Source organism: Kitasatospora sp. NPDC006697 (genome assembly GCF_042869935.1).
Lineage (GTDB): Bacteria > Actinomycetota > Actinomycetes > Streptomycetales > Streptomycetaceae > Kitasatospora.
Window position 1 is genome coordinate 115,344 of sequence record NZ_JBIAGU010000009.1, and the last position, 56,334, is coordinate 171,677.

Sequence of the window (56,334 nt, forward strand, 5' to 3'; positions counted from 1 at the left end):
GATCAACCCCGAGCCGGTCGAGGCCCACCTGCTCGCCCACCCCGAGGTCGACGCCGCGTGCCTGCTCGGCCCCGGCCTGCCCCACGCCGTCGCCCTGGTCTCGGCCCCGGGCACCGAAGGCTGGCTTCCCGAACAGGTCGCCGCCCTGGAAGAGGACCTCCACCACGGCGTCGAGACGGCCCGGCGCGCCGGCGAGCTGCCCTACTGCGACCTGTCCGCCGTCCACGTCCTGCCCGACCGGTGGCCCGAGCTCCTCCTGGTCACCTCCACCGGAAAACCCCGCCGCGACCTGATCGCCGTTCACTACCGCCACCTGCTGCCTGCCCTGGAGACCACCCGTGCCCTCACCTGACCGACCCCGCCGCGTCCTGCTCGTCGACATGGGCGGCGTCTTCTTCAGCTACTCCTTCCTGAAGGCCATCGCCGCGTGGGCCACCGCCGCCGGGCAGGACCCGGAGCAACTGCGGGAGCGCTGGCTGATCGACGCCCCGTTCGACGCCTTCGAGCGTGGAGAGATCGAGCCTGCCGTCTACCTGGAGCACCTGCGCCACCTCCTGGCGGTGGACCTCAGCGACGAGCAGCTGGAGCGGGGCTGGAACTCGATCTACGGGACCACCGACGCCACCCTGCTCGCGCTGCTGGCCAGCCCGGCGGTCCGTGGGCGCTTCGACGCCGTCGTCGGGGTCTCCAACACCAACGTTCTGCACGCCGCGTTCTGGCGCCATCTGTTCCGCGAGGAGCTGCCGGTGCTGGACGCCGTGCACTGCTCGCACGAGATCGGGGCCACCAAGCCCAGCGCCGAGTTCTTCGACCACGTCGCCGCCGCCCACCACACCACCCGCGAGCATCTCGTCCTCGTCGACGACATCGCCATCGTCACCGACGCCGCGACCGCGCTCGGCATCCGCGCCCACACCTACCAGGACCCCGCCGCCCTGGCCGCCTACTTTGACACCCTCGACCTCGCCAAGGACCGCTCGTGAACCTGCTGATCACCGGTGCGGCCGGCTTCATCGGCTCCGCCCTCACCATCGCCCTGCGCACCGCCGGACACACCGTCACCGCGCTGGACGACCTGTCCGTCCACTCGCCCCGGCCCCGCCCCGACCACCTCGTCGAACGCGACGTCCGCACCCTCACCCCCGCCGACCTGGACGGCTTCCACACCATCGTCCACCTCGCCGCGCACAAGTCCGTCCCCGCCTCGTTCGCCCCGGGCGGCTTCGAGCACAACACCAGCGCCGACCGGCACATGATCCACATCTTCGCCGCCTCCGGAGCCGGCCGCCTCCTGCTCGCCTCCTCCTGCGAGGTCTACGGCCAGCAAAGCGGCCCGCTCGCCGAACACGCCCCGCACCAGCCCCGCTCCCCGTACGCGGCCGGGAAGGCCACCACCGAGCACCTCGCCGACATCTACCGCCAGCAGCTGGGCCGCGGCCGGCAGATCGGCACGGTCCGCTTCTTCAACACGTACGGGCCGTGGGAGGACCCCGACGCGGTGATCCCGGCGTTCATCGACGCCGCCCTCGCCGACCGGCCGCTGACGATCGAGGGCACCGGAACCCAGGCCCGGGACCTCACCCACATCGACGACACCACCGCCATGCTCGGCCGCATCCTGGAAGCCGACCAGCTGCTGCCCGTCGTCAACATCGGCTCGGGCCGGTCCATCACCGTCCTCGACCTGGCCCGGACCGTCATCCGCGCCACCGGCCGCGGCTCCATCACCCACGTCCAGCCCCGGCCCAACGAGATCCGCTCCTTCACCGCCGACATGGACCTGTTCACCGCCACCTACGGACCCCTGCCGCCGCAGCGCCCGTTCGAGGAGGTCCTCTCCGAAACCGCCCGCGTCCGCGCCCTCTCCTGGATCCCGGCCGGAGCCGGCCGGTGACCCTCGTCTCCACCGGCGCCGCCACCCCGCTCGCGGGTGCGGCGGCGCTGGGAACCTTCGAGTTCGGCACCGCCGCGATCCCCGACGACCGGGGCCGCCAACTCCTCGACAACTACCAGGAGCTCGGCGGTCGCCTCATCGACACCGCCCCCACATACGGCCCGGCAGGCGGCGCCTTCCGCGCCGAACCCCTGATCGGCACCTGGCTACGCGACAGCGGCACCACCGGCATGCGGGTGATCACCAAGGCCGGGCTCGACCCCACCCGCCCAGGCCGGGGCGATCTACGCCCCGAGGCGATCATCGCCTCCGCCCGCCGCAGCGCCGAGTGCCTCGGCCGGGCCGTCGTCCTGCTGCTGCACCGCGACAACCCAGCCGTGCCCGTGGCCGAGATCGCGGACGCCGCCGACCGGGCCGTCCGCGAAGGGACCGCCGAGCAGGTCGGCGCATCCAACTGGACCACCACCCGCCTGACCGCCTGGGCCGACCACGCCGCCGCAGCCCACCTCGCCGCCCCGACGGTCACCGCCCCGCTGTGGAGCCTCATCCCCCGCGCCGACCCGCCCGCCGAGCCCGGGCTCGTCGAAGCCGACCCCGGGCACCTGGCCATGGCCGCCCGGCACGGCATGACCGTCATCCCCTACCGCACCCTCGCGGCCGGCTACCTGGCCGCCCGCCACAGCGGCCGCCACGCCCACCACCACACCGGCACCTACGACACGGCCCCCGGGCGCGAGCGCCGCGACCGGCTCCACCAGGCCGCGGCCGCAATGCGGATGACCCCGCACGGCCTGGCCCTGGCCTACCTGCGCGCCCACCGCCCGGCCCCGGTGATCCCCGTCATCGGCCCCCGCACCCTCCAGCAACTGACCGAGAGCATGGCCGGCGCAGCCCAGGCCGGCCGCGTCACCCCCGAACTCGCCGCCTACCTCGAAGCCCGCCCATGACCGGCCTCGGCGCCACCGTCCGTCCCGCCGTCCAGCAGCCGGGCGAACCGCTCCGGCATCAGGCCCCGGCTGTTGGCCTCGTACGGGAACAGCCACGTCGCCCGTCGGCAGAAATCCCGCAGATCGTGGCCGACCTCGTCCAGCAGCCCCGCCACCGCCAGCGGCTCCGCGAAGCCGAACACCACCACCCCGCCGCCGGTCTGCTGCAGCTCCACCGACACCACCGGTGCCTCAGTGTCCAGGCGTACCTGCCAGCAGCCGCCCCGGCCCGACACCTCCCACCCCGGTGTGCCCCCGGTGCCGGGCACCTCACGCACCATCAGGCCCTTGAAGGCGAGGCGTTGGAGCCAGCCAGCCACCAGGGCGGTGACCGCCTCGCGGCGCTGCTGCACGTCCAGGGCCTGCGGCCGCAACTCGCGCTTGACCACCGCGGGCACACCGCCGGCCAGCACCCCGGCAGGCAGCGACCTGGTCACCGTGGCGCTCGCCGCGACGATGGTGCCCTCGCCCACCCGCACCCCGGGCAGCAGCACCGCCCGGAAGCCCAGCCACGCCCCGTCCTCGATCTCGACGCCGGCGAACGCCGCGCCGTGCCCGTCCCGGACCGCGTGCCCGGCGTGGTACCCGTGCGTGAGGATCGCGACCTCGGCGCTGATCCCCACCTGGTTGCCGATCAGCACCGGCTCGGTGCAGTTCAGCGTCACCTCCGGCGCGATCTGGCAGCCGTCGCCGATCTGCACGATCGAGCGCTCCTCCATCGTCGCGCCCGCACCGATCCGCAGCCGCTGCCCCAGGTAGGTGCCCTGGCCGACCGTCAGCTCCCGGCACACCGCATCCGAGCCGGCATCGACCACTGAGCCCGTACCGAGGCGGGCCAAGTCCGCGACCCACCACCGGCCTCCGGCACCGACCTGCGCGCCCGTGCCGAGCTCCAGCCGGGCCGACCGCAGATCGCAGCCCGGCCCCACCACCGCCCCGTCCGCCAGCACCAGGTCGTCCGCCACGATCACCGCGCCCTCCCCGATCCGCACCCCCTGACCGATCCGCGCTCGCCCGGCCCGCACATCGGCCCCCGGGAACTCTCCGACCCCCACGCGACCCACCCTTTTCCGTCCACCGGGCTCCGCGGCCCGAACCGATCCCTCAACGAGGAGCGCCGTGAACACCCCCCTGTCCGTGCTGGCCGTCGCCGCCCACGCCGACGACGAGACCCTGGGCGCCGGCGGCACCCTGGCCGAGCACGCCGCCGCCGGTGACCAGGTGCACGTCCTGGTCCTGAGCGCCAGCTCCACCAGCCGCCCCGGCCACGACGACCTCGGCCACCGCAGCACCTGCGTCCACCGGGCCGCCGCCCTCTACGGCGCCGACGTCCAGATCGCCGACCTGCCCGACAACGCATTCGACAGCGCGCCCCGGCTACAGGTCACCCAGACCGTCGAAGCCGCGATCCGGCGCTGGCGGCCGACGATCGTCTACACCCACAGCAGCGCCGACCTGTCCCTGGACCACCGCATCACCGCCGAGGCCGTCGCCGCGGCCACCCGGCCCCAGCCCGGCAGCCCGGTCACCACGGTCCTCGCCTGGGAGGTCCGATCCGCTACCGAATGGGGGGAACGGCCCTTCCACCCCACCTGGTTCCAGCCCCTCACCCCCGCCGCGCTGGCCGTCAAGGAGCAGGCCCTGGCGGTGTACGCCTCGGAGATGCGGCCCTGGCCGCACACCCGCTCCGCCGAAGCGGTCCTGGCCGCGGCCCGGCTGCGCGGAGCCCAGATCGGCCACGACGCCGCCGAGGCGTTCGAGGTGATCCGCCACACCGTCATCCGGCCGGCCGGAACCAGGCCCGCTCCCGCTTCTCCAGGCCGATCCTGAGCAACTCGCGGGTCCGCTCCCGCATCGGCGGCAGCGCGTCTGCGGGGAACCAGCCGACCTCGAGCGACTCGTCGTCCCCGACCCGGGCCACCTGGCCCGGCCCGTCGGGACGGCACGTGAAGATCAGCTCCAGGTACTGCGCCCGGTCACCGTTCGGGTGGACCACCTCGGGGGAGACCGTCACCCCGGCGAGGCGTTCCACCACCACGTTGATCCCGGTCTCCTCCCTCACCTCGCGCACCACTCCGTCGGCCGGCTCCTCGCCCGGGTCGAGGATGCCGCTGAGGATCGACCACTCCCCGGTGTCGGAGCGGCGGTGCAGCAGCACCCGCCCCGCATCCAGGACGACCGCGTTCACCCCCGGCAGCCAGAGCCCGTGGTCAGGGCCGACCAGAGCGCGCAACGCGGCAACGTAGGCAGGGATCATGAAAGCCACCGTAGAACGTGAGGAAGTGGAAGGACCGGCACCCGCCCAGCCCATCACCACCACCCGGCGCCCGGCAGCACCCCGCGCAGTGAAGAACGTGAAGCGGGCACGGCAAGCGTGAAATCCCGTGAAACTCCCCACCTCGAACGATTGTGACCTAACGTCATGACGTGGTGACTGATATCGCCCCCTCCCCGGCGCACCTTGTGCTCGCCGAAGCTCTGGACCACGCCAAGTGGTCGGCTCGCGAGCTGGTGAAGGCCATCAACCCGCGGCTGAACGCCATGGGCCACCCCCCGGTCGACCTCACCGCGGGCTACAAGTGGCTGCGCGGGCACCTGCCTCGCTCACCCGCCGTACGCGACGTCGTGGCGGTGGTCCTGACCGAGGCGACCGGCCAGCGCTACACGACGGCGCAGCTGTGGGGCCTCGACCAGCCCACCACCGAGACCGCCGAGACCGAGGAACTCCTCGGCCCCCTCCCCTTGGGACACGTCCTGCGCACCGCGGCCGAGTGGACCAGCGGGTCCGTCGAGCCGGCACTGGTCCACTCCGCCGCCGCCGAGTACCTCTCTGCGGCCGTCTGGGACGCCACCCGCCAACCCGCGGCCCCTCCGGCCCCCGGGCGGGGCGACGGCGACTACGTCGCGCCGGAGTTCGTCGACATGCTCTTCGAGCAGCTCGCCGCGCTGCGCCGCCTCGACGACCGCACCGGCGGCAGCTCCCTGAGCCAGCGCCAGGCCCGCATCGCCCTGCACGAGTCCCTGGTCCTCATCCACACCGGCCGCTACGACGCGGCCACTGGCAACCGCCTCCTTCGGCACGCCGCCAGCGCCGCGCAGCTTGCCGGCTGGATGAGCTTCGACGCGGGACTCGACCCGGCCGGCCACCGCTACCAGCTCCTGGCCATCCGGATCGCGCGCGCCGCCGGAGACACGAACACCGTCTCCAACGCCCTTGGGATGCTCGCCTACCAGCACGCCGCCGGCGGCAACCCGAGGCTGGCCCTGCGCTTCGCGCACGCCGCGGTCGAGCACTCGGCGAAGGCCGTCCCGCTGGTCCAGGCCCGGGCGTGGGGACGGCTCGCCACCGCCCACGCCGCCGCCGGCGACCTGGACGCCTTCCGCCGTGCCACCGACCGATGTCGGCGGCTGATCGGCCAGCGCCACAGCGACGACCCACCCTCCCTGTACTACTTCACCCCCCAGCAGATCGACGCCGAAGCGGGCCAGGCGCTCGTCGATCTCGCCGCCCACACCCGCGGACGACGCTCCCCCCTGCTCACCGAAGCCGCCCAACTCCTGGGCCCCATCGCCGCCCAGGGAACGGCCACCGGCTACCGCCGCTCCGGCCTTCTCCACGGAATCCACCTCGTCCGCGCCAGCATCGGGGCCCGGGACGCCGAAGCGACCGCGCACTGGATCACCGCCCTGGCCCCCACCCTCTCGCAGGTGCAGTCCATCCGGTGCCGCACCCTCCTCACCACGGTCCGCACCGCCGCTGGCCGGCAACTGCGCTCCGCTGGGCACGGGGATGCGCTGGACGCCCTCCGCACGGCACTATCGACACCATGACGCTGCTCCAGGCCGCCCCCCGGTGGACGCTCACCGCCGTCCCGTACGGCACCGCCGACGCTCGCGCCCTCACCCGGGCCCTCCACCAGGAGCAGCTGGCCACCTACGGCAGCGCCGACGACCCCGAGGCCACCGACAGCGCGGAATTCGACGCCCCGCACGGCCAGTTCCTCCTCGCCCGCCTCGGAGACGGACCGGCCCTGGCCTGCGGAGGCTGGCGCACCCTCAGCCCCTCGACAGCCGAGATCAAGCGGATGTACGTGGCCCCCGCCGCCCGCGGGCAAGGGCTCGGCCGCCGGATCCTCGCCGCTCTCGAACAAGACGCACTCGGCCGCGGCCACACCGAGGTCCTGCTGGAGACCGGCGTCCACAACATCGCTGCCCTCGGCCTGTACACCGCATGCGGCTACGCGCCGGTTCGCTCGTACGTCCCCGGCCGCAACCCCGACATCAACCGGGCGCTGAAGAAGGCCGTCCTGCAACCGGCGGCGCCCCACCCACACACCGGCCTGCCAACGTAGCCCGCCCCGGCCCCGGATCACAGGCTGGGGAAGAACGCTCTGCCAGGATGGCCGTATGAAGTGGAACGTCGAGGTGGACATCCCCGGGATCGGCCCGCGCATGCTGATCGTCGATCAACCTGGTGCGTCCGACGCCCTGGAACACACCAAGTCGCGCGTCAACGAGATGTTCCTGCAACTGCCCTCTGGGATCGCCAGCTACACGGTCGCGGTGTTCGAGCCGGGGCACCACACGGGTGATGCGTCCGTCTGCGCCGAGCGCATCACCCTGGTGACGGAGACCGGGACCGGCCCTCGCGGCTGACGATCACTGTGGCGCCGCCAGCCCCGCCACACCGGCGAGGAAGCAAGGAGGTCCCGCCGACGGGGGATGCGGCGGGACCTCGTCCCCGACGCTACGCCGCAGGCCACCCTGGGGTCCACCGATTCCACGAGGCCACATCCGGGTGCAGGTACTCAGGTACACGTCGCAACCGCAGGGGTGATGACTGACGGGGCAGCGAACTCCGAGGCCAGAGCGTCCATCACGACCTCATCGCACACCTGGCCGAGCCCGTACCCAGCCTGGCGGATCGAGCCGACATGATGGAAGCCGGCCTTCTCATACGCGCGGATCGCGCCGGTGTTCGGCGCGAGGACCTTCAGCCAGACCATCCGCAGGTTCGTGACGTGGAACGCGTAGTCGAGGGTGAGCCGGGTCGCTGCGGTGCCCAGCCCCCGGCCGCGGACCTCCGACCCCAGCATGATCACGAACTCGGCCGTACGGACACCGTGGTCAGGCAGCAGAGTCGCAACACCGGCAGGAGCGGGTTCGCTGCCGGTGAGGTCGCAGATGGTGAAGCGGATGTTCTCGCCGCGGAGTTGGTGGGCCATGCCCTCGGTGCGGGGGCCTCCAGGGACTCGGGGGCTTGGCGCCCGTAGCCGACCAGGAGGGCGGGGTCCTACTCCCAGCGCCAGTAGGTCTCGACGAGGTCGGCGCGGTAGGGTCCGAGCCCGCAGGTCTCGGTGCGCAGCCAGATGATCGGGTCAGCGGGGCTGGTGATGGCGGCCTCCGATGGTGAGCACGGGGGTGTAGGCGCGGGTCGAGGCCGGCTCGGCGACGTCGTCGCCGTTCATAGGTCTGCACCCAGGCGTGGAGCCGGATCGGGTCGCGTCGACTCCGACGCGGCCGGCGGGGTGGGCTCCGCCTACTCGACATCGGTGGCGATCACGGTCCACCCTCCGGTCGACGTGCCGTCCAGCCGCAGGTCGAAGGCAAGGGTGATCGCCCTGCGCTGGTGTGCGTCACCACGGAGCACCTGTTCGGTGCCGCGGTCGACTTCGTAGTAGACGCCCTCCGCGTCGACCGCGACGCGGAAGACGATCGGGTCGCGGGAGACCAGCGAGCGCACCTTGACCGAGGTGATGACAGCGTTACGCATGACGGTACGGTTGACCGTGCGGACGGCTGTGAAGTCCAGGCTGCCGTCGTTCATGGCCCACTCCTCGAGGAATCGCTCGACGGCGACCTCGAGAACCGACCTGTCGAACCGGCCGTCGAGCACGCTCAGGTCACCGGCGGCGGTGTCGGCGTCCGTGCTCCACGAGATGTTGGTGAGCGACAGGAGGTCACCCGCACCCGCGACCGCGGTCTTCCCGGCAACCTCCAGCACCGCCTCCCGGGCGACCTCCTTCTGGTCCCAGCCGTCCGTCTCGATGGCGTCCGTCAGGTGGTGCGCGCCCTCGGCCGCCTGCTCCACCGACGACACGATCCACTCCCCGGCGGCGCTCTTGCGCAGTGTCCAGTACTCGACCGGGCGTGACGATCCGTCCTTGCGCACGGCATCCGGGCCGTCGACGCGGCGTACGTAGTCGTTGAGCGTCGCCGTGATCCGGAACGTGACGGTGTCGTTCACCTCGCCCGCACGATTCGCGACGTCGACCAACTCGGCCACCGGGCCGGAGACGACCTCCACGACGTTGACCTCGCCACGCGACTCGTAGTCGCCCAGCTCGTCGGCCCACTTGCCGTAGAGCACCGGGGACAGGATCTGCCGCAGGGTGGCGAGATCGTGCCCGGTCCATGCGCGCTGGGCCGTCACGTACAGCCAGACGGCACGCTGCTCCAGCGCGGCGCGGTCGAACGTCGCGTCCGTGTCGGCGATCGCATCGACCCGGGCCCCGACCTGGGCGGCACGCTCGCGCGCCTGCGCGTCCGCCCGGTGCGCCGTGCGGTCCGACACCGTGTTCAGACCGCCTGCCGACCCCGACTTCCGGCGCCGGGACCAGAGCCACAGGATCAGGAGCAGCACGGCCACCACGATCACCAGCGCCACGATCCCGCCGCCGAAACCGGCCCCGAAACCGCCGCCGAAACCGTGGCCGAAGCCGAAGCCGCCGCCGGTCGACCCGCGGGACCCGCCGCCATGGCTGCCCCCGCCTCCGCCCCCGCTGAACCCGTGACTACCACCCCCACCACGGGCGTACGCGACAGCCGGGCTGCTCAGCGCGACGACTCCAGCGGCCACACCTATCAACCGACCGACACGCACCCGGGCCATCCCCAAAGAGTCAGAACTTTTCCACAGCAGCCTACAAGCCGGACCCTTGACGCCCGCTTGGCCAGGCCCACGGCGGGGACATTGGCCACCGGGGCTTCCAAGAGGTCCTGGCACGGTCTGCGGCTCGACGGCCGGTCGTTGGGAATCAGGCGACGCTCGCGGACCCGGCTCGCCGGGATTGGGTCGCACTCCCTGCGAAGGCGGGAAACCCAGGCTGTCAGCATCGCTGCTCTTTGGTGGACGGCGGCCAGCCCGGCCGTGACCTGGCTGATCACCGGTGCGAGTGGCGCCCGGCGGTCGGCTGCGGCGATCGGTCCCGCGATCCCGAACCGGTGCGGTTGAATGGAGACATGACCGCAGAGGCCGCTGAGATGACTCGTGCCATCACCGTGTCCGATGAGGCGCGTGCCGTTCTCCCCGACCCTAGCTGGAACAAGCTCTGCGCCGCTCTCGAGTTCGCCCCGTACCAGCGCTGCAGCGAGTGCGGCCGGACCATCGACTTGCGCGTCGATCCCGCCAACTTGATCGTTTACACGCTCACGGACGCGGACGGTCCGGCCACCTGCCTTCTCAGCCACCCGCTGTGCGCACCCTCGCAAGTTGTCACCACGACCAGCGCAGACCTAGAGCGCGTCACCGGTCAGTGGTTCGGCCAGCCGTTCGGCCACGGGTTCTGGTTCTTCGAGGCAGTCCCCATGGACGATGGCAACGAGCGTCTGGTGCTCCTGGTTGAACTGCAGGCGACCGACGTCGTCTTCGGTGAGGACACCGACGGCAGGCTCACCGCCCGAAGCGGTGTCCTGGAAGCTCTCGTGCAGGAGGACGGCTTCGCTTACCTGTCGGTCGAAACCGGGCTGGCAGATCTGCCACGAGTACCGGGGTGGAACGTGCTTCTCACGCCTGACGGTGCTCTCAACGCAGTTATCGGAGTACCCGACCGGCAGGCCGTATCCAGTGCAGGGGTCTTCATCGCCTCAGGGGGCACCAACGGACGCGACCCGGACCTGGCGGACCGCCTGACCGATCGGAGCAGCGTGACCCTGTTGGTCGTGCCGCCCGCCACGTTCGGGCTGCCCGAAATCCGCGACCTCGCGGAGGACGAGGCCAACCTCGGCCCGGCCCTCACCAGCATGATCATGAACGTCGCTGCCCTGGCGGTGAAGGAGGACCAAGCGGTGCCGCTGACAGCCAGGAGGGCGTTTCTGCGCGCGGTTGCCGACGGCAGGATCGTCGGCGGACAGGCCGAGATCTCGCGACCAGCCGCCACCGGAGCCTCCTGAGTACCGCACCCACCAGCGCCGCTACGGCTTCGCAGGGCAAGAAACTGCGAAGCCGTAGCGAGACGCGTGCCACAGTCAACGATCCGACACCCCGTCATCTGCCGCGGTCCCCGCCAGGGCGGGGACCGCCCCTTCACCCACCGAGGGACCGACCGAGAGGTACACATGGCCACCGAACGCACGTTCACCGCTTCCGGCGCGGGCCCGCTCACCGTTGACCTGACCAGCATCACCGGCACGGTCAGCGTCGCCGTTGACCCGGCCACGGCCAGTGCGACCGTTACCGTGCGCACCGAGGACGCCTCCGGTCCGAGCGCCGATGCCGTCAACAGCACCACCTTCAAGGAGGACCCGGACGAGCGCAGCCTGCTGGTCCGCGTCCCCAGGCCCAAGACGGTCGGCCGCGCGTCCACCTCGGCTTCCGCCGGGAGGCGAGTGCACAACGTCATCAGCGGCGGTAGCTACGACAGCATGGTGATCATGGCCGGCAACATCGGCAATCTCAACCTGACCAGCGACACTGTCCTCATCGACTCGAGCGGGACGGGCCGCTCCGAGACCGAGCCGTCCCCGGTGGAAGTCGAAGTCCGCCTGCCCCAGGGCTCCAGCCTTGCCCTCACCACCAGCAAGGCTCATCTCTGCGTGACCGGCCCCCTCTCCGTCCTCGAAGTCACCTCCCGCGCCGGCCACGTCACCGCCGATGCCGCAGACACCGTCGACATCATCACAACGGACGGGCGCATCGAGATCGGTGCCATCCTGTCCAAGGGCAAGATCGCCACTGACAGCGCCGACATCGAGCTCCGCGCCTACCAGGGCAGCGACCTGTCCGTCGAGTCCCGCACCGGCGACATCCGGCTCACCGCCACCAGCACGGCCACCGGGCCTGTCGAGCTGACCACCGTCGACGGCTCGATCGTCACCAAGGGCGCCCAGGATCTGGACCTCACCGCTCACTCGGCCAACGGCGTCGTCCACCACCGCTGAACAGGGGACCGTGCGGGGCCCTCGCCGGCTCGGCCTCAGTGCGGCGGTCGCCTCCCGGCACCGCCGCCTGCTGCACGCTCAACGCAAACGTACCTGCCAATGACGCCAGTTCAGGCCGCGACCTCGCTTCGCCTGGAACAGGCCGGGCTTCGGCTTCGCCCTGTGCGGGGCCTATCCCGCGTCGAGCAGGGTGCCGTGTTCGAGGGCCCCCCACAGCACGGCCTTGAACTGCGGGGGCATAAGGGCCAGGGCCCCGACGGCCTCGCCGGTGAGGGGGATCTCCTCCAGGTAGTACTCGCCGCGGTCGGTGCGGGCGAACTCAGGCCCGGTGCGGCTGTCGAAGTCCCACTGCTCGATGCGGGCGAGGTAGAAGTACTCGGGCTCGCCCCTGTCGTTCTCCATCCGGTGGAGGAGCCGCAGGATCTGGGCGTCGCCGGCGATCTCCTCGCGGATCTCGCGCAGGAGCGCCTCGGTGTGGCTCGCGTCAGTCGGCTCGACCTTGCCGCCGACGATCACCCAGTACGGGTCAAGGCCCGGGCGGATGCGCTTGATCACGAGCGTGGTGTCGTGCGGGGTGATCAGGACGGCGCGGACGCGTTCGGTCATCACTTGGGTTCTCCTTCAGAGTCGTTCACGTTCCCAGCGGGATCGGCGGGTTCGCTCAAGGAGTGGCCGTGCAGCGCGCGATCATCGCGGCCACGTCGTCCTCGATCAGCGCGAGATGATGGATCGGCTCGGGATCGTGGAGATGGCGGGTGACGATGACCTCGTACAGATCGGCGCGCTGGTCGTCCGCACAGTGGTCGGCCAGCTGATACCAGTGCAGCACCACCCGCCAGGTGAACCGCTGCGGGGCGGGGCTGGCCTGCCAGTCCAACTGCACATGATGATGCCGGCGGGCCGCACTGATGGTGCGGCGCAGCTGCTCCGGGACGACGTCGGGATTGGCTGCCCGGCCGAGGATCTCCCTCAGGTCATCGGCGCACGTCCTGGCTGGTGGTAGCGGACCGTCCACGTTCAGGGGAGGCCCGTCCTTGAGGGTTCCCTCGGGGCAATGCGGCCAGGTCAGATCCGAGGACGCCGTCACCTGGTCCGCGTCGATCCGTTCGGCTCCCTCGACGTTGTCGAGGTCGACGACGTACCCAGCCGGTCCCTCGACCGTTTCGGCCGCGTCGTCGAAGGACCAGCCGATCTCCCGCACATACCCGCGGTACCCCTTGAGTGGCCCGGCGGTGACCTTGACCCGGTCATGAGCGCGGTGGCCCCCGCGTTCGGTGAGGATCGCCTGCTGGACGACACCCGCAGCCCAGATGCCCGTGCACACCTCGAGCGCGGGGTCGGGCAGGCCGCGGCCGATGCCGCGGCTCAGGCCGCCCCACCGGGGCTCCGGCGCGTCCGGCACCCACCGGTCAGCACCATTGCGGGTCAGCGCCGGCTCCCGAAACGGGGACCCCGCCGGGGCGTGCGGATCCCAGATCCGAGTCAGCCAGCGCCAGCACTCGGTCACCGGCTCGCCGGGCGGCCCGGTAGGCGACAGGTCGTGACCGCCCCCCGGCAGCACGACGGTCACCAGGGCGCCGACCCGCTGGTCGTCACGCAACTGCCACAACACCTTCTGCCAGCGGATCTCGTCGACAGGCTGACGGTCCCGCAGGTGAAGGGCGTAGAGCACCATCGCGACGATGCCGCGCATCGCCACGTCGTCCCAGCAGGTCTCGTCCATGCCCCCGGGGCGGTCGGCCGCGGTGGCGTGGCCCGCGCGCTGAACGGCGCTCTCCCACGCAGTGGGCTGTGAACTGCGAGGCATGGCTGACTCCTGACAACGTCAACGTCGGTGCGCGATCCTAGAAGACGAACTCGCCGAATTTACCGGCCTGGTCAGCCAGTTCGAGGCGTGCTGCAGCGGGGTCGGCGACGACTTCCGGGCGGCTGTACAGCCACGTGACGAGCGCGGCGGCGGCATGGACGGTGGCCACCGGGTGCTCGATCATGCGCATGGTGATCTCTCCCGTGACAACCAGGCGGCTGGCGATGAAGGCGTCCGACTGCTCCAGGGCGGCATCCCAGTGGGTGGCCGGGCACAGTGCTCCGATGAAGGGGCGGGCACCGGCCCGCCACTCGGCCGGGTCGGGCCCGGCGACGCTGCTGGCGTCGAGGTGTTTGATGCCCTCGGCGGCGACGTTCTTCACCACGGCGGAGACCTGCGACGGTGACACCCAGGTGGAGAGGACCTCGGCCACCTGCTCGGCCGGGCTGCCCGCCATCGCGTCGGCTTCCACGTGCAGTCGCGCGAGCCTGCGGCGGGCCGCGAACTCATCGTCGCTCTCGCCGGCCCCTTGCGGAGCCAGAAGGTCGGCAGGCACTCCGGGTCCGTCCAGCGCGAACTCGAGATACGACAGCAGCACCATCCAGGCGTACAGATGCTTGCCGATCTCCCAGCGGGCGTAGGAGGACAGCCGCCCGCCGCCGGCGTCATCCTGGTCCGGGGGCCGGACCGGCTCCGGGGCCAGTTCCCCCGGCTGGGGGCGCCGCTGCCCGGTCTGTCGCTGCGCGCGCAGCCGCTTGCCCTTGCCCATGCTGTGGAGCCCCTCAATCGTCAAGATCGTGTGGTCGAGCGTGCCGCTGGCCGGTCAAATGCACACCTGCTGGCTGGTCCCGGGACGTTCTTCAGAAGCGGACGCCGTAGATCGGGCCGAGGACGGTGTCGAGCCCCACCGCGAAGCGCGGCGCGCGCCGGTCACCGAGGACATCGACCGGTCCGTCGGTGCGCAGATGCTGCCAGAGAGCGGCAACGGGGTCGCCTTCAGCGTCCGGATCGTGCCCGAGGGCTCGAAGGTGTGCTTCCCACCGCTCCAGCAGCCCGTCCGACTCCAGCGCGCAGTCGTCGGCCGCGGGCAGGAGAGCGCGGACCTCGTCCACGTGCACGTCTCCGGGGTCGGCAGCGGTCTCGCCGGCGAGGATGTACAGAGCCAGGGCCAGAGCCGCGCAGCCGTCACTCAGGCTGCCGTCGCCCACGCGGTAGCGCTCGAACCGGACGCCGGCCACCTCCAGCATGCGGGCCCAGGCGGATTGCCACGCCGGCGGGCCGCCCGCGTCCTGCCACGACTGGAGTCGCTCCAGGACCGGCTGACGGGCCGGAGCCCACCGGTCGTCCTCCTGCTTCAGGTCGGTCACCAGGGCGCGCACCGTCTCCTCCAGGCGGCGGCCGTCCTCGCTGTTTCCGACGAGCGGGTTGGCCAGCGCGTACGCGACCTGCAGAAGGAGCAGGTCCAGGGCGCGGCCTCCGTGGCGCTCGGGCAGCCTCGGTCGCAGTGCGGTCATGAGGGACCAGGCGAACTCGGTCGTGTTCAGGTCGATCGCAGCTGTGAGAGCCACGTCGGTCTCGTCCGGGCCCCGGTACCAGCTGGCGGCACGTGCCTTCTCCTCCCGATCGCGGTATTCCGCAACCTCCGGCATCAGGCGCCGCGCCGCGTAGGCGGGGTCCGCTTCGCACAGGATGAGCCTCTGGAGGAGGCGGCGCCCTAGCTCGCTCCCGGGACCGGGTCCGGCGGGCGACATGATGGTGACGCCGCAGCGGCAGTGCAGGGTCAGCGGGCCGCCCCAGCGGCCCTCGACGAGGAAGTGTTCCTTGCTGCCGCAGACCGGGCAGGCCAGGGCTTCCAGGCCGACCTCGTGGCCGTAGTTGGGTTCGCTGATGGACGAGTCCTCGGAGATGTTCTCGTTCCAGCGGGCTACGTCGGCGTCCCACCGCTCGAGCAGGATCCGGGCGACGTTGATCTGCCAGGTGTGGTCTTCGGGGAAGCCGGCCGGGGCGCCCTCGGTGGGCTCGGGCTCCTGGTAGCCGTAGGTGCCGGGCAGGGCCACGCGGCGGCCTTCGCCGGGCGAGGGTTCGGCGACCTGGGCCTGGGCGCCGCCCTGGATCGCCGCTGCCCGGTGGGCGAGGGTGCACTCGTGCTCGCTCTGGCGCAGCCCGTGCGGGCAGTTCGCCGCGTGGGCGGTGACGACGAGCCGCGCGAAGCGGCAGAGTTCGGCGAAGAAGTCGGCGTCGGCGGCGAGGCGCTTGACCGGCACGGTGATGTCGTCGATCTCGGGCGGGCCTACGAACGCGCGCAGAATGCTGCCGGCCTTCTGCGAGTCCTGAAGGATGGGCATCGCGCGGGTGAAGGCCAGCTCTCCGACCGTTTCGACGGTGAGGCCGTCCTGCTTGCCCTGGTGATGGAGCACACTGCCCAGGACCAGCGCCACAGCGTCACCGCCGTCGCGTGGCAGCCCCAGGGCCCGGTGTGTGAGGGCCCACTCCTTCCAGCGGTCCGCGAACTCGCGGTCGGCCATCGGCGTGACCGTGCGCCACCAGTTGACCATCCCGGAGCTGACCGCGACGCAGGCCTGGGGCAGTGTCTGCACCCTGGTGACGCCCTCCTGGTCGGCGATGGTCAGGTGCCCGACCAGAAGTTCCACAGCAGTGCGCGCGGCCGTCCGACGTTCGGCGACCGTCATCTGCTCGCACTTCTCGAACAGCGGCTCGGCGGCGTTCACGGCTCGTACAAGGCGGCGGAACTCCGCCGTGCCGGGACCGGACATGTCCTGATCATCCGTCATGAACGGCGGCAGTTCCCCATTGTGGAGGCGGATGGCGATCAGCCGGGAGACCTCGACCAGGCGCGCCACGCTGGCGGGCTCGGCGGCAACCGCGCCCAGCAGCCGGTCAACGCACCCGTCGCAGTCCTTGAGCGCCGCTGCGGTCAGCTCGCCGAGGAGCCGCTGGTCGACCGGCCGCCCGTCTGCGTCCGTCGGCCCGCCGGGCAGTTCCACAGGCTCGTGTTGGTGCGTCCCCACGCTGAGGCCCCCTCTCGTCCATGGCCAGGTTAAGGGGTTCGCGTCCCTGTCCGGTCGGCTTCGCGTGATCCGGGAGGCGTGCCGCACGCAGCGGCGACTGGGCGCCTGGATCCGCTCGAGTCACAGCCCCAGCCGTCCGGAGGCCGGTCGGCGACAGCCGCCTGCCGGCCGAGCCGCCCGTCGCCCGGAGCGGGTGGGTTCATGCGGCCCGCTCCGTGAGTCACGGTCTCACCAGGGCGTTCTGCAGTGCCGGCAAGGCCGCCGCCTGGCAGATGATGCCCACGGTCGTCCAGTCCACGACGCGTTGGGTGTCCGGGGCCGGGCTCAGGAGGTCGCCGAGCCGAACCACTTCCACGTAGGTGCGCTCGGTCTCCTCCGCGGCGCCGTGGCTGGAGGCGTCGGCGCGCAGACGGTTGATCTCGGCCTCGCTCAGCTCGACGGCGTAGACGGTCTGCGTGTGGGCGGACAGGGTCGACACCGGCTGGCGGGCGGCGACGAAGTGCAGCCGATCCGGTGACAGGCGCAGGCCGGTCTCCTCGGCGAACTCGGAAGCGGCGGTCTGCCGCGGGTCGCCGGCTACCGTGGTGGAGCCGCCGGGCAGTTCCCGGACGAAGGCGTCCGGCGTGCGGGCCGGTGCCCGGAACTCCTTCACGAGGACGATCTCGGTGTCGAGCGGGTCCGGGGCGGGGCGGCAGGCGACAACGGTGGACAGGTCAGGGCGGCCGAGGACCACCTCGTTGCTCTTCTCCCGCTGCTCGGACGCCACCCACAGCCGGGCCGCGAATGCCCAGAACAGCACGGTCTCCCGTGCTCTGCCGACGCGGTGGGTCCACGAGGTCCGCCCGCCGAGCAGGACGTTGCCCGCCTCCTCCTGGGCGGCGAGCCAGGAGCGGAACGTCGGCACCCGCCACAGCAGCAGCGGTACATCGCGTCGGCCGCCGCCGCGAGCGGCGCCCGCGCCGATGCGGTGCAGAGCCAGGGCGACCGTCTCGGGGAGCAAGCCGGCGGTGGGGACGTCGTGGGTGTCGGCGAGGACCTGGAGCAGCTGGACGTGGTCGGCACTCTCTGGGCAGCCCAGGACCACGCGCCCGGAGGTCAGGTCGTGGCCGAATTCGACGTTGGTGGACAGAGCGGGCATCGTGCCCATGGCTCGGGGTACCCAGTAGATGATCTCGTCGGCTCGGTCACGCTGGCGGCACTCCCATTCGAGCTGGGCCTGGTAGTCGCTGCTCCGCGTGCCGTCGCGGGTCTCCGGGATGAACACGACGAGGGTACCGGGGTGTCGCCACTGGCGGGTGAGGACGGCGAGGGCGTCGGGTCGCCAGGACGGGACATCGGCGCTCCGGGGCGTGGGCCCGGCGAGGAAGACGGCCGCATGGTACGTGTTCGGCGGCTCTTCCCCCGCGTAGACAGGGTGGACACGGCTGGTCTCGATCACGGTGAGGTTCTCCTGGGGGCGGTGGCGGCAGAGCGGTCAAGCATGGGGGGCATGCCCAGAGTTTCAGCAGTCGAACTCCTGCTTGCCCCTGGTGGAGAGGTGCCGCGCGGGCGGCCGGTGGAGCCGGGGCCCGCGGCAGGATCGGTGATCGCCTGCCGGAGGTCCCTGTGTGGTGGCAGAGCGACGCAAAGGTGTCGCCGTTCGGGGAGGGTGAGTGAGGGTGACTGGGCACAAGCGGGCAGATCGGCCGGCAGAGCGTCAGGCAGCCGCGTGCCGCGTTCAGGTGGCCCTCGCGCTGTACCAGCCGGGAAGGGCCTGGGAGGGGTGACCATGCCGGGAGCCTGCGAAGCGAACCCGGCCCTTGTTCCCGCAACGCCGCAGCCCAGGCGGGGTATCGGCGGGGCCAGCGCCGACCTCGACCTGACGGCCCTGGAGGATGAGGCGGACGTGATCGGGTGATGGTGGCGGCGGTCGGCAGGTGTTTCTGCTCAAAGGCGGTGTCAACCCAACCGGTGCTTGGCAGACTTGGCCGCATGCTGATCCTTGACCAACTGCGAGCTTGGCGCGACGAGAATGGCGGGAGGGGTGGGAACCCCACCTGGTTGGCGGCGTGGGATCGCGCCATCGACATCCTGCGCCCGATCTGGCCGGACCGGGACATGGGTTGGGACGGCCCGCGGCTGGCGGAGGGCGCCGCGGGGCTCGCCACCGGCATCTACCTCGTGGCCCGCCGCGACGGTCGGGACGTCCGCGACGTGCACCGAGCCGACATCGAGAGCCTGGTGGGCCCCCGCCCCGAATTTGGCTACCGCCGGTTCGCTGCGGACTGGGAGCGGCAGCTGGTCGAGTTCGGGCACGACCTGAACGACCCCGCCGACCCGGTGACCGAGACCTGGCGCATGCTGGCCAGGGACCGCACGCCGACGCCCGAGCAGAGTCGGGCGATCCCCGACGCCGTCTGGGAGGACAGCACGATGATGGCCTGGGGCATCTCGGTGGAGGACAACCTGCCCAGGGTCCTGGCGCCGCACTGGGAGCTGACCTTCTGAGTGACCGATCGCGGTCAGCTCGGTCACCCGCCGAACGGGACCTGCGCCATCGGCACCCAAGTGATCCGCTTGGCCACCTGGTCGGCATGGACGTCGACCAGGTCCACCGCGTGGAAGCCCGAAGGCGCGAACTGCCCGTTGACTGGCCAGCGCCCACTCTCAGTCGGCTGCGCCGAGCGGGATCCTGGCAACGGGCTTCCACGTGATCGTCTTCGCGCGCACGTCCGCGAACACGTCGACCAACTCCACCGATTCGATCCGAAGGGGTGCGTGGCTGGGGCGTACCCGGCGCAGTCGACGCTGGATCTGGTCCGAGTCCGCCGGCGCGTTCGCGTAGGACTCCGTCAGGTGGAGGACGCCGGTGGAGTACTCGGTCGCCTCGGTGCCGCGGACGTCCTCGACCGCGGCCGTGACCGCGGCCCTCAAGTCGTTCAGCGGTTCGTCCGGTGAAAGATCGAAAATGACTCCGCTCGCGTAGCTCAGGGCGGTGCCCACCTCGATGGTGAAGGGGTCGATCGTCCGGAGCCGTCGGCCGAGCGAGAGGACGAGGGCGTCGCGCTCCTCCTCAGATACCAGGGAAGCAGCCTTCTCGGACAATTGGTACATCGTGATGTGGAGCCAGCTGTCCGAGACGTGGGTGAGCGGGTCCTCCCGGGTGGCTTCTCGGCAGCCGTTGATCAGGGCCGCGAGCTCGGGGTTGTGTTCGAGCTCGACAGTGACGTAGACGTGGAGCAGCGTCAGACCCTCCGGCCAGACGTCCTTGCCGTGCATGAAAGTAAACGGCTCCATGGCGTGACAACGTACCGGCATTCGCCCAGTCGCGTTGTCGGAAACGGAAGTTCAGTGCCGGCCGAAGGAGTCGATTCGGTCGTGCCGGATCGCTTCTGGACCGACGCCTCACTCGTTCGGGAGCTATGGGCAGTTCGTGGGGCACCCGGCTGTCGGTGTCTCTAGAGTGCTCGGGTGGGCTACCTGCGGCTGCTGCGGCACCGGGATGTTCTTGTGCTGTGGCTGGCTGAGACCTTGAGCGCGCTCGGCGACCGCTTCTTCACGCTCGCCCTGATGTGGACCGCGTGGGCCCGGTTCGGGGCCCCGGCGATGGGGATCGTGGTGATCGTCGAGTCCGTTCCCCATCTTCTGGTCGGCGCCTTCGGAGGTCGGCTGCTCGCCCGGTTCGTCGACTTCCGCGTGGTGGCGGCCGTCGAGGCCGTCCAGATCCTGGTCGTCGGGGCGATGCCGTGGCTCCAGGACTCGATCGGGCTGATCGGGGTGGTCATGGTGATCGCGGTCGTCGGGACGGCGGACGCGATCACGGGACCCTCCCTCGGCGCTCTGGTTCCCGAGGTCGCCCCGGCGGACCGGGTGAAGGAGATCACGGGGTTGATGGCGCTGACCGGGAACGTGACCTGGGTGCTGGGGCCGGGTGCCGCCGCGTGCCTGCTCGCGTTCGTGCCTGCTGAGAGGCTGTTCGTGCTCGACGCGCTGACCTTCGCTGTCTCCGCCTGCGCCCTGGCCTGGCTAGCGGGTCGGATCGTCGTTCGACCCGGCCCCGGGCAGGTCCCGGATGAGGACGCTCCGGCAGGGCCCGCACCGAGGGCGCGCGAAGTGCTGCGGCGTCACCCCCAGTTGGGGGCGGCCATCGGGCTCAACGTCGTCGGGGAGTTCTTCGCCACCGTCGGCACGGTGGGCATCCCGATCTGGCTCACCAGCCGCCTGCACGCCGGTGCCAGCGCCTACGGGATGGTGGTCACGGCGATGGGCATCGGGGCCGTTGTCGGCAACCTGCTGGTCGGCCATCTCCCGACGCCGAAGGGGTTCACCCGCGCGTACTGCCTGGTGTGGGCCGCCCGGGGCGCGCTCCTGGCCGCGTTCGCCTTCACCCAGGGCCTGGGCCAGATCGTGGCGGTCACCGCGCTCGCGGGCGCGTTGTCGCCGGGGGCAGCAATCCTGCTGGGCACCGAGGTGGCGAAGCTGCCGGTGCCCGAGCGAGCCCGGCTGATGGCTACGGACATCGCCGGGCTGCACACCGCCGGGATGGGCAGCATGCTCGTCGTCCCCCCGCTGGTGGCCGCCGCCCCGGCGTTCGGGTTCGTGGCCGGCGGCGCGGCCACCGTCCTGGCCGGAGCGTTGGCCTGGGGTGCGATCGCGGTCACCGGGCGGCGGCCGGCCGCGGCCGAGCCGGAAGAGGACCGGATGCTCGTCCGGACGTGAGGGCGGCCGGCGTGTTCACCCGCGGGGCCATGTGGCCGCCAGGACCAGCGTGGGGTTGGCATCCGCCGGCCAGAGCGGAACCTCGATGCAGCTGACGGCGGTGAAGCCGTGCCGGTTCAGCAGGTTCGTCCAGCCAGTGGCGTCGTGGCCGTAGCGGACGACGGGCAGTCGGATGCCGTCGGCCAGGGTGAGGTTGTCGACCCGCGCCCCTTGCAACTGGCCAGGGCGGGCTCGTCCGACGGAGAAGACCCTGGCCGCCGGGCCGCAGCGCGGCGTGGATTCGCGGCAGCAGCCGCTCGGGAAGTCCGTGCCGCCTCAAGATGCTGACTCCTGCCGGAGGGCCTACGTTGCGTCAGGCTTCCGCGTCGATCGCCGTGTCTCGGCGGTAGGCGTGGCGAACGTACTCGCGGGGGTGGTCGTACCAGCGCGCCTGGTGGCAGTCGCCTTGCGAAGCGTCGGGCTGCGTGCGGTCCCATTCCAGCAGGCGCCGGGCGGACTGATCTGCGAGGGTGGCGAGTTCACCAGGGGGTGGGTTCGGCCACAGCAGGGCGAAGCGGTCGTCGAGGGCGGCACGGTGCAGCCGGTAGGCCCGCTCCTGGCGGGCCGGTCCGGTGGAGCCTGCCTGCCGGTGGTGCAGGAGCGCGGCGGCGAGCAGGTCGACGTGCTCGCTCTGGTCCGCCAGGGGCCGGGCGCCGCGGTAGGGGCCGTGGTCGGGGCGGTTGTGCCACATCGTGCGGGTGACCTCCCACTGGGCGAGGGCCGGGATGCGGTCGCCGAGCACGGCGCCCTCGCCGGCGTGGGCGGCAAGGACCTGGCGGGCGATCCCGGCAGTGAACAGCGCGGCGGCCTGCTGGTCGGCGTCCCCGGCGGCGAGGGCGCTGAGGTGCTGCGCGGTCTCGATGTACTGCGCCGGGGTGTCCGGGTGCCGGGTGAGCGCGGCCAGCGCGGTGCGCAGTTCGGTGAGGCGGGAGGCCGGCCGGTCCAGCCCCAGCCCAAGGAGCGCGCTGCCGTCGCCGGCGTCCAGGCCGTCCTCGCGTGCGGTGTCCACGATCGCCGCGGCGATCAGGTCGCCGACCCAGGCTCCGTAAGCGGCGGCGTCGTGGGCGCGCGCGGTCCACGCGGACGGGTAGGCGGTGACGTGCCACAACACCAGACCACCGGCCCACGTCCGGGCGGCATCCCACACCGTGGCGAAGTGGGCCCGCTCCAGGCACCCCGTGATCTCCGCCGGGGTGGACGCAGCCTCCAAGCCGGGTATGAGACGGCTCCATCGGTCCGGTGGAACCGCGGCGTCGTCCGGCCCGGCGGCGCCCCGCCGCCGGTGGTGCCGGATGTTCGACGCGGCCAACGCGGCCGTGGCAACGCCGCCGAGGGCCAGGCCGTTCTTCACCGGGCCGACCGCCCAGAGCAACACAGCCGCGACAACGGCCGCCGTGGCCCCCACGGCGGCCCAGGTGATGTTCTTCCGCATGGCGTGGAAGTCTGCCAGGTCCGTCGCGGACGCCCGGCCGGAAGCGGGCGGTCCCCTGGTACGGCCCCGGCTGGGCTGGCAGAGTGGCCACGGCGCTCAACAGGCAGCGAAGAGGAGGGGCCCGCGGATGCGGTGGACCGTGAAGCGGCGCAGGACGAGGCTGCGCGAGGAGCAGATCCGCACCGCGGTGTGGCGGGCCCAGCTGATGCTTGCCACCCGCACCCCCTCCAGCTCCACCGCCGCCGAGCCGGACAGCGTCGTCGGTGCGACCGTCGAGCACAGCGTCCACATCGAGGCGGCGCTCACCAGGCTGCTGAACGTCCTCGGCCCGAACGATGCGCTGACTCTGCCGGTCTTCGAGGCGAACCTCGCCTGCGCGGACGTGTCACTGCTCCACGAGGGCTGGGCTGCCCATTGCGCCGAGCGGGCGCGGCCGGACGCCGACGACACCGTCCTCGCCCTGGACCGCGAGTTCCCCGACCCGGCCCGCGTGCGGGCCTGGGTACGCTACGAGACGGCCCGTCAGCGCGTCGGTGTGCTGGCTGAGCGGCTGACCGTTCTGGAACCGCATCTGGCGGCGGTCACCGGGCGGGACCTCTCCGCCCGCCTTCTGCCCGCCACCGCCTGACGCCGTCACGCCGGAGCATCGGAAACCGTCGACACCGCGTGCTGGCTTTCTTGCAGGACCAGGCGGCGCAGTTCCGCAGCGGCAAGCTCGACGGCGAGCAGTTCCCAGTACCCGCCGCTCCGTCCGGAATCGGTGCGCCGGACAAGGACGTCGAGGCTTGCCGGGATCTCCTCGGACACCGAGGGTTCGTCCTGAGCGGGCTGTCCGGTGTCCTGCTGCCGGCCGGCGCCCGGCCGTGCTCGCTCGTGAGCGACGCGAATCCGCGCGGTCCGCAGAAGGGTCTCCACCGCTTCGTAGGTGGCGGCCACGGTCTCGCGGTCGTCCTGGGCGTGGTGCAGGAGCAGCCGCAAGTCGAAGATCACCTGAATGGTCACGTTGTTGATCGTGACGCTGGGGTCCTGGACGTACTCGGCCGAAGAGGGCTCTCCGTCCATGTCGCCGGCGTGCTGGGCCCAGGCCGCCAGCTGGTACCACCGCCAGTGCTTCTGCTCGTTGGGTTCCACGCCGTCGGGCGCGGGCAGGTCGGGGAAGCGCGGCCCCGTGTGGGGGTTGACCCAGCCGCACCGGCATCCGGCCGTCAGGGCGCCTGGGCTGCTCCGCCACACCGCGCGGGCGGCGGCGTCGCCGTCGAGGACTTCCACCGTGCCGTCGGCGGCGGTGCGGTGGATCCGCAGCTCGTGCGCTTCGCCGGAGGTGGCGGCGGGTTCCCCGGCCGGCGCGTCGGACGACGAGGGGTCGTTGCGGTTCTTGGCCTGGAGCAGCAGGCTGTGCGCCTCGGTGACCCGGACGTCGCGTTCCTTGGCGATGCGGCGTGCTTTGCCCTTGCGGTCGTTGCTCCCGCGCTTGGTCATGACCGGCTCCCAGCGGGCGGGGTGCCCACGCCGTCCCGCCCTGAAGTCCGTGTCCAGTCAGAGCGAAGCATCATGGGCCCTCGCCGGACACCGGTCCGGGTGCCGGACCGTATCCGGCGAGCCTTCGACCTCATGCCGGGCGGTGCGGCGTGGGCGCGGCGCACGGCGGTCTCGGCGCGTGCATGTCCTGCGCCGCGCCCAACGTAGCGCACAGGCGGACGGCCGGGAGGCAGGTCTGGCTTACTCTCCGGTGGTGCAGCGTGCGATCAGGCCGGGCAGGTCGTCCTCGCTCAGGGCGAGGTGGTGGGCGGGTTCGGTGTCGTGGAGGTGCCGGGTGACGACGACCTCGTACAGGTCAGCGCGCTGGTCGTCCGCGTAGTCCTCGGTCAGCTGGTACCAGTGGTGCAGGACTCGCCAGGTGAACCGCTGCGGCTCGGGGCTGGCCTGCCAGTCCAGCGCGAGGTGGTGATGGTGGTGGGCTGCGGTGACGGCACGGCGCAGTTCTTCCGGCACGATGCCGGGGTTGCTGGCCCGGTCGAGGACCTCTCGGAGGTTCTCCTCGCAGGTCTTGGCCGGCGGGAGCGGATCGTTCCATCCCCGGGGAGGGCCGTCCTTGAGGGTTCCTTCGGGACGTCGCGGCCAGCGCAGATCGGTGCACGCCTCGACCTGGTCGGCGTCGATGTCCTCGGTTCCTTCGACGTCGTCGAGGTCGACCACGTACCCGGCCGGCCCATCGGCCGTCTCGGTCGTGTCGTCGAAGTTCCAGCCGACGTTGCGTACGTACCCGCGGTGCCCGACGAACGCCCCGGAGGTGACCTTGAGCCGGTCGTAGGTGTGGTGGCCCTGGTTCTCGGTGATGATCTGCCGCTGGACGACGCCACCGGCCCAGTGGATGCAGACCTCCAGGGCGGGGTCGGGCAGACCCGCGCCGATGCCCCGGCTCATGCCGCCCCACCGGAGCTCCGCTGCATCCGGAACCCAGCCCTCCCGGAAGCCGCGCGAGAGGGCGGGCTGGAGGGAGGCGGACCTCACCGGGGCGTCCGGGTCCCAGGTCCGGGTCAGCCACCGCCAGCACTCGGTCACCGGGTCGCCGGGCGCAGCGGTGCGCGACAGGTCGTGGCCGGCGCGGGGCAGGACGGTGGTGACCAGCTTGGCCACCCGCACGTCGTCGTGCAGCTGCCACAGCACCGCCGGCCAGCCGATCGCGTCGACCGGCCGGCGCTCGCGAAGGTGCAGGGCGTAGAGGACCGTTGCGACGATGCCGCGCATCGCCACGTCGTCCCAGCACTGCTCGTCCATCCCACCGGGACGGTCGGCCGCGGTGGCGTCGGTGGCGCGCCGTACGGCCTCGTCCCACGAATCGGAGGCCGGTGAGCGAGAGGGCATGGACTGGCTCCTGCTGGTCGGGTCGGGGGTGCGGTCCTAGAAGACGAACTTCCCGAACTTACCGGCTCGCTCGGCGAGTTCGAGGCGGGCTGCCGCCGGGTCGGCGATGATGTCCGGGCGCCCGTACAGCCAGGTGACCAGTGCGGCTGCCGCGTGCACGGTGGCCACCGGCTGGCCGGTCAGGTGTTCGGCGATGGCATCGGTGATCTTGAGCCGGCTGGCGGCGAGCGCTTCGAGCTGGTCGAGCGCGGCCTCCCAGTGCTTCGGCGGGCACAGGATCCCAAGGAGGGGCCGGGCGCCGGCCTGCCACTGGTCGGGGTCCGGGGTCGCGGCGTCCAGGTGCCGCAGGCCTTCGCCGGAGAGGTGGTCGACGACGCCGGGAACCAGAGAGCGTGGTACCCAGCTGGAGAGGACTTCGGCCACCTCTTCCGCCGGGCTGCCGCCCAAGGCCCGCGCGTCCACCAGAAGGCGATCGACCTCGATCCGCGCCGTGTAGTCCTCGTCGCTCTCGCCCGGCATCTGCGGGGCGAACAAGTTCTCCGGCAGGCCGTCCGCGCCTTCCAGCGCGGCCTCCAGATAGGACAGGAGGATCATCCACGCGTACACCTGCTTGCCGATCTCCTGGCGCGTGTACGAGGACAGCCGTCCGCCGCCCATGTCGTCCATCGACACCGGCCGGGACGGCTCCGGGGCCAGCTCCCGTCCCCGCCGTACGGTCTCTTCCCTCACACGCTGCGCCCGCAGCCGCTTGCCCTTGCCCACGTCGTGCTCCCCTCGTTACGCGGTTGCGGTGCGATCGCCCGGCCTCGCGGCGCTGCCGCTGGGGCCGGGAAGACGCAGACGTCCGGAGCCGATGAGACAGACCCCGCCGCCGACGTCGATCGACTGGATGTCATCTTGGTGGGCCACCACCTGCGCGTACAAGGTGGATGGCCGGTTCACGGCCTCGCCCTGGCTGAGCATGAGCTGGACGCCGGAGGCCAGAAGTCCGTGGCGTACGAGGTGCGCGGCGAGCGGGCCGGCCGCCGACCCGCATGCGGGGTCCTCGGGAACGCGGTCGTAGGGGGAGAACATGCGGGTGACCGCGGTGGTGGGGCCGGTGAGGGCGAAGACGTTGATGCGGGCCCGGCCCGGGCCAGCAGCACGGCCCAGGGCGGGGAAGTCGGGGACGACGGCGCGCACGGCCTCGGGGGAGTCGGCCATCACGTACAGGTGCGGGATCCCCGCGTCGTACAGGGTGACCGGCAGCAGACTCTGCCGGAGCCCGAGCACGGCGAGCAGTCCGGCAACCTGTTCGTCCGGGACAGGTGAGACCTTCGGGAGGGGCTGTCGCATCCATGCGGTGTACCGGTCCTCGCCCAGGCGCCGGGTGGTGACCGGCACGACGCCGACGTTCGTCTCGATGCGCAGCTCGGTCTCGTCGGCGGCCTGGTGCTGGGCCAGGACGGCGGCCGTGCCGAGCAGCGGGTGGCCGGCGAAGTCCACCTCGGTCACGGTGGAGTACAGCTTCGCCCGGATGTCGCCGCCCGCCTCGGCGGGGCGCAGGAAGACGGTCTCGGAGAGGTTCATCTCCAGGGCGATGGCCTGCATCAGGCCGGGGTCGACCGCCACGGTGTCGGTGAACACCGCGAGCTGGTTGCCCCCGAGCACGGCATCGGTGAACACGTCGGCGAGGTCGTAGTGCACGAGCGCCCCCAGTTTCGGATCGAGGAGAGCGGGCCGTCGCGATCGCCTCTGGAGTGAGAACGACCCTCGGGTCCGCGACGGCACGGGCGGTGTGGACTCCGGCGGCCCGTACCGCCTCATCCCGGCCGGGTGACGGGCGCTTGTGTATCGACGTCCGTGATCCCCAATCACGGACTCCCCCACAGTAGCGAGCGGTTCATCGTGACGCCGGGAATCCTCGCGAATCGGTGACTGGCCGTCAGGACCGTTCGGCTCCCCCGTGGCGGCGGACTCGACTTGTACTACCCGTGGCAACGACCTCACCCTCACCTGGTAGACGGTCGAGCCCCCCGCGCGGGCCCTGAGCTTCGGCGCCTGCCCGGCCGGATGAGGGGTGTCGGCCACGACCCGATGGCCGGGCGGGGTGTTGCCCGGCAACACCCCGCCCGGCCCGGCCGGACAGGGCTCCGGTTGGGGAACGGCCGATGGTCAGCTTGCGGCTGCCCGCTGCGGGGCGCTGGCTCCGGCGAGCTCGATGGTCGCCACCGGCTCCCACGACAGCTCCCAGGCTGTCGCACCGTCGGGACGGGGCTGCTGCTGGAAGAGCACGTCGAGCAGCTGCACGGCGCCGAAGCGGACGGGCGCGTGGCTCGGGGAGATCCGCCTCAGGGCCGTCTGCAGAGCGTCGGAGGACGCCTCGGCCCAGGCGTACCCGAGCGACATGTGGGGCCTTCCGCCGTTGTGGAGGAGCGCGCCGGGCCCGCGGACCTCGCGGATGGCGTCGCGCACCCGCTCGCGCAGCTCGACCAAGGCGTCGTCGGGCGACAGGTCCAGGAACGCGCCGGCGCGGTTGGCCACCGGGGAGCCGGCCATGACCTCCAGCGGTCCGGTGCCGGACAGATGGGCGCGCAGCGCCGCGGCGAGTTCGTCGCGCTCCTGCGTCGTGATCTTGTCGGAGGTGGCATCCGCGACCATCTCGACGGTGCAGTGCAGCGTCCCGTCGACCATCGGGGTGATCGGGAAGGGGCGCATCGCGTTGTGGCATTCGCTGACCAGGCGCGCGAGCTGACGGTCGGTGTGCAGGTCCGGAACGGCGTAGACGTGCAGGACGCGGCCGACGGCGGGCCAGGGCCCGCCCTGGAACTTCGGAGTGAACTTCTCCATCGTGGACTTCTCCCTCACATATCGGTGCGGGCGCCCGTGCCGGGCAGCACGGGCGCCACGGTGGTCAGGACTGGCCGAGGCGCAGCTGGTGGACGCGCTCGAAGGTGTAGGTGTTGAGGTCCGGGCGTTGGCGCTCCCACACCAGCCACACGCTGGAGACGGTGGCGGAGGTGCGGATCGCGGGCCGGATGCTCTTCCCGATCTCGGAGGCGAACTGGTCGGACCGGGCCGCCAGCTCGGGGGTGTCGCTGTCCTGGTCCCCGTAGCCGCACGACATGTGGCTCCAGAAGTGCTTCTCGGCCGGCGGGAGGTCCAGCCCGGCGGCGAGCAGGCCCGTGCGGACGCGGCGGTTGAGTTCCGCCGGTCCGTCCTCGGGCCAGATCTCCACGATGCCCGCCGATCCGGAGGCGCGGGCCGGGCCGATCTGGATGTCGAACGGGGCCAGGCCGTCGAGTTCCGCCTGGACCGCGGCCGCCGCGGCGGCCAGCTGCTCGCTGTCCACGCGGACACCGGCGGTGGTGAGCGGCCGGATGGACTGGATCGTCATGTGCAGGTTCTCGTCCGCGATCGGGGTGATCACGTCCGGGAACCGGGCGACGACCTCCCGCAGGCGCCCGAAGTACTCGATGACCTGCGGGTCGTCCTGCGGCAGCCACAGCACGTGCGGCTTGACCCAGTCCTCGTCCGGCCCGCCTTCGCTGCCCCACAGCCGCTTGGGGCCCATGAATTTCCGCATCACCGCTCCTTGGAGATCTTGGCGGGCTCGAAGTCGCAGACCACGGGCAGGTGATCGGACGCCTCCTCGGCGGCCGGGCTCTGGTGGGTCCGGTAGCTGACGAGTGCCGGGGCCACCGGCCGGGTGGCGAGGATGAGGTCGATGCGGCGCGGGCCCCACGGGTCGGGGTCGCCCCGGCCGTCCTCCCAGTGCCCGACGGTCGGGTGCCACGGCGCCCCCAGGTGCGCGGCGGCGTCCACCATGAAGCCGCGCCGCAGCAGGGCCTCGCTCTGGCGCCGGTCCGCCAGCTGCTCGCCGCCGATCGTGCCGCGCAGCAGCTGGTATTCGAGGTCGTCGTGGTCCTGCTCGAGGTAGGGCTCCGCGTCGTAGTACCGCGGTTCGCCGTTGGGGCCGGTGGTCTGGGCGGCGGACAGGCCGTTGAAGTCGCCGATGGCGAAGCCGGGCTTCGCGCCGCCGGTGGTGCGAAAGGCCGACTTGAGGCGGAGGGATTCGGCTGCGCGCCAGTCTCCGCGGAAGGGGTCGCCGTGGTAGGAGCCGACGGTGACCGGCTCCACCGCGCCGACGTCGAACGCCATGGTGGTGAACCCGTGCCAGAAGTCCGGGGCGCCATACGGCCGGAACGTCCCCGGCACCGGGCGCACCGCGGCCGGGTTCCACAGCAGCGCCGTGTACCAGCCGCGGTTGGCGTTGTTGGCCATCGCGGTGGGGCCAGGGGTGCCGTCGGAGCGCACCGTGGTGGCGCTGAGTCCGCACTCGGCGGCGAGCTGCTCGATGACCGCCGATGCCTGCGCCGCCCACTGCGACACCGGCAGGGTCTCGTCCACGAGGACTTCCTGGAGTCCGAGGATGTCCGGGGCGATCTCCTGGATGGCGGTGACGCGGGCCTTCCACGAGGCGGTTCCGATGAGGCTCGGTGAGAGCTTGTACGCGTTGAGGTTGGCGATGCGTTTGATGCTCGGCATGTTCAACTCCTTGGGGTGGGCCTGGTGGCGGGGGTTCACCGTTGTGGTGGTCAGTGCCGGCTGACGTCGACGTCGCGGTTCATGTCGGTGGCCGGCCGGCCGGACGACCGCAGCGGGGTGTTCAGTGCACGATGACGTCGACCCGGCGGTCCATGACCTCCACCAGGCCGCTGTAGCGCCACAGGGAGTCCACGGGGAGGTGGTCGGAGAAGGCCCGGGTCGCCGCGTTGTCGATCGGCCCGGCGGCCAGCAGCGCGGGGATCAGCTCCGCCACGGCGTAGCCGCGATCGATCGCCGAAGCCGGGTCCTGGTCGCTGTCTTCGCCGTCCACCGGCTCGGCGCGCTGGTCGCGCTTGTCCGGCCCCCAGCCCGCAGTGGGCCCGTCCGCGCCCTTCTGCCCCAGCTCCTGCGCGGCCCACAGGCCGACATCGACCAAGCCGGCGTTGACCAACTTCCGGTCGAAGACGTCGTCGGGGACGAACTCCCCGGCCTCGGTCAGCCGCGAGCGGTTGGTGGCGAACGTCCGGTCGCGGACGCTCTGCAGGGCCCGGGGGTGACGGCCCTTGCGGTAGGAGTTGCAGTCGTACTCGGCGTAGCCCAGCTCCCCGTGCTTGAACACGGAGGTCACGAAGTCGGCCTCCACCGAGCGGATCGGCGCCGAGTAGTAGCAGGCGTGGCCGGACAGCAGCAGGAGCCGGCGGTAGGACAGCGACCCGTCGGGCAGGCGCAGCCGCAACGCCACGTTGGCCGGCGCCTGGTGCGGCGCTCCGGGGTGCTGGTAGGTCCCGTCGTGGACGAACACGCCCCCGCGCTTCACGAAGATCACATTGTGCTTGGGGCGCCGCACGTGCGGCGTCAGCACGTTCTCGTACGCGTCCATCCCCAGCGCCTCGGCGGCCACCTCGGCATCGGAGGCTATGCCCTTGCCCGGGTCGCCGGGCTGGGCCTCCTGCCAGAGGATGATCTCCGGCGCCGGGGTGAGCGACTTGATGAAGGCGATGGCTTCGTCACGGCGCCAGCCGTGCTGGACGTTGCAGCCCAGGATCCGGACCGTCTCCGGGGTCGTACTGGTCACGCTGGTGGTGTCGGACACTGCTGCTCCTTCGGGTGGTGGGTATGGTGCATGCCGGCCCGGGATGGGCCGCGCAGACTTGACGATTCGCCGCAGTGCGGCCGTGGCCGGGCGGCGCGCGGGGGCCGCCGGCTGCGGGACGCTTCTCCTCACGCGGTGTCATGAGCGGCTGGTGGGTGCGGCCGTGGCGGCGGTGAGGAAGAAGGTGACCGCGTAGGTGAACCGGCCGCTGCGGACGGCCTCGTCGAACTGGCCGGTGAACTGCTCGGCTTCGGTGCGGGTGAGGTGTCCGTGTTCGGCTGCGGTGTGGGCCCAGGTCCGCAGCCCCAGGCAGTTGTCGGCCTCGCGCGGATCGCGCACGACGAGCGTTCTGGCCTCGGTGTTGACGTCGCGTAGGTTGTGGCGGCTGAGGAGGCCGGCGTGCCGGTGGGCGAGGGTGCCGTGGCGCAGTTGGACGTCGGCCCGGAACCGCAGGACGCGGCGGGCCAGGTCCTGGTCGGCGATGTCGAGGACCTGGGTGTCGTAGTCGGGGTCGGCGAGGGCGATCCGCCCGCCGGGGCGGATCACTCTCAGCATCTCCGTGAGGACCTGCTCCGGGTCGGCGACGTGCTGCAGGACACGGTCGGCCCAGGCTCCGTCGAACGAGGCGTCACGGAAGGGCAGATGATGGGCATCGGCCACCGTGACGCTTCCCAGCCCGCGGGCGTGCGCGTGGCCGGCCATCGTGGCCGAGTGGTCGATCGCCACGACGCTGCTGCCGTGCTCCTCGGTCATGGCCAGGACGGCGGCGCCCGTCCCCGCGCCCACGTCGAGGAACCGGCCCCCGGGCCGGGCGTGGAGCAGTTCGCGCAGGCGGGCCTTGTAGGCCGCGTAGAACGGGTGGTCGTCCAGCGTCTCGAGGACCTGGACGAACTCGGCGGGTCGGGGCTGCTGGTCGACGGCGGTGAAGCCGTGGGCGGCGGGCGGGCGCATTCTGATGCTGCTCCTGCTGGGGGCGAGGTCGGGCGGTGGGTGTGGCGCGGGTGACGGTCAGCGGGGCTGCTCGCCCGGGCGGGCCGGCGCCGGCCGCAGGTCGATGCGCGTGAAGTACTCGCGGCCGATGATCCGCTCACGGACGTCTGCGGGGAGGCGGGCGAGCAGGCCGGGCAGCGGCCGTTCCCGCTCGACCTGGCTCCGGTGGGCGCAGATGGCCGCCCACTTCGTGTCCAGCCACGGGCGTACGTCAGTGACCAGGCCGACGCTCTCGTCGGGCACGCTGAGCACCGACTTGTCGACCCGCGACAGGAGCGGGCCGAGGTCGTCGAGGGCCGAGTGCGGGTGGGTCGCCAGGTGGAGCGCCGAAGGCCGCCAGGGGGCTCCGGCGTCCGGGTAGAGGTGCTCGAGCCCGGCCGCGGTCGCGGCGAGCACGACGGCCCGGTGGATGAGCCGGTGGTCCGGGTGACCGGTCAGCCCCCCGTACGCGTCATGGGTGACCACGATCTCGGGCCGGAACTCGCGGATCTGCCGTACGACGTCCTCCACCACGCGCTCCAACGGTGCGTCGCACAGCCGCGGGCCGGTGGAGGAGTCCGGGACGCGGTGGTCGGCGTACCCCAGCATCCTCGGCTCTCCCGCCCCGAGGGTCCGGACGGCATCGGCCAGTTCGGCCGCGCGGTGGGTGCCCGGGGCCCAGGTCGCGGTCACCACCGCGGTGCGCGCCCCCGACTCGGCGTGCTGGGCGAGGACCCCGCCGGCGACGAGCGACTCGTCGTCCGGGTGCCCGAACACGGCGAGCAGGCTGGGAAGGTGTGACACATCTGCCTCCTGGAGCAGTGGGGGTGCCGACCGGCTGCGGGCCGGGCTTGTGGTGCGGGCCCGGTCACAGGACGGGCGGCCGTCCGGCGATGGTCAGGCGCCACGCGGTGCGCCAGCTCATCGGCCGCCTGTCCTGCTCGTGGCGGCCAGCCCACCCTTCGCGAAAGCCCTGCCAGGACTCGCGGGCGCCGCCCCCGCGCACCGCCCGCAGCGCGGTGGCCGTGGTCCACACCGCCAGGTACACGGGGATCAACGGTCCGGGCAGGTTGCGGTAGGCCACCCACACGCGGTTGCGGGCGGCAAGCCGGAAGAACAGCGCATGCCGGGACGGGCTGCTGAGCGGGTGGTGCATCCGCAGCCCTCCGGCATACCAGCCGGAGTAGCCCTGGGACCAGATCCGATACGAGAGGTCAAACCCCTCGTGATAGAGGAACAGGCCCTCGCACCACCCGCCGACCTGGTCGAAGACGGTGCGGCGGACGAGGACGACGCCCTCGGTCATGGACGTGACCGTGCCGGGGCGGCCGGGGTCGCCGGCCCGCAGGCGGGGCACCCAGCGCCGCGGGGTGGTGGTGTCGTCAGGGCCCGTCAGGCGCGGCTGCACGTAGCCGGCTTCGGGGTGCTGCCCGGCCTCGGCGACGAGCCGGGCGAGGACGTCCGGCCCAGGGAAGGAGGCGTCGTTGTCCATGAAGAACAGGTAGTCGGCGGGCGGGTCGAGTTCGGCGAGGGCGAGGGCGCCCTCGTTGCGGCCGCCGGGGATGCCGAGGTTCTCGGGCAGAACGACGGTCAGGGCGCCCGCCGGGACGACATCCGGTGTGCAGCCGTTGCCGACGACGCAGATCCGTACCTCGACGCCGCGTTGGGCCAGGAGCGTGGCCTGCGAGGCGCGCTCCTCCTCGGGGCGGTCGTTCATGGTCAGCAGAACGACATCGACGAGCGGGGGCGGTACCTGGCTCTGCCCTCCAGGCGGGTTCGTGTCGGCGAGCGGCTGCGTGGGGCCCGGGCCGCCGGTCATCGGGCGCTCCGCGCGACCGATGCGCCCTCGACCGTCGCCGGAAGGCGCCCGGTACGGCCGGGCCACTGGAACACCAGCCGACAGCGCTTTTTGTCCAGCACGTGCCCGGCGGGCAGCAGATCGTCGGGGGTGCCGGCCGGGTAGGCGGTCAGGGCCGGGTCGGCGTGCTTGCTGTTGTCCTCGGCGCGCACGGTGCGGTCCCATGCCTGCACCGTTGCCACCACCTGCTCGGCGAGTCGCGGCCCGTGCTCGCCGAAGGCGTGGACGATCCACGCCCACTCCTTGTCTTCGGAGCGGTCGCCGTCCCGGGTCTGGACGTAGGTCAGGTAGGCCAGGGAGGCTTCGCCGGTGATCGCCGGCACGTCCTTCCCCTTGGCGATCTCGGTGACACCGGTGGCCGGGTCTCGGTTGGCGGCCAGTCGGCAGAAGCCGGGCAGCGTGGTGGCGACGTACAGCTGGAGCGAGCCGAAGTAGCTGTTGGCCCCCATGGTGACGCCGGTGGGGGCCTCGTGCCGCGGCCCGCGCAGCGCCTCCTCCACTCCTTGCGTGGGCAGGGCGGTGCCGTGCTCGAAGCGCAGCGTCAGCTCGCCCTGGAGGAGGTCGACGGACGGGATGGCGCGGGCCTGCTGTCCCTGGTCGCGGACGAATCCGCAGTAGGTGAAGCCGCGTGCGTGGAGCACCTGGCCGCGTCGCTCGAAGGTGATGGCCCGGGTGTAGCCGCCGATCTCGAGCGGCAGGACCAGGCGCCCGCCTTCGGTCAGCTGCTCGCGCCAGGCCGGGGCGATGTCCCAGCAGTTGTAGGTGATCACGCTGGCGTGGAAGCCGCCGCGCGGCACGAGGTGTGCGGGCGCGCCGAGGGCTGCGTCCGCCTCGACGACGGTGACGCGTCCGCTGCCGGCCTCCGTGGTGAATCGGCGGGTGCGGCGCACCACCCACGGGTCGATGTCCACGGTGACCACGCGCCCCTCGGGCCCGGTGACGTGGGTGAGCAGCTCCGCGTTGTAGCCCCCGGAGCCCGCCTCGAACACGACCGCGCCCGGTGCCGGGTCCAGACTGCGGATCATGTCGGCCTGGAGCCAGGCCGCGGAGACGGAGCTGATCGCCCTGCCGGTCTCGTCGCGCCGGGTGGTGACGGCCCGGTCCCCGCCGTCGTACGCGGTCGGCAGGTCTGCCTCGGGGGCGAAGCGGTGGCGTGGCACGGTCCGAAGCGCCTCCTGGACCCGCGCGGAGGGGGCCCAGCCGCCGTCGATGACCGTCTGCGTCATCGCCTCGCGCAGCCGGACGGCCTGGGCCGGCTCTCCGGGAACGGGGGGCTGGTCGACCGCGAGGGGGTAGGCGGTCACGGCGGGCGGGGTGGGGATGACCCCGGGCCAGACGGCGTCGAGCGCGGCCGCGGCCGGGGTGAAGATGTCGCCGGCGCACGCCAGGGAGTGGAGGTCGAACCATTCCCACCGCTCGAACAGCGCCGGCTCCCTGACGGACAGTTCCCCGCTCCAGCTGGTGATGCGGACGACCGCCGTGAGCCGGGGCACGCCGTGGCTATCGTCGGCGAGCATCGTCAGCACGTGGGCGTCGCCCGGTGCGGCGACCAGCCCGGTCTCTTCGGCGAGTTCGCGCACGGCGGTGGCTGCGAAGCCCTCCGGCCCAGTGCTCTTGCCGCCGGGCAGCTCCAGCATGCCGCGTCGGGAGCGGCCGAGCAGAACCCGCCCGGCAGTGTCCGTGACGACAGCCAGCGCCCCGGTGAGGGAGTGGCCGGTGGTCGGCGACTTCTCCACCGCCCGGGCATCGGCGTGGCAGGGGCCGCGCAGGACCAGGACGGCCAGCCCGTCCGCGTCCAGCCGCTGCGCCGTCTCCCAGCCGCTGGTGACCAGGGCGATCTCATCCTCGTCCAGGGCGATCGCGCGCCGCTCCTGCGGGGTGTGCTCGACCAGCGGGGTGATGACGACGAGCGCACCGCCCTTGCGCAGCCGCTCGCTCAGGCCGTGCAGAACGCGCCCGCGGTCGCGTAGGAACGGGTACATCAGGCGCATGACGACCAGGTCGTACCCGTCCTCGTGCAGCGGCGCCGGGTCGTCGCGCTCGATGTCCAGGCGCAGCCAGTGCACACCCTCGACGTCACCGTGCCCTTCCCGGGCCCTGGTGAGGGCGCTGTCGGCGAAGTCGACGGCGTCCACGGTGTAGCCGGCGCCGGCGAGGTGGACGGCCAGCTCGCCGGTGCCGCAGCCGACATCGAGCGCCCGTCCGCCGCCCTCGGGGGCGGCGACGTGCGCGGCCAGCAGCTCCCGCTCAGCGCCGCCGAGCGGTCTGAAGCCCAGGCCGTCCGCGTAGTGCTGCTCCCACTCATTCTGCGGGATGTACCCCACGTTGCTGCTCCTCTTCCGGGTGTCGGTCGTTGCCGGGCTGGTCAGGGCCCGGGTCACTCAGCGGGACAGCTCGGGCGTCGCGGTCGGGAGCCCGCTGCTGCTGGTGGCACGCAGCTGGGCCAGGGTCCGGCGGCCTCGCTCGACGAGCTCGGGGTCGCCGTGGGCGATGCCGTACTGGATGCCGGAGACGGCGTCGAGGACCTGGTGGACGGCGAGGTTCTCCTCTTCCGCCTCGGAGAGCTGCCTGCCGTAGCCGGCCATCACGGCCTCGTACAGGTCCGGCCGTCCGGCCCAGGCGTCGGACAGGCGGACGAAGTCCCTTACAGCAACGCCCTGTTCGGCGCGCTCGAAGTCGATCACGTACAGGGTGCCCGTGTCGGTGTCCCAGCGGAGGTTGCGCAGCTGGAAGTCGCCGTGGGTGGGCACCAGATCCAGGTCCGGCAATTGGTCGGCCTTCGCCGTGATCTGGCGGACGAGGTCCTCGTCGCCGGGGGCGAGGTGGTCGCGGGCAGCGTCGAGGTGCCGCTCCAGCTTCCCGAGCGCCGCCGGCGCCCCCTCGCCCGGCAGTCCGGGGACGCTGCGGTGGATCGCGGCCGCGAGCTCCCCGATCCGGTGGAAGATCCGCTGCTGCTCCTCGGGCGGGTGCACGGCGCCGTGCAGGGACTGGCCGGGCACCGCGGTGATGACGATGGCCCGCAGCCCCGGGTCGGCGGCCACCAGACGGGGCGCGGCCGCTCCCAGGGCCGGCATCCAGCTCCGGTATGCCTCGACCTCCCGGCCGTGGAAGCGGTCGCTCTGGTGGATCTTCACGAACCACTGGCCGCCCTCGGCGCCGCGTGCCCGCCAGACGCGGCTGCCCTCCCGCGCCCAGGAGGTGTCGGTCCAGCCGGTGATGCGTCCCACCGCCTGCTCGGCGAACTCCCGCACCCGTCGGTCGGGCGCCTGCGTGGAGGCGTCGGAGGAGGACAGCAGGTGCAGCCGGTCCGCCGTCGGCTCGAACTCGATCGGGTCGCCAGGCTCCTGGAAGTGCACCGCGAACTGCCGGCCGGCCTGGTAGGCGTCGAGCCCGGCCCTGCAGTAGGCCACTATCGGGGAGGGCAGTTCGGCGAGCGAGTACCAGTCCATCGCGTCGCACACGGCCCGCTCCATGACGCGGGGGTCGCCGCTCCAGCGCCGGACCTCGAACAGGATCCCGATCCGGGCGCCGCCGCCCGGGCTGCGGTGGTGCACGGTTACGGCGTGCCGGACGTCGGCCGGGTCGATGCCGACCCCGGTTTCCTCCCGCGCCTCGCGGATCAGCGCGGTGACGACGTCTTCATGCGGGCCGTCGAGGTGCCCGCTCGGCAGGTGCCACAGACCTGCGGCGTAGACGTTTCCGGCGCGGCGGGACAGCAGCACCTCGGGGCCGGCCGGCCCTTCCCGGCGCAGGAGGAGGTGGACGTCGACGGGTTCCTGGTGGCGTGGCGGTGCGGTCGTGGCCTGGTCGGTTGGCACGGAGGCGGACTCCTCGGGGAAGGCGGTCAGGTTGGTGGGGACGTTCGCCGGGGCCGGTCGGCCAGGGCGCCGCCCTGGGGGCTGGTGGCGGTGTGAGCGGTCCGCCGGCGGGCGGGAGCGCGGGGCGGCCGGTCCTCGGCGGCGGCGCTGGGCGACGCGGGCGACGCCGGCACTCGTCACGCGGTCAACTGGAGGTGGACCAGCGCCTTGTCGTCACCGGGTTTGGCCCGCGGCCAGCGGTGGCCGAACGGGTCGCTCGCGTCAGCGTCGTCGACGAGATTGAGGACGGCCTCGGGGCCCTCGGTGCGGCACAGAACGGCGATCTGGGCCCAGGTCAGGACCGCGTACTTGTCGACGGCGACCGAGACGCCGTCGGTGGCGATGAGGATGTCGGCGAGCTCGTCCAGCGGCCAGTCGGCGACGACGGCGTGCTTCCCGGCCTGGGGGTCCGAGCCCGCGATCCAGTAGCCGCCGGGCGTGTTGACCGCGTCGGCCAGTCCTCGCATGATCTCCTGCATCAGCTCCCGGTGGCGCTGGTCTCCGATCCGCCCGGTGCCGGAGCGCAGCCGTTCCCACTGCTCCACGCGCGCGGGGCGGTTGCCGACGAGGGCGGCCAGGCGGTTGTCGGTGTGGACGCGCACCGAGCCGTCGATGTGGATCGCCGCGACCGGGCTGTCGCCGATGGCAGCGACCTCGAACCGGGTGCCGCGCACCCTGCCGACCGTCACGGTCGCCTGCGCCGAACTGCCCGGAACCGTCCGCGGGGGCAGCCCCAGGGTCTTGGCGGTGCGGCTGATCCCGTCCGCCAGGGCGGTGCGCAGATCGGTGCCCGGGTCAGAGGCGAGGGTGAGGACCTCTTCGCCGAGGACGTCGGCGTAGGTGCCGCCGAGCGCTTCGGCGCCGTCGGCGACCGTGGTGACTCCATCGACGACGACAACCAGGCCCGGCGCGGTGCGCACCCGGTCCTCGCAGGCGACGTGCGGGCTGCCGGCCCGGGTGGCGGTCGTGATCTTCAGTATGCTGCCGTGCACGGGCTCCTCCAGGGAGTTGACGTATCGCGCTGTCAGGGGCGGCGGGCGAGCAGGACGGTGAACACGGCGTCCTCGGTCAGGGGCCCATCCGCCGCGAAGCGGCCGAGCAGGCTCAGCGCCTCGGTCTCGAAGGCGGTGTGCCGCTCGCCGAACAGACTGGCTGCGGCGAAGCTGGTGCTGGCGAGGTAGCCGATCACTCGCTCCGGGGTCCACTGCCGGGACACGGGCAGGGCGTGCTCCTCGACGCGGGAGAACGGCGAGTCGGCGAGGACCTCTTCGTAGCGGCGGCGAGGCCGGGTATAGGTGCCCTGTGTGCCGGCGCGGCGCTCTTCGCCGAGGTAGTTCTGGATGAGCTCGCGCAAAGCGTCGGTCCAGGGGGAGCGGGCGGTCCACAGACTGCCCTCGCCCATGACCGCGACGGCAGCGTCCGGTGCGGTCACTTGGTCGAGCAGCCGCAGGACCTCGTCCTGATCCATCCAGTGGAACGCCCGGGCGGCCGTGACCAGGTTCGCCTGGTAGCCGGGGTAGGGGGCGGTGAAGTCCTCGGCCGGGCAGTGGTGCACGCCCAGCGGCATGTCCCCCAAAAGCGGGCGCAGCACCGCGGTCGCCTCGTCGATCATCCCCTGGTCAGGTTCGACGATGTCGATCCGCGTGAAGGCCCCGTGGATGGCGGCGGGGACCTGTCCGGTGCCGGTGCCCAGGTCGAGCAGCACCGGGTGGGGCGTGCCGCGGACGGTGTCGGTCAGGAGTGTGGCAGCGGCCTCGGGCAGGCCGGGCCGGAAGGTGCGGTAGGCGCTGGCTGCACCGGGGAAGAGGGGCAAGTCCTTGGCTTCGGGTCGGTTCGGGCCGGTCGGGCGAGGCGGAGGGTCCGCCGGTTGGGCGCTCACGCGCGCCTCGCTGCGTCTACGGCCTGGGCGGCCATCAGGACCGACACCACGGCTCCGGACAGCAGGAGCCGGCCGTCCATCGCGGCGGCCACCGCCTCCTTGAGCGGCCACCACTCCACGGTCATGCCCGTCTCGGTGCCGGTCAGCTCCTGCTCACCGGCTGTCAGGTCCCGGGCGAGGAACATGTGCAGGTGAGCGGTGCTCTTGGTCATCAGTGCGATCCGGCCGAGCGGGCTCCACGTAGCGGCCGTGATGCCGGACTCCTCCTTGAGTTCGCGCCGGGCTCCCTCCAGCGGGTCCTCGCCCGGGTCGAGATTCCCGCCGGGCGGAGTGAGGACCTCGCCGTGGACGTAGGAGCGGTAGCGGACCATGGCGATCCGGCCCTGGTCGTCCATTGCGACCGTCAGCGCGCCGTCGAGCTGGGCCTGGTGGAACTCGAAGTCCCCTTGGGTGCCGTCGGGCTGGGTCACCGTGTCGCGCTGGATCAGGTAGGAGCGGGTGTCCAGCAGGGTCTCGCGGCCGTGCTGCTGCCACGGCCGCGGCACGGCCGGCTGACGGACGGGGGTCGGTGCGCTCATGGGCGGGCTCCTTCGGGCTGGCTGTCGGCGAGCAGCGGGAGGTAGTGCTGCAGGTAGGGCGGGACGTGGAGGTCGAGGACTTCGGCCGGGGGGACCATGCGCAGGGCCTGGCCCTCGTCTCCGAGCACCAGGTCGTTCTCAGAGCCGTTCCAGGTCGCGTGCAGGACGCGGGTGAGCGGGAGGCCGTGGTCGGGGTGGGGGTCGGGGAGGGTACGCAGCCCGGTGATCTCGATGCCGGCCTCCTCGCGGACCTCGCGGACCGCGCTCTCCTCGGCGCTCTCGTCGCCTTCGCGCCAGCCTCCGGGCGGAGTCCAGTAGCCGGGCCAGGGGCCGGGGCCGGTGTCGCGCAGGTGCATCAGCAGGCGGCCGGCCGGGTCGGTGACAAGGACCAGCACGCCTTCGAAGTCGTCGTCCGGACGGGCGGGGCGCTCCAGGTAGAGCGGGCGTTCGCAGCGGTGGGCGCGCAGGACCTGCCGCAGCCGCTGGTAGTGGGCCAGGTCCATGTGGTGGCGCCAGTCGTGGGCCGTCTCGAACCGGTGCTCGGTGTGCTCGGTGGGATCGAGGCGGATGCGGGCCTGCTGCTCGGCGGTCAGGGTGCCGCCGTCGAAGACGTGGCCCACGACCGGCACCGGGTAGTCGGCGTCGGCCTGGGTGTGGATCACGGCGATCAGGCGGCGGCGGAGCACCTGCGGGTTCTCCGCGGCCAGGTCCAGGCCGAGTTCCTCGCGGGCCTCGCGCACCGCGGCGTCGAACGGGGACTCACCGTGCTCGACCATCCCGCCGGGGAAGTCCCAGACGGCCGGGTCGGTGGCCGAGCGCATCTGGAGGATCCGGCCGGCGGGGTTGGTGACGAGGAGGCTGCCGTAGGTGGCGGGCCGGGCGATGGTGGTGAGGTGGCCGCCGACGGGCCGCCAGCCGGGGGTGGCGAGGCGGCCGGCCAGCCACGTGATGACCTCGCGCTGCCCGTCGCCGGTGTGCGGCAGAGCCTCGGGCAACGCCCACTGCTGACCGTCGTGGTCGCCGGACAGGACCGCCGCCGTGCCGTCCGGGACGACAGCGGTGAAGACGAACTGCCGCACCCGGCGGCCGTTGTCGTTGGTGAAGTCCAGGGTGCGCGCGAACTCCAGCTGCAGGCCGGTGAGGCCGCTCTCCTCGGCGAGCTCGCGCGCCGCGCCGGCCTCGATGTCCTCGTCGCCCTCCCGGCCGCCGCCCGGGTACTCCCAGAGACCGGGCAGGTCGTCGTGGGTGGCCCGCCGGATCAGCAGGACCCGGCCCGAGCGGTCGCGGACCACGACGCCGACCCCGAAGCGTTCGATTCCCTCGCGGCGGGCAGAAGCCGTCAGCACCTCGAAGTCGATCATTCGTAGAGCCCCTCGTCCTGGAAGGTGAGCGCGGCGCGACCCAGCGCCGTCACGTCGCACGACAGCGTCAATGACTATGTTTTACATAGGAGTTGATGCTTCATTGGGAACGGTGCCCGGGTTGGAGATCCTGCCGCTGTTCGAGTCGTCCGATCAAACCAGGCGGTTCCCGGCGAGCCCGGGTCGAAGGCGGACTTTTCGATTTCAAGCGCCTCCCGGACTGCTCTGCCCCAATCGCGTCGAAAGCGGTGCAGCGGGCGCCGGCAGGTCACGATTCACCGATCGGAGGGCGGTCGGGCGGAGGGAACGGGAAGAGATCGGTGGCATCGAGGCGGACCAGGCAGAGCTGCACCTGGCCGTCCGGGTGGAAGACGCGCCGGGACAGGAAGACGCGGTCGCCACCGTCCGGAACGCTGAGGCCCTCCTCGATGACCGGGCGGCCGGTCACCAGCGCCTTCAGGTGCCGGGCGGTGTCTCCGTCGCTCTGCGGCCGGGGCTCGGGCGGACGGCTGTGTCGGCCTGCCATGCTCACCACCCTCCCGGCAAGCGGCTCCGGCCCGGAGCGCGGGCGGTCACGCGCCCGCCCCGGACTCGGCAGCCACGTCGGCGCCAGGGCCCATGCTGCGGTCGATCTCCACGACGCTGCCGAGCTCCAGCGCCCGGAGGCCGGCGGCCACGCGGTCGGCGAGCACCGCCGGCAGCGCCTCCTGGGCGTCCTTCGGCGACAGCCACCGGGCCGCACGGATCTCCCCGTCGGGGAAGCGCAGCGCCCGGGCCTGGGCGGGGTCCAGCGGTTCGGCGTCGTAGACGTGGCAGGTCAGGGCGCGGCCATGCCGGGACAGCGCGGCCGGATTGCAGTCGGAGACCAGCCACCATGCCGCCGGGCAGCTCCGCGTGGTCCTTGTACCGGGGGTCGAGGACCAGGATCCGGCCCTCGGTGTCGCGCACGAGCACGGTGGCCGCGGCCATCGGCGCCGGCAGTTGCCGGTAGTAGTCGAGCCCGTCCCGCAGCACGCGCCGTCCGTTCCGCAGCACCGCGGTGTGCGCGCCGCGCTCCGCCCGCGATGCCTCGGCCAGACGGGCCGCGACCGGGGCGGCGAGCAGCCTCATCGCCTCCTGCTCGGTGGCGAAGCGGGCCTCGCGGATCTCGCTGCGCTGCAGCGGCAGATGCTCGACGTCGACGGGCGCCTTGGGGTGGGCGGCGTAGACCAGGGCCAGGATGGTGCGGCCCCACCGGCCGGGCGGCACGGTGTCGTGGACGAGGAGCCTGCCGATCTCGGCGGTCAGCCCCAGTTCCTCCCGCAGCTCCCGGGTGAGGCCGTCGACGGGTTCCTCGTCCTCGAGCATACCGCCGGGCAGGTCCCAGCCCGGCTTGTACACGGGGTCGACGATCAGCACCCGGCCCTGGCCGTCGCGGATCAGCGCGTCCACGCAGGCGGCTGGCGCGGCGTGCGCGGCCAGGTAGTCCTTCAGGTCGGGGTCCGGCTCTGCGGTGTCGGTCACGGTTCTCCTCGGTTCGGCCGGGCGGTCAGCGGACGACGTAGGCAGGGGCGCCGGTGCGGAGCACGTCGAGGACGGCGAGCGTCAGATCGTGGGCGTGCGGGTCGTCCAGCTGCTTCAGCCCGGCCTCGGACACTGTGACGACCTCGTCGTGCTCAAGCGGGTTGAGGCGGATCTCGGCCAGCTGTGCCGGGGTGAGGACCCCGCCGGAGAACACGAATCCGACCTTGGTCGGCCAGCCGGCGCGGGGCTGCTCGACGACCGTGGCCAGCAGCGGCAGCAGCTCCGCAGCGGGGACCAGGCGGATGCCGGTCTCCTCCCAGGTCTCACGTACCGCAGCGTGGAGCGGGGTGGGGTCGGTGAATTCGACGTCTCCGCCCGGGTACTGCAGTCCCTTGAGGTGGTTGGTGGAACGTAGGAGCACGGCCTCGCCGGTGGTGGTGGTGAAGAAGATCGCGCCCCACATCGGGGCGGCGGGGATGCTCGCGAGGTAGGCGGGCAGGGGCTGGTAGCCGGGGTAGGGCTTGGGCTGGGCGGCGTGGCGGGTGATCAGGTCCCGCTCGTGGTCGGCGAGCCGGTCGGGCAGCTCGGCGGGCAGTACCCACTGGTGTTCGTCGTGCTCGGGGCTGAGGACCACGTCCGGGTCGTGGTCGACGACGGCGGTGAAGGCGAACTCACGCGCCCGCAGTCCGCGGGCGTTGTCGTAGTCGTCGAAGCCGAGGTAGGCGGTGAACCGGGCGCCGGTGATGCCGGTCTCCTCCCGGAGTTCGCGCCGGCCGGCGTCCAGCACGCTCTCGCCGTCCTCGACGCCGCCGCCGGGCAGCTCCCAGAGCCCGCCCAGCAGCGTGCTGGGCGCGCGGCGCACGAGCAGCAGCTCCCCGCGGTGGTTGACGAGCAGCACGGAAACGGACGGGCGCTGGATCCCGGCGGCCGCGGCGTCGGCGAGCAGGTCGAAGGGCGGGTGCTGGTCGGTCTCGGTCACGGGGCACTCCAGGTCGGGGTCGAAGTCACGGGATCGGTGCGGCGCAACGGGCAGGTCAGGACGGCGTCCTCCCGCCGGTGGTGGACCGGCACCGGCGGGAGGACGTGCTCACCAGCCCAGCTCGGTGTAGGTCCGGCCGGCCCGGATGCCGGCGATCGCGGCCCGGGTGTACGGGACGAGCTGCTCGGGCAGGTCGTCCGGGTCGCACCACTTCCAGGCCGTGCACTTGCCGGGCTCGCGCAGCTCGGGCGTGCCCTTCCAGGAGCGGACCCGGAAGAACAGGCCGAGCCTCGGCTGGGCACCGGGTGCGTCGACGAGGTGGACGGCGTGCGCGAACTGCGCGTCGGCGGGGTCGATGACCAGGCCCGCTTCCTCCATAGCTTCCCGGACCAGGCACGTGACGGCGGACTCCTGCTCGCAGTGCCCGGCCAGGAGGTGCCAGGTATCCGGGGCGTAGGCCGAGTCCGGGTGGCGCAGCCCGAGCAGGACCCGGCCCTGGTCGTCCTCCAGGTAGAGGTGGACTCCGACGACGTTGCGCACGGCCTGGCTACCGGGAACCTTCGCCGGCCGGCCGCCGGCCGGGTGCTCGGATGTGTGACGGTGCACCAGCTCAATCGTGGAGGGGCGCAGCAGCAGACGGTGCAGCATGTCCGGGGTGAACCAGCGCAGCATGACGCCCTCGCGCAGGTCCACGGCGTCGGGGTCGCCGGTCCAGCGGGCGGTGTAGATCTGGACCGGCACACACAGGCCGTCCACGCCGATGGCCTGCTCCACCGCGAAGGGCCGAAGGTCGGTCAAGGTCAGGCCGGGGGCCTCTTCAGCAAGTTCGCGCAGCAAGGTATCCGTCAGCGAGGCGTCCTGCCCCTCGCGGCCGCCTCCCGACAGGGACCACTCGCCCGGCGCCCAGATCCGGCCCGGGTAGTTGTCGCGCAGGTGAAGGAGATAGCGGCCGGCGCCGTCGTGGATGAGGACGGAGGCGTTGACGGGCTCCGCCTCGCCGGTGACCCCGGAGGCGAGCAGCTTGGCACGCAACGAAGGCGAGGCGACACGGTCCAGGGGGCGCCACTCGGCGCCGGTGACCTCCTCGGCCTGCAGTGCGACGTCAGCCGCTCCGGGCAGCAGGCAGAAGGCGAAGCGGAAGTCGTAGTGCTGGTGCGCGCCTTCACCCTTGGCCGGGTTGGGCTCGATGTCGTTGATGTCGATGTCGATGGGGACGGCGAGGGTCTGCGGGGTCAGGCACAGGGCATCCGGCGGGATGCCGGCTTCCTCGTGGACCTCGCGCAGCGCCGTGGCGAGCAGGGTCTGGTCCCTGTCTTCGACATGCCCACCCGGGCAGATCACCAGGCCCGTGGCCTTGTGGTGGATGTGCAGGACCGTCCGGTCGGGGCGGATGACGATGGCGCTGCAGGTGACGTGCGCGGGCAGCGTGGCCCGGTTCGTGGGCTCCCGGCCAGCGTCCAGCAGGTCCAGCAGCGACGCCAGTTGGGCGCGTTCGCCGGGGTGGCGCTCAAGGTAGGTCTGGACGAGGTCGTGGATGTGGGTTCGAGCGGGGGGCACGGCGAAACCTCTCTCGGGGCGGGGACGTCGGCGGACAGCCGACGGTGCGGGGCGGCTGCGGGTTCTCTGCGGCCCGGGCCACCGCCAGCGGTGGTCCGCGGCACCAGCCGGGCTCTGTGGCCCACCCCCATCCATCACGACTCGTATCCGGTCAAATTCAATGGGTGACAATGCCAGGAGGGGCTGACAGCCGCCGCGGTCGCGGTCCGGCACCGCTGCCGGGCGGTCACCGGCCGCTCCGCTCGGCCGGTTCAGCGGCGGGGCGTGGCTCGGGGAGCTGGGTGGCGTACTGCTGGGCCTGGAGGAGATAGGCGGTGCGGTAACCACCTGCGGCCGGCTGCTCCTCGTCGGCGCCGGCAGCCATGAGCTCCTCATGCGTGCCCTGTTCGACGAGACGGCCCTCCTTCAGGACGTAGATGAGGTCGGCGGCGGCGCTGGCGGCCAGGCGGTGCGTGATCAGCAGCACGGTCGCTCCCTGGCCGGCCAGGCGCCGCAGGTTGTCGAAGGCCCGCACCTCCGCGGCCGGGTCCAGCGCGCTGGTCGGCTCGTCCGCGATGACCAGGAACGGGCGCCGCCCCTCGGGGCCGGCCGTGGTGGCCCTCAGGTGGGTGCGGGCGGTGCCGATCCGCTGCCACTGGCCGCCGGAGAACTCGACTCCGCCTTCGAAGCCCTTCGCCGCCAGGGTGTCCCAGCCCCGGTCCTGCTGCTGGAGCAGGGCCTCCATCCCCGCGAACTCGGCCGCCTCGGCGAGGGAGCGGGCGTCGTCGTGGTGGCTGGGGCGGCCGGTGGTGACGATCGCCCGCAGGGTGAGGGGCCAGTGGAAGAAGTCCTGCGGGAGCAGCACGGTGGAGGCGAACTGCTGCGCGCGGTCGGCGGTCGCGGTGTCGACGTCGTCCCAGCGGATGGTGCCGCTGTCCGGCTGGTACAGCCCGCACAGGAGCCGGGCCAGGGTGGACTTGCCGGCGCCGTTGTCCCCGACCAGGGCCACGATTTTCCCGGTGGGCACCACGAGGCTGACCTTGTCCAGCGACGGCGTGGTGCGGCCGGCGTAGGTGAAGGAGACGTCCTCCACGTGGATCGCGGCGGGGCGCTCGGGCAGATCTACGCCGCCGGTGGGGATGGCCAGCGCTTCGGCCTCGGTGGTGAGCTTCTGCAAGTCACCGACGTACAGCGCTTCCTCGAAGAGCTGGTTGACGCTGCCGAGCAAGCCGCTGACGTTCGCGGCGCCGGTGCGCACCGCGACGACGGCGGTGCCAGCAGCGGCGAGCGCCAGGTGCCCGGTGGAGACCAGCAGGCCCAGTAGGCCGAACGTGGCGGCGAACGCGAGACCGGAGGCGGCCGCAGCGACGATCTTGGTGCGGGCGCCGGCCGCGGCCAGGCGGGCCTGCTCCGCGTCCGAGGCCAGGGCCATCTGCTCGAAGTGGTGCAGCAGAAACGCGCCGACGCCGTGCACCCGGATCTCGGCGGCCGTGTAGGTCTGGGTGAGGAGCTGGGCGATGAGCTGGGAAGCCCGCAGGTGCTGGAGCCACGCCATCACCGAGTTGCGCCGGCGCCTGGCCGTGACGGCCGCGCCCCACGCGCGAGGGGCCGCGATCAGCACGAGCAGCGGCAGCAGCACCGGGGACAGGGTGAACAACACGCCGCCGGTTGCCGCCATGGAGAGCAGGGTGCTGAGCACCGAGATCGACTCGCTGGTCAGCCGGTGGACCGAGTTGATGCCGAACCTCGCGGACTCCAGTAGCCGGTTGAAGGTCGGGTCCTCCATGGCGGCCATCTCCACCCGCTGGGCCCCGCCCAGCAGGGTGACGGTCGCCGTGCGCTGGATCCGGGGGCTGAGCCGGTCCGCGCCCCAGGAGGACACGGCCGCGAGCACGGCACCGGCACCGGCGGCGCCACCGGCCACCAGCACGGCGGGCAGCACTGCACGAAGCGCACCGGCCGCCCCGGCGGAGGCGAACAGGTGCCCCAGCGCGGCGTTGACGGCGACCAGGGACAGCGCCGCCGCGCCGGCACGGCCGACCTCGGCGAGCACCACCCCCACCAGGGCCGCGCGGTCGGCCCGCCAGGCGAGCACCCACGCCAAGCGCAGCATGCCGGGGATCTGCCGGGCCACCGTCCACAGGCCGGCCTGCGCGCTGGCATCCTCGTGGCGCACGAACCCGCCGTCGTAGCGCATCGGACCGCCGAACAGTAACTGCTCGCTCGGAGACGATTCGCCCGCCGCGGCCGCCTCGCGCTGACGCCGCTTCACGCCGCCCCTCCCGAAGTCCCCGACCGGGCAGTGCCGGCCGCCGCCAACGGTTGGCGCAGCGTCAGGTAGTGGGCGGCGGGGTCGAAGCCGAGCTTCTTGTAAAGCGGCAGGCCTTCGGGGGTGGCGATCAGCTCGACCGAGGAGCAGCCACGGTCCTGGAGGGCGGTGACCAGGGCCCGGGTGGCGGCCTCCGCCAGCCCCTGGCGCCGGTGGCGCGGATCGGTGACGACGGTGTGAACCCGACCCCACAGGCCGCCAGGGTAGAAGGGGCCCTCGTAGCCCCGGTAGACGACGCCGATCGCGCACGCTGCCAGTTCGTCGTCCGCGCTGTCGGCCACGAAGGCGAGCAGCTGTGGGTCGGTGCCGAGGCGGGCCTGCATGTCGGCCAGGAAGGTGGCGCGCCAAGCGTCGGTGGCAGGCTGGCCGGTCAGGACGTCGACGCGCAGGCGCAGCAGCTCCTCGGCGTCCTTGGGCGTGGCCGGGCGGACGGGGGTCGGTGTCATCGGTGGAGCCTCCCTCGAGCGGTGGGCAGCGGGCGGATCGGGCGGTGCGCGGCGGCGGGCATCGGCGCTCCGCGGCTTGGTGATGGTCAGTCCATCGGCAGCTGCCAACTCAGGCCCGGGCCGCCGACCGCCCGCTGCACGGCACCGGTGAACTCCAGCCGGTACTCGGCCGGGCGGCCGGCCGCCGCCCAGCGGGCGTGGAGCTCCTCGGCCTCCCGCCATAGGCTCCGCGGACCCCACTCGACGGCGTGCGAGCCGTCGCGGGTGACGGCGGCCCGAGACCCGTCCGAGGCGACCAGCACCGCCTCGTCGTCGAAGCCGGGTGCGTTCCAGTGCCGCCTCACCCCGGGCAAGGTGTGGGCGAGCGCGACCCAGTAGCCGCGCTCGGCCGGCTCGGGCGGCGCCAGCACCGAGGATCGGCTGCGCCCGCTGTCCGCGGGCGTATTCGGCAGCGGGATCCACCCGCCAGCCCGGTCCGGTACGTTCCCCCACAGCTCTGCGGCGAGCCGCCCGGACAGCACTCCCGCCTCGTCGCGGTGGACCAGGGCGGTAGCGTGCCAGCCGGGCGCACCGGTGGTGACGGTGGTGCGCAGCCGCCCGCCCGGGGCGAGGCGTTGCAGCCAGGCAGTGGGGATGCGCCGGACGGCGAACGAGGCGGCGATCACATCCCACTCACCGTCGGGCAGTCCGCGCAGCCCGTCGCGGACCACGACCCGCACGTCGGCGCCGATCGCGGCCAGCCGCATCGCGGCGTCGCGCGCCAGCTCCCGGTCGACCTCCACACCGGTCGCCTGCCGACCCGTCAGGTCGGCGGCGACCGCGCTCAGGTAGCCGGTGCACGCGCCGAGCTCCAGAAACCGGTCGCCCGGCCCGAGGTGGACGTCCTGAACGGTGACGGCCAGCAGGCCGGCACCAGAGCTCTGCCCGGTGGGGACACCGGCGTACTCGGTCCCCGGCGTGAGCGGGCCGGTCGGGCGTCCGTCGAGCTGCACGACGACTTGGTCCATGCCGTAGCAGACGGCGAGGTGCTGCTCGGGGTCGTCCGCGACGTCGAGCAGGCGCCATTGTCGGGCGGGCCGGTCGTTGCCGAGCGGCGCGAACAGGCGCGGCATCAGCTGGTGCCTGGGCATCCGGGCCATCGCGGCGACGATCGCCGAGTCGTGCACGCCGGGCTCTTGGGCGAGAGCGGCGGCGAAGGCGGTTCGTGCCGCGGCGGAAGCAGTCGAGGCCGCGGGGCTGGTCATCTCGGTCACCTGCTCTCCGCTTCGATCATCTGGGTCCAGGTTGTGGGTTGGAGCTCGTCGCGCTCGCCGCTGTGCTGTCGCGGTGATCGAGTCAGCGGGCGGCAAATGATGCTCCTACTCGGGCGACGGTCGGTGCAGGGGACGCAGGCGTGGCGGAGCGAGCCCCATGGCGGAGCAGTGTGAGGCCGAGCTGTCCGGGTCAGCCGCTCCGGTCGCTGGTGATGCGGAGCAGCGCCGGAGGGTGGCGGCGGCCGTTGACCTGGAGTGCGAGGTGGTAACTGCCTGGTGCGAGGGCGGCGGTGCCGGTGGACTTCAGGAGGTGGGTCTTGGCCAGGTGCAGTGGTGCGCCGGCCTTGACGGTGGCCCGGGTGAGGTGGGCGACCTTCTCCCGGGCCGCGGTGCCGGGGTCACTGCGGGTCAGGACGTACATGACGTGCACCAGGGTGTCGGTGGGGGCGGTGAGGTCGGCTTCAAAAGCGAGGTTGTCGCCCAGCCGGTACTGGGTGTGGGGCAGACGGAGGGGGCTGACGCTGACAGCCGCTTGCGGGTCGTAGCCCAGGATCGTGTAGGCGGGCGGCCAGCCATCCTTGAGGCGGGCCTTGAGCGCCTCGCGTGTGATGAAGGCGAGTTCGGCGGCCGTGGCGCGCCCTTCGGCGCGCCACCTGGCCAGGGTGGCGAGGACGAGGTCGGGTTGGGTGCGGGCGATGTCGCGCAGATGGTTGGCGACCGACGTAGTCACGAAGCGGCTGCTGTCGGCGTAGAGCACGTCGAGCAGCGGCAGGGCGGTGTCGGCGGGCAGGCCGGTGCCGGCGGACCAGGGAAGGTGGGGGCGAAGGGACTCGCTGGCCAGGCGTCGCACCCGGTGGTCGGAGGCAGCGGCCCAACTCGCGGCGGCCGCCAGCGTCTGCTGGGGATAGGTGTTGAGGAAGGAGCGAACAGCATCCTCAGCGGAAAAGTACGGGGTGAGGGTGGCGAGCGCGGAGTACGCATGGTCGAGCCGCTCGGGGTGGAGGTGGTGGGCGGCGACGTAGGCGGAGTGCGGGGCGTAGATGTAAAGGCCGAAGTCGGATTCCGCGCCGGCAGCCTCCGGAGTGGCCGGGAGGGAACGCAGTAGGGCGTCCAGGGCGGTCGGCCCGGTGACGGGCAGGTGCTGGTGAAGGCCTTCGGCGGTGCGGGCGATCCGGGCCTTGAGCTCCAGGGCAGGCAGGTCGGCGTTGACCTGGGCGGCAAAGGAGGCAGCGTCGAATCCGGGGCAGGCGGCCTGCATCTCCCGCCCGATTCGGGCGATCCGATCCGGGCTCAAGGCCCGCTCTTTCAAGGGGACTTGGGAGCTCATTTGACCACCTTAGTGCCGGTCAGGCGCGGTGGTGGGCGGCTCCATGGGGATTCCCCCGTCGGAGGGACCGGGGCGGCGTGTCGGCTGGCGGACGGCGGCGCGCAGCAGCAAGCGCGGGTGACGGGAGCTGTCGCAGGGGGAGGCGGTGTGCAGGACGGCGAGGTTGTCCCAGACGACCAGGTCGCCCTGGTCCCAGCGGTGGGTGTAGAGGTAGTTGGAACCGGTGATACGGGCGAGGAGGTCGGCCAGCAACGCCTGGCCGTCGGCATCGGGCAGGCCTTCCAGACGGGGGATGGCCATGGAGCCGAGCAGGAGTGCGCGGGCGCCCGTGATGGGGTGAATCGGGGCGAGCGGGTGGATAACCTCGGGCAGGTCTGCGAGCGTGCCGGCCTGGGTGGAGGAACGGCCACCGGCTGCTTCGGCCTGTTGCTTGGCAAGGTGCTGGATGGAGTGGACGGCGCTCAGGCCGTCGATCCGAGCCCGGAGGTCGGCGGGAAGATCGGCGTAGGCGCGGGTGGTGTCGGCGAAGCGGGTCTCGCCACCCTGGCCCGGGGTGATGACCGAGTACAGCAGGGTGGCGGCGGTCAGCTCGGGCTTGAAGCTGTTGTCGGCGTGCCACTCCTCTTCCTGGTCGCCGTCGTAGATGCCGATCGGCGTGCCGTCTTGGTCGTGGATGTTGGAGACGACGGTGAGGCCAGGGAAGCCGGGGACGGTGTAGCGGCGGTCGGTGGCGGTGTCGACGGCACCGAACAGGGAGGCGGCGGCGAGCAAGTCGACGTGGTTTAGGTGCTGGCCGGGCAGGACCAGCACCCGGTGCTGATGCAGCGCATCGGTGAGGGCGCCCGCCGCGGCGGTGCCGGCGGCGCGGGCGAGGTCGGTCTCGACGCGGGCGCCGAAGCCGCCGGCCAGCGGTGTGATCGCAAGGTCCATCGGGGCCTCCGGGGTTGGGATCCGGGCGTCAGAACTGGGAGGACTGGAGGAATGGCGTGATGTCGCGCGGCCCGGCGGAGGCCGCGCACAGCCGCTCGATGCCGATGCCGAGGCCGGCGGTGTCCGCGGGTACGGCTCCGGCCTCGACGGCGTCCAGGGCGAGCTGCTGCTCGTCGTCGTAGAGGCCGACGGCCTTGGCGCGGTCGGTGAAGGCCGTGCGGTCCGTCTCGTCGGTGTAGCCGTGGACGAGCTCGATGCCGTCGACGATCAGCTCGAAGCGCTCCAGGACGGCCGTGGTGCCGTGAGCCAGGCGGGCGCACGGCTCGTCGCCGCCGGTCGGGTAGTCGGTGAGGAACACCGCGCGGCCCGTGGTGTCGGCCTCGAGTTCGAGGGCGATGTAGCGGCCGAGGACGTCGCGGAACGGCTCGCCCGCGGCGGCGCCGATCCGGGCCGCCATGCGCGGGTGCAGGTCGCCGATGGGCTCGGTGCGCAGGTCGATGCCGAACTCGTCGTGAACGTGGTCGGCGATCGACAGCCGCTCGGGGGCGTAGGAGGGCAGGTGCGGGCCGACCAGCCGCCAGGCGAGGTCGATCAGATCCTCGAAGCCGAGGTGCGCGGCGTACAGGTCGAGCATCGTGAACTCGGCGGCGTGGAGGGCGTCGGGCGGCTCGGGCCGGAAGCACGGGCCGATCTCGTAGACCCGCGGGAGGTCGGTGCTGACGTTGACGCGCAGCGCGGGGCCGATCATCGCTCGCAGGTACCGGCCCTCATGGAGGCCGGCGGGTACGCGGCGGCCGGGCCCTAGGTTGGCGCGGCGAGCGACGGGGGTGACTACCTCGGTGAAGCCCTCCTCGTGGAGCACGGCTCGCAAGCCGTGCAGCACGTTGGCCTTGGTACGGATTGGACCGGACGGCGCGGACATGCGCATTCCCCTCAACTTGGCTAACTGGCAGAGGCGTTGATTCAGCGGGCTGCGGCCTGGACGATGCGGCTTCCCCGGAGCGCCTCAAAGTAGCCGCACGCCACCGAGGCACAGAAGACCGCGCGCACCGGCCGAGTGGCCGGTCCGCGGCCGGTAGCCGCGATTCCAATGGCTCGCAGGAGCGTTTCCCCAGGTCAGCGGAAAGATGGGCGCAACGGGTGCGCAACGCCCCGGCGCACTTGGCGCAACGTCACGACCCGTTGCCGCTGCCCTTGGTGCGGCCCTAGCGTGATGGCACGGCCACTCGGCGCGACGGTTTCACCAGCGCCCTCGGCGTAGCGCCCGGCCGGCTCCTTCGAGCCGCGCTCATCTCCGGCTCGACCATCAGATTCACCACGCGTGGCTGCGGCATGCCCGCGGCCCGAGAGGAGAACCCATGGACCAGACCCTGAAGCTCGGCATGCGCCCGGGCGACGGCACCGTCAAGCTCGGCATGCGCCCCGGCGCCGCCGTGAAGCTCGGCATGCGCCCGGGCGTCAAGCTCGGCATGCGTCCCGCCGCCGCCTGACCCCGATCGTCCTGATCGGCTGACGTGCTGCTGCCGGTGGGCGGGGCGCCCCGCCCACCGGCAGCGGTTCACGGAAGGCCAACATCCAGTCCCCGTGTCCGGAGGAGAACAGATGGGCAGGCCCAGCCGGTGGTCGGTGCGCCGGCGCGAGAAGACACCGAGGCGCGCCCGGCACTCGACCGGCGCGTCCGGTCCGGTCCGGCAGGCGCTGGGCCCAGAACTGATCGGCGAGCTGGAGGGCCTGTGCGGCGGCCCGAGTGTCGGCCTGCGGGATGTCGCGGTCGACGTCGGCGCGATCGTCGTGGCGGCGCTCGCCGGGTCCCTGGCCGGGCACGTCGTCGGGCCGCTGCTCGCGGTGCTGTACATCGGGGTGCGCCAGCGGCACATCTCGAACCTGGCGCACGAGTGCGTCCACGCGAAGCTGCTGGTCACCGCGCGCGGCAACCGCCTGGTGGGGTACCTGCTGACCGGGATGCTCGGCGAGGGGCTTCGGCCCTACCGCGCCACCCACGGAGTGCACCACGCGCAGCTGGGCACGGGAGCCGACCCGATGTTCCAGTCGTACCAGGCTGGGCGCCTTGACACCGTCCGGGCACCGACGAGCCGGACCGCCTTCGTGCTGCGGGTGATCGTCAAGGCCGCGCTGTGGCGGTTGCCGACGTCGGCGCTGCGTACTTTGGTCACCCGCGGCCCGCGGGAGAGCCGGTGGGCGCTGGCCGCCCGCGCGGTGCTGTGGGCCGGAGTCGCCACCGTGTGCTGGTCCTTCGGCGTCCTCGGCGACCTGCTGCTGTACTGGCTGGTCCCTCTGGTGTTCGTGCGCCCGGTGGTCACCTGGATCACCGACCTCGGCAACCACGCCGGCCTGATCGAGGACGACGACGTGCTGCAGCAGACCCGCGGCTGGTCCTCGCACTGGCTCACCCGGCACCTGCTCGGCGGCCACCTCGACGACATGCACCACCCGGTGCACCACTGGTGCCCCAAGATCCCCTGGCGGCGCCTGCCCGAGGCCACCGCCCTCCTGGCCGAGCGCCTGGAGCGCTTCGACGAGGTGCCGTGGTGCTCCGGGTACTTCGCCCGCCGCCGCTCCACCCCCGAGGTGCCGTGCGTGATCGAGGACGTCATCGCCCGCCTCACCGCCCAGCCCGCGCCCCAGCAGGCCATGGCCTCCGAGCGCACGGCCGCCTGACCGATCCCCCTCCAACCTGTCCACGACCGGGCCGCCGCAGTGCCGCCCGGGCGGCACCCCTTGCCCGCCCGGGCCGTGCCGGCACCCGCCGCCGAGGAGGCGACCACCCATGACCAAACCCCAGTCCCAGCTCGACCCGCCCACCCAGGGTGCGCACAGCTTCGACGACTTCACCCGGCTGCGCGAGGTCGTCGTCGGCCGCGCCGACCACTACACCGAGCACGACGCCGACAGCAGCTGGCGGCTGTTCTACTACGAGAACGTCGCCCCCCACCTGCCCGACGGAAACCGGAAACTGACGATCCCGCAGCAGATCGTCGACGAGCTGATCGAGGACGTCACCGGCTTCGCGGACACCCTGGCCAGCTGCGGGGTCCGCGTCCTGCGCCCCTCCGCCCCCGGCAAGGACGTCCAGGTCTCCTCCCCGTGGTGGAGCAGCGGCGCGACGCCGCCGCTGAACGTCCGCGACAACGCGGTCATCCTCGGGACGACGATCGTGGAGACCGCGCCGCACATCCGCGGCAGGGTCTTCGAGAACGACCACCTCAAGCCCCACTTCAACCGCTACTTCGCGCAGGGCTCGAACTGGCTGGCCATGCCGCGCCCCGCGCTCGCCGCCCACTCCCTCGACACCGCCTACTTCGACCGGCACGGCGTCGACGTCACCTCGGCGATGGCCGGCGAGGACGCTCTGCCCATCGACGGCCTGGGCCTGGAGATGGTCTTCGACGGCGCGCAGTGCATCCGCCTGGGCCGCGACGTGCTGGTCAACGTCTCCAACCACAACCACGAGCTCGCCTACCAGTGGCTGACCCGCAACTTCCCCGAGCTGCGCCTGCACCGGCTGCCCGGGATCGCCGACAACCACGTCGACTCCATCGTCGTCCCCCTGCGCCCGGGCCTGATGCTGCTGCGCGACCCGAAGTACCTCGAGCTCCTGCCGGAGGCGATGCGCGGCTGGGAGGCGATCTACCCTCCGCCGAGCGCCGTGCCCGAGCAGGACTACGACGAGTTCGGGTTCGTGATCCCCACCGCTTCCCGGTACATCGACATCAACGTCCTGTCGATCGACGAGAACACGGTGGTCGTCAACTCCCTCTATCCGGAGCTGATCGAGGTACTGGAGCAACGCCGCTTCACCGTCGTTCCCGTCCGGCACCGCCACCGGCGCCTGTTCGGCGGCGGACACCACTGCTTCACCCTCGACACCGTCCGCGACGGCGGCCCCGAGGACTACCTCACGGCCTGACCCACCCCGCATCCCGCGCACGCCCACCCCGGCCGCACCCGCGCGGCCCGAACCCGAAGGAGTACCCCGTGA

The 56,334-nt window shown here is 72.4% G+C and carries 56 protein-coding genes (2 of these 56 running past the window's edge); 17 read left to right on the forward strand and 39 right to left on the reverse strand.

Going from position 1 to position 56,334, the window contains the following annotated elements:
* The 4 genes in view from ACFYNO_RS14715 to ACFYNO_RS14730 are tightly spaced (each overlapping or abutting the next) and all read left to right on the forward strand, a layout consistent with a single transcriptional unit that may run on beyond the window.
* Positions 1-352, forward strand: the 3' portion of a protein-coding gene (locus ACFYNO_RS14715; RefSeq protein WP_388011058.1) for an AMP-binding protein. The gene continues 1,193 nt to the left of window position 1, outside the view; only the last 352 of its 1,545 coding nucleotides appear in the window; the start codon falls outside the window, past its left edge; it ends in the stop codon at positions 350-352.
* The gene (locus ACFYNO_RS14720; RefSeq protein WP_388011061.1) at positions 339-983 is read left to right on the forward strand and encodes a hypothetical protein; all 645 of its coding nucleotides are present in this window, start codon (positions 339-341) and stop codon (positions 981-983) included. The genes ACFYNO_RS14715 and ACFYNO_RS14720 overlap by 14 nt, the downstream gene beginning before the upstream one ends.
* The gene (locus tag ACFYNO_RS14725; protein ID WP_388011064.1) at positions 980-1,894 is read left to right on the forward strand and encodes an NAD-dependent epimerase/dehydratase family protein; all 915 of its coding nucleotides are present in this window, start codon (positions 980-982) and stop codon (positions 1,892-1,894) included. Before ACFYNO_RS14720 ends, ACFYNO_RS14725 begins: the two co-directional genes overlap by 4 nt.
* Positions 1,891-2,841 carry an aldo/keto reductase gene (locus tag ACFYNO_RS14730; RefSeq protein WP_388011067.1) on the forward strand — a complete coding sequence of 317 codons (951 nt, stop codon included), beginning with the start codon at positions 1,891-1,893 and terminating at the stop codon, positions 2,839-2,841. The genes ACFYNO_RS14725 and ACFYNO_RS14730 overlap by 4 nt, the downstream gene beginning before the upstream one ends.
* On the opposite strand, the gene ACFYNO_RS14735 is transcribed toward ACFYNO_RS14730, so the two are convergent.
* Complete coding sequence (locus ACFYNO_RS14735; RefSeq protein ID WP_388011070.1) at positions 2,820-3,935, reverse strand: hypothetical protein; 1,116 nt, start codon at positions 3,933-3,935, stop codon at positions 2,820-2,822. The genes ACFYNO_RS14730 and ACFYNO_RS14735 overlap by 22 nt on opposite strands.
* Before the next feature lie 64 nt (positions 3,936-3,999).
* On the opposite strand from ACFYNO_RS14735, the gene ACFYNO_RS14740 reads away from it, so the two are divergent.
* Positions 4,000-4,710 carry a PIG-L deacetylase family protein gene (locus ACFYNO_RS14740; RefSeq protein ID WP_388011073.1) on the forward strand — a complete coding sequence of 237 codons (711 nt, stop codon included), beginning with the start codon at positions 4,000-4,002 and terminating at the stop codon, positions 4,708-4,710.
* On the opposite strand, the gene ACFYNO_RS14745 is transcribed toward ACFYNO_RS14740, so the two are convergent.
* The gene (locus ACFYNO_RS14745; RefSeq protein ID WP_388011076.1) at positions 4,658-5,137 is read right to left on the reverse strand and encodes an NUDIX domain-containing protein; all 480 of its coding nucleotides are present in this window, start codon (positions 5,135-5,137) and stop codon (positions 4,658-4,660) included. The two genes, ACFYNO_RS14740 and ACFYNO_RS14745, sit on opposite strands and share 53 nt — an antisense overlap.
* Before the next feature lie 170 nt (positions 5,138-5,307).
* Between ACFYNO_RS14745 and ACFYNO_RS14750 the strand changes: the two genes are divergently transcribed.
* From ACFYNO_RS14750 to ACFYNO_RS14760, 3 genes are read left to right on the forward strand one after another with little or no spacing between them, the layout of a single operon-like run.
* Positions 5,308-6,711 (forward strand): hypothetical protein, encoded by a 1,404-nt coding sequence (locus tag ACFYNO_RS14750; protein ID WP_388011079.1) that lies wholly within the window; start codon positions 5,308-5,310, stop codon positions 6,709-6,711.
* Positions 6,708-7,232 (forward strand): GNAT family N-acetyltransferase, encoded by a 525-nt coding sequence (locus ACFYNO_RS14755; RefSeq protein WP_388011082.1) that lies wholly within the window; start codon positions 6,708-6,710, stop codon positions 7,230-7,232. Before ACFYNO_RS14750 ends, ACFYNO_RS14755 begins: the two co-directional genes overlap by 4 nt.
* A 55-nt stretch (positions 7,233-7,287) precedes the next feature.
* Positions 7,288-7,536 carry a hypothetical protein gene (locus ACFYNO_RS14760; protein WP_388011085.1) on the forward strand — a complete coding sequence of 83 codons (249 nt, stop codon included), beginning with the start codon at positions 7,288-7,290 and terminating at the stop codon, positions 7,534-7,536.
* Positions 7,537-7,688: 152 nt separating this feature from the next.
* Here the strand turns inward: ACFYNO_RS14760 and ACFYNO_RS14765 are convergent, their stop codons facing one another.
* Both ACFYNO_RS14765 and ACFYNO_RS14770 read right to left on the reverse strand, forming a co-directional pair.
* Positions 7,689-8,105 carry a GNAT family N-acetyltransferase gene (locus ACFYNO_RS14765; protein WP_388011088.1) on the reverse strand — a complete coding sequence of 139 codons (417 nt, stop codon included), beginning with the start codon at positions 8,103-8,105 and terminating at the stop codon, positions 7,689-7,691.
* 314 nt (positions 8,106-8,419) lie between these two features.
* Positions 8,420-9,547 (reverse strand): TIM44-like domain-containing protein, encoded by a 1,128-nt coding sequence (locus ACFYNO_RS14770; protein ID WP_388011091.1) that lies wholly within the window; start codon positions 9,545-9,547, stop codon positions 8,420-8,422.
* 575 nt (positions 9,548-10,122) lie between these two features.
* Here ACFYNO_RS14770 and ACFYNO_RS14775 point away from each other — a divergent pair.
* Together ACFYNO_RS14775 and ACFYNO_RS14780 are read left to right on the forward strand one after the other, a co-directional pair.
* Positions 10,123-11,052, forward strand: coding sequence for a hypothetical protein (locus tag ACFYNO_RS14775; protein ID WP_388011094.1), 930 nt, complete (start codon positions 10,123-10,125; stop codon positions 11,050-11,052).
* Between the two features lie 165 nt (positions 11,053-11,217).
* Entirely contained in the window at positions 11,218-12,039 is an 822-nt protein-coding gene (locus ACFYNO_RS14780) for a DUF4097 family beta strand repeat-containing protein (RefSeq protein ID WP_388011097.1), read from the forward strand.
* Between the two features lie 171 nt (positions 12,040-12,210).
* Here the strand turns inward: ACFYNO_RS14780 and ACFYNO_RS14785 are convergent, their stop codons facing one another.
* The 5 genes from ACFYNO_RS14785 to ACFYNO_RS14805 all read right to left on the reverse strand — a co-directional run bounded on the left by ACFYNO_RS14785 (position 12,211) and on the right by ACFYNO_RS14805 (position 18,313).
* Positions 12,211-12,645, reverse strand: a complete 435-nt coding sequence (locus tag ACFYNO_RS14785) for an NUDIX domain-containing protein (protein ID WP_388011100.1) — start codon at positions 12,643-12,645, stop codon at positions 12,211-12,213.
* A gap of 55 nt (positions 12,646-12,700) precedes the next feature.
* Complete coding sequence (locus ACFYNO_RS14790) at positions 12,701-13,762, reverse strand: hypothetical protein (RefSeq protein ID WP_388011103.1); 1,062 nt, start codon at positions 13,760-13,762, stop codon at positions 12,701-12,703.
* A gap of 121 nt (positions 13,763-13,883) precedes the next feature.
* Entirely contained in the window at positions 13,884-14,615 is a 732-nt protein-coding gene (locus ACFYNO_RS14795) for a hypothetical protein (RefSeq protein WP_388011106.1), read from the reverse strand.
* 91 nt (positions 14,616-14,706) lie between these two features.
* Positions 14,707-16,851, reverse strand: a complete 2,145-nt coding sequence (locus ACFYNO_RS14800; RefSeq protein ID WP_388011109.1) for a hypothetical protein — start codon at positions 16,849-16,851, stop codon at positions 14,707-14,709.
* Between the two features lie 244 nt (positions 16,852-17,095).
* Positions 17,096-18,313, reverse strand: a complete 1,218-nt coding sequence (locus ACFYNO_RS14805; RefSeq protein WP_388011112.1) for a nucleoside 2-deoxyribosyltransferase domain-containing protein — start codon at positions 18,311-18,313, stop codon at positions 17,096-17,098.
* 602 nt (positions 18,314-18,915) lie between these two features.
* Here ACFYNO_RS14805 and ACFYNO_RS14810 point away from each other — a divergent pair.
* Positions 18,916-19,362, forward strand: coding sequence for a hypothetical protein (locus ACFYNO_RS14810; RefSeq protein ID WP_388011115.1), 447 nt, complete (start codon positions 18,916-18,918; stop codon positions 19,360-19,362).
* A 159-nt stretch (positions 19,363-19,521) separates the two neighbouring features.
* Here ACFYNO_RS14810 and ACFYNO_RS14815 read toward each other — a convergent pair whose 3' ends face one another.
* Complete coding sequence (locus ACFYNO_RS14815; RefSeq protein ID WP_388011118.1) at positions 19,522-20,133, reverse strand: 2'-5' RNA ligase family protein; 612 nt, start codon at positions 20,131-20,133, stop codon at positions 19,522-19,524.
* A 192-nt stretch (positions 20,134-20,325) separates the two neighbouring features.
* Here ACFYNO_RS14815 and ACFYNO_RS14820 point away from each other — a divergent pair, with 192 nt between their 5' ends.
* Positions 20,326-21,573 (forward strand): MFS transporter, encoded by a 1,248-nt coding sequence (locus ACFYNO_RS14820; protein ID WP_388011121.1) that lies wholly within the window; start codon positions 20,326-20,328, stop codon positions 21,571-21,573.
* Positions 21,574-21,588: 15 nt separating this feature from the next.
* On the opposite strand, the gene ACFYNO_RS14825 is transcribed toward ACFYNO_RS14820, so the two are convergent.
* Complete coding sequence (locus ACFYNO_RS14825; protein ID WP_388011124.1) at positions 21,589-21,789, reverse strand: hypothetical protein; 201 nt, start codon at positions 21,787-21,789, stop codon at positions 21,589-21,591.
* Positions 21,790-21,925: 136 nt separating this feature from the next.
* Positions 21,926-23,044: a hypothetical protein gene (locus ACFYNO_RS14830; RefSeq protein ID WP_388011127.1), complete on the reverse strand. Its 1,119-nt coding sequence runs from the start codon at positions 23,042-23,044 to the stop codon at positions 21,926-21,928.
* 127 nt (positions 23,045-23,171) lie between these two features.
* On the opposite strand from ACFYNO_RS14830, the gene ACFYNO_RS14835 reads away from it, so the two are divergent.
* Positions 23,172-23,672, forward strand: a complete 501-nt coding sequence (locus tag ACFYNO_RS14835; RefSeq protein WP_388011130.1) for a hypothetical protein — start codon at positions 23,172-23,174, stop codon at positions 23,670-23,672.
* Between the two features lie 5 nt (positions 23,673-23,677).
* On the opposite strand, the gene ACFYNO_RS14840 is transcribed toward ACFYNO_RS14835, so the two are convergent.
* From ACFYNO_RS14840 to ACFYNO_RS14970, 27 genes are all read right to left on the reverse strand, one after another.
* Positions 23,678-24,523 (reverse strand): hypothetical protein, encoded by an 846-nt coding sequence (locus ACFYNO_RS14840; RefSeq protein WP_388011133.1) that lies wholly within the window; start codon positions 24,521-24,523, stop codon positions 23,678-23,680.
* A gap of 240 nt (positions 24,524-24,763) precedes the next feature.
* Positions 24,764-25,909: a hypothetical protein gene (locus tag ACFYNO_RS14845; protein WP_388011136.1), complete on the reverse strand. Its 1,146-nt coding sequence runs from the start codon at positions 25,907-25,909 to the stop codon at positions 24,764-24,766.
* 36 nt (positions 25,910-25,945) lie between these two features.
* Positions 25,946-26,671: a hypothetical protein gene (locus tag ACFYNO_RS14850; protein ID WP_388011139.1), complete on the reverse strand. Its 726-nt coding sequence runs from the start codon at positions 26,669-26,671 to the stop codon at positions 25,946-25,948.
* A 15-nt stretch (positions 26,672-26,686) separates the two neighbouring features.
* Positions 26,687-27,595, reverse strand: a complete 909-nt coding sequence (locus ACFYNO_RS14855; RefSeq protein WP_388011142.1) for a PhzF family phenazine biosynthesis protein — start codon at positions 27,593-27,595, stop codon at positions 26,687-26,689.
* 468 nt (positions 27,596-28,063) lie between these two features.
* Positions 28,064-28,738, reverse strand: a complete 675-nt coding sequence (locus tag ACFYNO_RS14860) for a 2'-5' RNA ligase family protein (protein WP_388011145.1) — start codon at positions 28,736-28,738, stop codon at positions 28,064-28,066.
* A gap of 64 nt (positions 28,739-28,802) precedes the next feature.
* Entirely contained in the window at positions 28,803-29,474 is a 672-nt protein-coding gene (locus tag ACFYNO_RS14865) for a 2'-5' RNA ligase family protein (protein WP_388011148.1), read from the reverse strand.
* Positions 29,474-30,436 (reverse strand): endonuclease/exonuclease/phosphatase family protein, encoded by a 963-nt coding sequence (locus ACFYNO_RS14870; RefSeq protein WP_388011151.1) that lies wholly within the window; start codon positions 30,434-30,436, stop codon positions 29,474-29,476. Before ACFYNO_RS14870 ends, ACFYNO_RS14865 begins: the two co-directional genes overlap by 1 nt.
* A gap of 121 nt (positions 30,437-30,557) precedes the next feature.
* On the reverse strand, positions 30,558-31,529 hold the full coding sequence (locus ACFYNO_RS14875) for a hypothetical protein (RefSeq protein ID WP_388011154.1): 972 nt from the start codon (positions 31,527-31,529) through the stop codon (positions 30,558-30,560).
* 138 nt (positions 31,530-31,667) lie between these two features.
* Complete coding sequence (locus ACFYNO_RS14880) at positions 31,668-32,480, reverse strand: methyltransferase domain-containing protein (RefSeq protein ID WP_388011157.1); 813 nt, start codon at positions 32,478-32,480, stop codon at positions 31,668-31,670.
* Positions 32,481-32,537: 57 nt separating this feature from the next.
* Positions 32,538-33,302 (reverse strand): PIG-L deacetylase family protein, encoded by a 765-nt coding sequence (locus tag ACFYNO_RS14885; protein ID WP_388011160.1) that lies wholly within the window; start codon positions 33,300-33,302, stop codon positions 32,538-32,540.
* 64 nt (positions 33,303-33,366) lie between these two features.
* Positions 33,367-34,317 carry a glycosyltransferase family 2 protein gene (locus ACFYNO_RS14890; protein ID WP_388011162.1) on the reverse strand — a complete coding sequence of 317 codons (951 nt, stop codon included), beginning with the start codon at positions 34,315-34,317 and terminating at the stop codon, positions 33,367-33,369.
* Positions 34,314-36,680 (reverse strand): methyltransferase, FxLD system, encoded by a 2,367-nt coding sequence (fxlM, locus tag ACFYNO_RS14895; protein ID WP_388011165.1) that lies wholly within the window; start codon positions 36,678-36,680, stop codon positions 34,314-34,316. The genes ACFYNO_RS14890 and fxlM overlap by 4 nt, the downstream gene beginning before the upstream one ends.
* Positions 36,681-36,737: 57 nt before the next feature.
* Positions 36,738-38,174, reverse strand: a complete 1,437-nt coding sequence (locus tag ACFYNO_RS14900; RefSeq protein ID WP_388011167.1) for a phosphotransferase — start codon at positions 38,172-38,174, stop codon at positions 36,738-36,740.
* A gap of 176 nt (positions 38,175-38,350) precedes the next feature.
* Positions 38,351-39,205: a PP2C family serine/threonine-protein phosphatase gene (locus tag ACFYNO_RS14905; protein WP_388011169.1), complete on the reverse strand. Its 855-nt coding sequence runs from the start codon at positions 39,203-39,205 to the stop codon at positions 38,351-38,353.
* A 32-nt stretch (positions 39,206-39,237) separates the two neighbouring features.
* Positions 39,238-40,026 carry a class I SAM-dependent methyltransferase gene (locus tag ACFYNO_RS14910; RefSeq protein ID WP_388011171.1) on the reverse strand — a complete coding sequence of 263 codons (789 nt, stop codon included), beginning with the start codon at positions 40,024-40,026 and terminating at the stop codon, positions 39,238-39,240.
* Between the two features lie 62 nt (positions 40,027-40,088).
* A complete protein-coding gene (locus tag ACFYNO_RS14915; protein WP_388011173.1) occupies positions 40,089-40,670 on the reverse strand; it encodes an NUDIX domain-containing protein in 582 nt (193 codons plus the stop codon).
* The gene (locus ACFYNO_RS14920) at positions 40,667-42,031 is read right to left on the reverse strand and encodes an NUDIX domain-containing protein (protein ID WP_388011175.1); all 1,365 of its coding nucleotides are present in this window, start codon (positions 42,029-42,031) and stop codon (positions 40,667-40,669) included. The genes ACFYNO_RS14915 and ACFYNO_RS14920 overlap by 4 nt, the downstream gene beginning before the upstream one ends.
* Before the next feature lie 268 nt (positions 42,032-42,299).
* Entirely contained in the window at positions 42,300-42,557 is a 258-nt protein-coding gene (locus ACFYNO_RS14925; protein ID WP_388011177.1) for a hypothetical protein, read from the reverse strand.
* 2 nt (positions 42,558-42,559) lie between these two features.
* Positions 42,560-43,534, reverse strand: a complete 975-nt coding sequence (locus ACFYNO_RS14930; protein WP_388011179.1) for an NUDIX domain-containing protein — start codon at positions 43,532-43,534, stop codon at positions 42,560-42,562.
* Positions 43,535-43,559: 25 nt separating this feature from the next.
* Complete coding sequence (locus ACFYNO_RS14935; protein ID WP_388011181.1) at positions 43,560-44,513, reverse strand: NUDIX domain-containing protein; 954 nt, start codon at positions 44,511-44,513, stop codon at positions 43,560-43,562.
* Between the two features lie 108 nt (positions 44,514-44,621).
* Positions 44,622-46,070 (reverse strand): NUDIX domain-containing protein, encoded by a 1,449-nt coding sequence (locus ACFYNO_RS14940; RefSeq protein WP_388011183.1) that lies wholly within the window; start codon positions 46,068-46,070, stop codon positions 44,622-44,624.
* 226 nt (positions 46,071-46,296) lie between these two features.
* Complete coding sequence (locus ACFYNO_RS14945; RefSeq protein ID WP_388011185.1) at positions 46,297-48,321, reverse strand: ATP-binding cassette domain-containing protein; 2,025 nt, start codon at positions 48,319-48,321, stop codon at positions 46,297-46,299.
* A complete protein-coding gene (locus ACFYNO_RS14950; RefSeq protein WP_388011187.1) occupies positions 48,318-48,824 on the reverse strand; it encodes a GNAT family N-acetyltransferase in 507 nt (168 codons plus the stop codon). Before ACFYNO_RS14950 ends, ACFYNO_RS14945 begins: the two co-directional genes overlap by 4 nt.
* A gap of 86 nt (positions 48,825-48,910) precedes the next feature.
* The gene (locus ACFYNO_RS14955; RefSeq protein ID WP_388011189.1) at positions 48,911-50,068 is read right to left on the reverse strand and encodes a protein-L-isoaspartate O-methyltransferase; all 1,158 of its coding nucleotides are present in this window, start codon (positions 50,066-50,068) and stop codon (positions 48,911-48,913) included.
* Between the two features lie 199 nt (positions 50,069-50,267).
* Complete coding sequence (locus ACFYNO_RS14960) at positions 50,268-51,371, reverse strand: DNA alkylation repair protein (RefSeq protein WP_388011191.1); 1,104 nt, start codon at positions 51,369-51,371, stop codon at positions 50,268-50,270.
* 42 nt (positions 51,372-51,413) lie between these two features.
* Entirely contained in the window at positions 51,414-52,334 is a 921-nt protein-coding gene (locus tag ACFYNO_RS14965; protein ID WP_388011193.1) for a TauD/TfdA dioxygenase family protein, read from the reverse strand.
* Between the two features lie 28 nt (positions 52,335-52,362).
* A complete protein-coding gene (locus ACFYNO_RS14970; RefSeq protein WP_388011195.1) occupies positions 52,363-53,262 on the reverse strand; it encodes an amino acid--tRNA ligase-related protein in 900 nt (299 codons plus the stop codon).
* Between the two features lie 430 nt (positions 53,263-53,692).
* Between ACFYNO_RS14970 and ACFYNO_RS14975 the strand changes: the two genes are divergently transcribed.
* The 4 genes from ACFYNO_RS14975 to ACFYNO_RS14990 all read left to right on the forward strand — a co-directional run.
* A complete protein-coding gene (locus tag ACFYNO_RS14975; protein WP_388011197.1) occupies positions 53,693-53,824 on the forward strand; it encodes a hypothetical protein in 132 nt (43 codons plus the stop codon).
* A gap of 112 nt (positions 53,825-53,936) precedes the next feature.
* A complete protein-coding gene (locus ACFYNO_RS14980) occupies positions 53,937-55,013 on the forward strand; it encodes a fatty acid desaturase family protein (RefSeq protein ID WP_388011199.1) in 1,077 nt (358 codons plus the stop codon).
* A 109-nt stretch (positions 55,014-55,122) separates the two neighbouring features.
* On the forward strand, positions 55,123-56,262 hold the full coding sequence (locus ACFYNO_RS14985) for an inosamine-phosphate amidinotransferase 1 (RefSeq protein WP_388011201.1): 1,140 nt from the start codon (positions 55,123-55,125) through the stop codon (positions 56,260-56,262).
* Positions 56,263-56,330: 68 nt separating this feature from the next.
* On the forward strand, positions 56,331-56,334 hold the beginning of the coding sequence (locus ACFYNO_RS14990; RefSeq protein ID WP_388011202.1) for a hypothetical protein. Its footprint extends 1,277 nt past the window's final position; 4 of the gene's 1,281 nt are visible here — the first part of the coding sequence; it begins with the start codon at positions 56,331-56,333; its stop codon lies off the right edge, out of view.

Coding starts and splice junctions, on each gene's coding strand:
- ACFYNO_RS14745 (WP_388011076.1), bottom strand. CDS start 5,137: ATGATCCCTGCCTACGTTGCCGCGTTGCGCGCTCTGGTCGGCCCTGAC.
- ACFYNO_RS14755 (WP_388011082.1), top strand. CDS start 6,708: ATGACGCTGCTCCAGGCCGCCCCCCGGTGGACGCTCACCGCCGTCCCG.
- ACFYNO_RS14760 (WP_388011085.1), top strand. CDS start 7,288: ATGAAGTGGAACGTCGAGGTGGACATCCCCGGGATCGGCCCGCGCATG.
- ACFYNO_RS14765 (WP_388011088.1), bottom strand. CDS start 8,105: ATGGCCCACCAACTCCGCGGCGAGAACATCCGCTTCACCATCTGCGAC.
- ACFYNO_RS14775 (WP_388011094.1), top strand. CDS start 10,123: ATGACCGCAGAGGCCGCTGAGATGACTCGTGCCATCACCGTGTCCGAT.
- ACFYNO_RS14780 (WP_388011097.1), top strand. CDS start 11,218: ATGGCCACCGAACGCACGTTCACCGCTTCCGGCGCGGGCCCGCTCACC.
- ACFYNO_RS14785 (WP_388011100.1), bottom strand. CDS start 12,645: ATGACCGAACGCGTCCGCGCCGTCCTGATCACCCCGCACGACACCACG.
- ACFYNO_RS14790 (WP_388011103.1), bottom strand. CDS start 13,762: ATGGACGAGACCTGCTGGGACGACGTGGCGATGCGCGGCATCGTCGCG.
- ACFYNO_RS14795 (WP_388011106.1), bottom strand. CDS start 14,615: ATGGGCAAGGGCAAGCGGCTGCGCGCGCAGCGACAGACCGGGCAGCGG.
- ACFYNO_RS14815 (WP_388011118.1), bottom strand. CDS start 20,133: ATGCACGGCAAGGACGTCTGGCCGGAGGGTCTGACGCTGCTCCACGTC.
- ACFYNO_RS14830 (WP_388011127.1), bottom strand. CDS start 23,044: ATGCGGAAGAACATCACCTGGGCCGCCGTGGGGGCCACGGCGGCCGTT.
- ACFYNO_RS14835 (WP_388011130.1), top strand. CDS start 23,172: ATGCGGTGGACCGTGAAGCGGCGCAGGACGAGGCTGCGCGAGGAGCAG.
- ACFYNO_RS14840 (WP_388011133.1), bottom strand. CDS start 24,523: ATGACCAAGCGCGGGAGCAACGACCGCAAGGGCAAAGCACGCCGCATC.
- ACFYNO_RS14845 (WP_388011136.1), bottom strand. CDS start 25,909: ATGCCCTCTCGCTCACCGGCCTCCGATTCGTGGGACGAGGCCGTACGG.
- ACFYNO_RS14860 (WP_388011145.1), bottom strand. CDS start 28,738: ATGGAGAAGTTCACTCCGAAGTTCCAGGGCGGGCCCTGGCCCGCCGTC.
- ACFYNO_RS14865 (WP_388011148.1), bottom strand. CDS start 29,474: ATGCGGAAATTCATGGGCCCCAAGCGGCTGTGGGGCAGCGAAGGCGGG.
- ACFYNO_RS14870 (WP_388011151.1), bottom strand. CDS start 30,436: ATGCCGAGCATCAAACGCATCGCCAACCTCAACGCGTACAAGCTCTCA.
- ACFYNO_RS14880 (WP_388011157.1), bottom strand. CDS start 32,480: ATGCGCCCGCCCGCCGCCCACGGCTTCACCGCCGTCGACCAGCAGCCC.
- ACFYNO_RS14890 (WP_388011162.1), bottom strand. CDS start 34,317: ATGACCGGCGGCCCGGGCCCCACGCAGCCGCTCGCCGACACGAACCCG.
- ACFYNO_RS14915 (WP_388011173.1), bottom strand. CDS start 40,670: ATGAGCGCACCGACCCCCGTCCGTCAGCCGGCCGTGCCGCGGCCGTGG.
- ACFYNO_RS14920 (WP_388011175.1), bottom strand. CDS start 42,031: ATGATCGACTTCGAGGTGCTGACGGCTTCTGCCCGCCGCGAGGGAATC.
- ACFYNO_RS14925 (WP_388011177.1), bottom strand. CDS start 42,557: ATGGCAGGCCGACACAGCCGTCCGCCCGAGCCCCGGCCGCAGAGCGAC.
- ACFYNO_RS14950 (WP_388011187.1), bottom strand. CDS start 48,824: ATGACACCGACCCCCGTCCGCCCGGCCACGCCCAAGGACGCCGAGGAG.
- ACFYNO_RS14955 (WP_388011189.1), bottom strand. CDS start 50,068: ATGACCAGCCCCGCGGCCTCGACTGCTTCCGCCGCGGCACGAACCGCC.
- ACFYNO_RS14965 (WP_388011193.1), bottom strand. CDS start 52,334: ATGGACCTTGCGATCACACCGCTGGCCGGCGGCTTCGGCGCCCGCGTC.
- ACFYNO_RS14970 (WP_388011195.1), bottom strand. CDS start 53,262: ATGCGCATGTCCGCGCCGTCCGGTCCAATCCGTACCAAGGCCAACGTG.
- ACFYNO_RS14975 (WP_388011197.1), top strand. CDS start 53,693: ATGGACCAGACCCTGAAGCTCGGCATGCGCCCGGGCGACGGCACCGTC.
- ACFYNO_RS14980 (WP_388011199.1), top strand. CDS start 53,937: ATGGGCAGGCCCAGCCGGTGGTCGGTGCGCCGGCGCGAGAAGACACCG.
- ACFYNO_RS14985 (WP_388011201.1), top strand. CDS start 55,123: ATGACCAAACCCCAGTCCCAGCTCGACCCGCCCACCCAGGGTGCGCAC.